The organism is Pseudomonas sp. SMN11, assembly GCF_052041945.1.
In the GTDB taxonomy this organism is placed as follows: Bacteria; Pseudomonadota; Gammaproteobacteria; order Pseudomonadales; family Pseudomonadaceae; genus Aquipseudomonas.
Genome location: NZ_JBKGGW010000002.1, coordinates 1 through 56,685 on the forward strand (window position 1 = coordinate 1; position 56,685 = coordinate 56,685).

The following is a 56,685-nucleotide window of genomic DNA, read 5'->3' on the forward strand; positions in this document are numbered from 1 at the left end:
CCATGTGCCCACCATCATAATTTCTGCGCCTGGGAGATCGAGCGCCGCCCGCGCGGTGCTCGATCTCCCAGGAACTGAACTTCTCAAGGCAGGCACTCCTGAACCAACCCCTTATTCCGCCTTACCCTGCACACTCGAAACCCACTGCTCACTGCGACTATGCCCACTGGTCCTCAACAACCCCAGGTCCAGCCCATTCTCGCCATCCGCCGCGCCTTTGCCCTTGGCCATCTCGGCAATCGCCGTACCCAGGTCCACCGGCGAATTGGACACATCGACCGACACATCCCGGCGGTAATCATTGCCACTCAGGGTTTCCCGCGTAACCGAGCCGGCATCGAGCGCGACCGCACCCTTGGCCGACTGCAGGCGGGCGCCAACCAGTTGGGCATCGCCGCCCACCTTCAGCTGGACGCCGTCACTGCCTTTGAGCACCGCTTGCTGGCCCACGCTGTCACGCTGCACGTGCGACACATCGAGGCTGAAGGTCGGCGAGATGCCTGGGTCGGCCTTGCTCAAGGTAGACCCGGCCTTGTCCTTGACCTTGCCGCCCAGTGGCCCGGCCAGCGAGGTGGCGGCATTGAGGTAACCCTGCGGGTTTTTCTCGTGGCTCAGGCGTGCATCGCCCTTCACCGTCAGGGTATCGACGCTGTCCTTGCGGCTGGCGATTCGCAGGTCACCATCGACTATTCCGGTGATACGCCCGGCTTCGAGGCTGGCGCCTTCGATGCGGGTATCACCACGGCTTTGCAGGTTGATGGTTTCGGCGCGCAGGTTGCTGGTGTTCCAGGTCTGGTTGCCGCGCTTGTCCAACTCGACCTTGGCCCGGCCATGCAGGCCACGGGTGTCGGTGGTGCCTGCGGTCATGTTGAAACCGGCACCGGCGGTGATGTCGAGATTGTTGCGCTGCTCCTGATTGGAAGAAGCCTCGATCAGTATGCCGCCGCTGGACGCGTTGAGCTCGATCTGCTCGGCGGAGGCCTGCAGGCCCTCCAGGTGCAAGGCTAAGTCCTCGCGAGCAGCGCTGCTGAGGGTCAGGTTGCCGGCGCTGGTGAACTGGGCATCGACGGCCTGGCGAGCGCTTTCATCTTGCGTGCCATGGCTGAAGTGGCCACCGATGCCGCCGCCTTTTGTCTCACCTATCTTGGCAGCCAGTTCCAGGCCTCCGCCCAGTTTGCCGCCGCTGGCTTGCTGGGTGTCGTTGCCTGCCTTGACCCGCAGGCGGCCGTCGCTGTGCAGGCGAACATCGCCCACCTTGGCTTCGCGGCTGCCGATACGGGTGCCTTCCAGCAACAGGTCACCTGCGCTGCTCAGGCGCACTTCACCCTTGGCGTCGATCTGTGCCACGTGGGCCTTGGTTTGCACTGTTTGCTGCTGCACGTGGTCAAGGTAGCCACGTCCATCGAAACCGGTGCTGCCGGGGCGGTTGCCGACTTTGGCCCAAGCGTTGCCGTCAAGCTGGCGGGTCAACTCTTCGGTGCGGTCGTTGGCCTGGGTCAGCGACAGGTTGCCAGCACTCTGGATGACCACCTCGCCTTCACCGCCATCCATGCGTGTTCCTTCATAGTGGCCATCGCTACCCAACTGGATCTGAATGCCCTGTTGCCCGTAAAGGCTGCCAGGTACCGCGGTGCTGGCCGTTGCCTGCTTGTCCAGCGAACCACCCTTGCCCGCGCCGCGCCCGTTCAGGTCACTGCCGGAGCTGGTGTCGAGGCGCAGGTCACCGCCAAAGGCCAGACGCTGCACGCTGTCCTCCTGGGTGTTTTCGGCGGCACGCATCCTGTGCTTTTGGGCATCGATCTGCAGTTGGCCGGCATTGGCGCGCCAGGCGGTACCTTGGTCGTCGATGGTGTCGGCCTTGACCTCGACCTTGGCACCCGACAGCTCACTCACCTGAGCAATGCCACGGCGCTGGTTTTCCAGGCGTTTGAGGTGCTCCACGGTCATGTCGGCGCCGACGCTGGGCGCCACCATGGCGTCTTCGGGTGATGCCTGCTGAAAGCGTGCGGCCTCTTCGCCTTGTATCAGGCGTTCGATCGGCCGGGTCAGGTCGCGGTATTCGACGCTGGCGCCTAGGCTGCCCGACCACTCGTTGCGAAGCTCTTCACGGTCATGGGTGTCCACAACAGCACGGTTGTCGATGCGCTTGGCGGTGACCTTGAGGGTATCGCCGCCAGTGACGCGTGCCGCTTCGGTCACCAGTTCGTCAGCATCGACGTTCACGTTGCCACTGGCCTGTAGTTCGCTGCGTTGGGCCTTGCTGTCGCGCTCGGTCACCACGGTGCTGTTGTGATGGCCTTCGAACAGGCTGCCCAGGCGGTCGATGCCACCGGTGACGGTCAAGCCACCGCCGCTCTGGCTTTCACCGTTGGTAGTTTCGTGTTCATTGCGGGTGGCGCCCAGTGTCACTTGCCTGGCCTTCACATCAAGGTCGCCAGCACTGGCCTGGACTTTGGAGCCGTTGACTTGCAGGTGGCCCTCGCTGCTCACGCCAACCGTGGCCCCCTTCAGCTCGCTGGCCACCTGCGTGGTCTCGCGCAGCTTTTCACTGCTGGTGACCACTTCATAGGCCACGCCCGCCGCATACTGGCGCGACTCCGGTTTGCCGTCTTCTGCTACCTGAGTTTGCCGGGCACTGGCTGTCAAACCCCGTTGCTGATCGCGGCTGTCGCTTTCGTTGACCGCTTGCGTGCTGCCGATCAGCACGTCGCCCTTGGCTTCCACTTGTAGGTGCTGCCCGGCTTCCACCCTGGCGCCCTGGATACGCAGCTCTTCGGCACTGGCCAGGCGCAGGTTACTGGACGAGCTGACATCGCTGACCAGCACCTCTTGCTGACGTGTGGTGCTCTCGTGATCACTGCCGAACAGACCGAACAGCTTGCTGTCGCTTTTGCGCTCGGTGGAACGGCTGCTGCCATGGTCCGCTTCGATCGCCAGCGCGCCTTTTTCGCTGTACAGCACGGCATCCTTGTTGCCATGCACGGTGCTGCCCTTGATGCTGACCTGGTCGGCATGGATATTCAGCTTGCCATCCGCAGTGACGCTGCTGCCGGCAACGCTTTGGCCCTCGATGTCGCTGCCCTTGCGATCGCCGAAGAAACTGCCGGAGACCAGGTCGCCTCGGTAGTTGGCATCGTTGCTGCGTTGCTGCAGGGCGGTGGTGCCGATCTCGACCTGCTTGGCGTTGAGGCCCATGTCGCCGCGGCTATGCAGGGTGCTGCCCTGGACCTTGAGTGTGTCTTTGGCGTTGACCGTCATGCGCTGGGCGCTCAGCGTGCTGGGCCGCGCGGTTTCCGTATATTGGTCGGTATCGCTGTCGCCGCGCCAGAGGTCCTTGCGATGGCGCACCTGCTCTTTGAATTGCTTGCTGTCGATGCCGGCCACGATGTCGAGGTTGGCACCGCTGTCGAGGGTCATGCCACTGCCGGCCTTCAACTCGGCGGCGACCAGGCGCATGTCGGCGCCGGACTGCAAGGTGATGCCGTCGCTGCCCTGCAACTGCACACCCCGTTGCTGGCGCTCGGTGGTGGTGCTTTCACGGCTGTACGTTTCGCGGGTGATGAACAGGAACTTTTTGTTCCAGCTGTCGCGGTCGTGGCTGATGTTTTCGCGGGTTTTGGCGTCCAGGGTGAGTTTCTTGCCAGCCTTGGCTTCGATGCGCTCGGCCTTGCCATCGACGGCGCTCAATGTCAGGTCATCGGCAGCGGTCAGCAGCAAGGCGCCTTGCTCACTGTGCAGTTCGGCAGGGTTGTCGGCTGTGCCACTAACGTCCAATGAGCCGGCCGAGTGGATGGCGATGCCGTTGTCGGCCTTTACCTTCGACCCCATGCGCACGCCCGCACCTTCGGCAGTGCTCACCACACGAATGCGCCCGGCACGCATGGCACCGAACAGGTTGGCGTCGATGCTCGACGGGGTGCCCGGCAGGTGTTCGAGGATCTGGCCATCTGCGTGGGCGATGCGATTGCGACCAACGGTCACGTTGAGGTCACCCTTGGCCATGAGCAAGCCTTGGTGGTCCACCTTGGGGGCAATCAGATCAAGCGCACCCTCGGCATTGGCCTGGCCGCCCTGTAGCACCTGCAAGGTGCCAGCGGAGTTCAGGGTGTTTAAATGGCGCAGCTGTTCATCCTGCAACTCGGGTGTGCCGACCACGAACCCGGCGCGGGTGGTGTTGATGAAGCTGCCGCCATTGAGGGTGATGCCGTTGGGGTTGGCCAGGATGTAGTCGGCAGGGCGGCCGAAGATTTCCTGCGGGCCCTCGATCAGCGAGGCGTTGCGGCTGACCACCTCGTTGAGAATGGTCGATGCTGCCTGGCCCTGGAACTGCGGGTTGGCGGCCAGCGCTCCAGCCAGTTGCGACTGGCCGTCCTGCAGGGCGTTGTTCAGCACCACGCCGGCGCGGGCGACGTTGTAGTCGAGGAACTGGTTATGCGACAGACCACTGGCGTTGGGCGGGACGATGTCGATCACCGGAACGCCATGAACGTTGCTGATGATGGGCGTCCCTGCGGGGCTACTGGCTGCCTCCAGCCCACCCTGCGCCAGAGCGCTGGTGGGACCGAGCAGGGCGAGGAAGATTGCCCAGCGCAAGGTATCTGGGCGGGTAGACGCTAACGGCGAGAGTATCTGCATGTTCTCGTTCTCTTTGTTGTTCTTGTTGTGGGTGAATCAGATGCTCAGGGTGCACTCCAGTACCCAGAAACCAGGTTCCCGACGGGAGCGGGGCAGGTCGCTGGCGTAGAGGGCGCGTTGGTAGTCGAGGCGCAGCCGGGCATTCGGCAGGCTCAGTTCGATGCCGGCGGCTGCGCCTGCCAGGCGTTGCGAGGGTTTGCCAGTCGCTGGCCGGGTCCAGCCCGCATCCAGGCCAAAGTACGGGCGTATCTGCAGGGGGTGGGCCCAGTTCGCCGGTAGCGATTGGCTGACGGTATTGCGCCAGGCCGCGCCGCTGGCGCCGGAGTAGGTTTGCAGGCGAAAGCCACGTACGGTCGAGTCGTCGCTGACCAGTAGCTGCTCGACGGCGGGCAACGCGTGTTCGCTGTACTGCAACGCCAGTTCGCTTTGCCAGCGCCAAGGTGTGTCAGGCGGCCCCTGACGCAGGTGCAGCAGACTGGCGCGGTACTTGCGAAAATCCGGGCGCAGGCGTTCCGCTCCCATTGGCGACTCGTCGGCAGCAAGCCAGTCCAGGCCTTGGGCAACACCCACGTACCCATTCCATAACCCGCCTTCGAGCCACAGCAAGTTGATGCCAGCCTCAATGCTGGTGAGTGTCGGGCTTTGCTGGGTAATGACGGCACCCGCGCTGCGGTTGACCAGTTGCTTGCGGTCCAGCCGTGCACTGGTGCTGAGCATGCCTTGCTGGTTGCGCCACAGCACCCGCTCGATGCTCAGGCCCTGGTAGCTGCTGCTGCCGTCGCTGATCTGCCGACTGTGCGGCAGCGGTGCTTCGTAGGTCAGTTGGCTGGCGTTAAGGGCAAAGGTCCAGGGGCCGTAAGGTACGCTGTAGTACAAGGTGATGCCTTGCACTTGGCCGGGGGCGTGGAAGACGCTGGAGAGCAATGACACGCGCAGGTCGTCGTTCAGCCCCAGCGGGCTGTCCAGGCCGAGGCCCAGGTTCAGGCGGTAGCGGCCGGTCAACTCACTGCCGCGGTTGTCCAGGCGACTGTCCAGGTGCCAGCGCGAGCCTATCTTGCTCGGTTGCAGCACAACCCGGGTGCCACCCTGCAGTTCGCCTGGCAGCAAGTCCATGCCCAGATCGTAGGCGCGCAGGCGATTGAGCTGGTCGAGCCCTTGTTCGAGGTCGGGCAGGTGCAGTGGTTGGCCCAGAACCCCAGGGAAGGCGCCGTTCAGCGACAGCGGCAACGCTGGGCCGGCGAGCTCGATGGATTCGACGAAACCTTCGACGATGACGATGTCCAGTGGCGCGTCGTCTCGAGGATGTTGGCGCAAGTAGGGTCGGCTGGTCGGAAACCCCGCGTTGACATACTGCTGGGTGATGCCCCTGAGCAGGCTATTGATGTCATCGATGCCCATGCAGGGCAGAAGCCGCTCGCGCAGAGCGGGCTCGAGCGCCTGATCCGGAAGTTGGCGGTTGCCGATGATGCGCAGGCCGGACACGGCCCAGCACTGACTGTCGACCGGCTGGGCGGTGGCCTGCTCGTTGCGTTCGGGCAAAGATGGCTGCTGCCAGCGCTTGAGCCGCTGTTGCTGTTCGAAATGCCGCAGGGATTGCTGCTGGTCGCGCAGTTGCTGACTGGCGGGGTCGTCAGCCAGAGCTGAATGGGAGATCAGCATGCCAGCCAGGCAACCGGCGAGCAGCCTGTTGACGGAGTGGCAGAGTCGGCATGGCATGAAGCATCCTCGCAATTGGCGTACGGATTACGTACTCGTTTGCGTGGATGCTAAAAATTCATGCAGTCGGTTGGATGCAGTCTCCGGCCTAAGCAGTGCGTAGGGCAGGCGAGTATTAGAAGTATGAAAGGTCCTACAATCTCAATCTGATTGTAGGACTATCAAGGGCGAATCTCGATCAGGGTGCCATCGCGGACCAGGTCCCACACTTCCTGCATGTCGCGGTTGCGCATGGCGATGCAGCCATCGGTCCAGTCGAGGGTGTGGAAGTACCACTCGGGGTAGTTATCGTCGACCGGCGTGCCGTGGATCATGATCATGCTGCCGGCGCTCCAGCCTTCGCGGGTGGCGCGGGCAGCATCGCTGATGTTCGGATAGGTGATGTGCATGGCCAGGTTGAAGCGGTCGCTTTCCTTGCGCCAGTCCAGCCAGTACAGGCCTTCCGGGGTCTTCTTGTCGCCTTCGCGTTCCTTGGCGCCCTTGGGCTGCTTGCCCAGGGAGATGCGGTAGGTCTTCAGCGGCTCGCCGCGGCTGATCAGCTGCAGGCGCCGCTCGGACTTGATCACCAGCACCTTGTCGATCAGTGGCTGCATGGCGGCCTGGGACTGCGACTGTACCGGCGCGGGCGGTTGCGGCTTGCGAATGATGACTTCGGTGAAGGCCGCCTGGGACACCGTGGTAACGCAAAGGCAGAAAAGGGCGAACAACCAACGCATGAAGCGGTACCTGCAAACTTAAGTGGTGGGCGAAACATTCATCGGCGGCAGGTATTCATGGCCAATCGGGTAGTGCTGCCTGATGCGGTCGCGATAATAGCATTCTAGTGTGCGAGTGACGGTGCGGAAAGCCAGCTCGCCCCACGGGATTTCGTGTTCCTCGAACAACCGTACCTCCAGGCTTTCGACACCGACGGCGAAATCAAGGTCCGCCAGCTCGGCACGGAAGAACACATGCACCTGGTTGATGTGCGGCAGGTCGAACAGTTGGTACAGGGCCATGTCCCCAACCCGGGCACAGGCTTCCTCGACCGTTTCGCGACGGGCGGCGTGGTCGAGGGTTTCGCCGTTCTCCATGAAACCGGCCGGCAGCGTCCAGAAGCCGCGACGCGGCTCGATGGCGCGGCGGCACAGTAGCACCTGGCTGCCCCAGGTGGGCAGCACCCCGGCGACAATGTTGGGGTTCTGGTAATGGATGGTCTGGCAATACTCGCAGACGAACCGCAGACGGCTGTCGCCCTCGGGGATCCGCTGAATGACCGGCTGGCCGCACGCGCTGCAAAATTTCATGCTGTTCTTCCCTATTGACCGGGTTATCTTGGCGCGCCACGCGGGGTTGCCGCAAGCGCACAGGGCTTGGGTGCTTCGCGGCTTTGGTGCATCATGCAAGGCAGGCCTTGGAAACGAGAGTGCGCAATGCTGGACGAGCTACTTCGCCGTATGAGCAACCACCAACCCGCTTCACTGGAAACCGACCGACGGTTCCCCGAGGCGGCGGTACTTTTGCCCATCACCCGCAGCGAAGCGCCCGAACTGGTCTTGACCCTGCGTGCCAAGGGGCTGTCGACCCACGGCGGCGAAGTCGCCTTTCCGGGCGGGCGCCGCGACCCGGAAGACCCGGACCTGGTATTCACTGCCCTGCGCGAGGCCGAGGAAGAAATCGGTCTGCCGCCCGGCCTGGTCGAGGTAATCGGCCCGCTCAGCCCGCTGATCTCCCTGCACGGCCTGAAAGTGACCCCGTTCGTCGGCTTGATCCCGGATTTCGTCGAATACCGCGCCAACGATGCCGAAATCGCGGCAGTCTTCAGCGTGCCACTGGAATTCTTCCGTCAGGACCCGCGGGACCACACCCACCGTATCGATTACCAGGGCCGCAGCTGGTACGTGCCCAGCTATCGCTATGGTGATTACAAGATCTGGGGGCTGTCGGCGATCATGATCGTCGAGCTGGTCAATCTGTTGTATGACGCTGGTATCAGCCTGCATCAACCCCCCGAGCGCTATATCGAAATCTGAGCGGGGCACACCCCGCCGTCTGCGTGAACCCCCTGAGGAGCGAACATGAAATACCGCCTGGGCGACCATCGGGTCGAATGCCACCCCACCAGCTGGGCCGCACCCAACGCCACCCTGATTGGCAAAGTGCGCCTGCAGGCCCGTGCCAGCGTGTGGTTCGGTGCGGTGCTGCGGGGCGACAACGAACTGATCGACATCGGCGAGGGCAGCAACGTCCAGGACGGTACCGTGATGCACACCGACATGGGCTCGCCACTGACCGTGGGCAAGGGCGTGACCATTGGCCACAACGCCATGCTGCATGGCTGCTCGGTGGGCGACTACAGCCTGATCGGCATCAACGCCGTCATCCTCAACGGCGCGCGCATCGGCAAGCATTGCATCATTGGCGCCAACGCGCTGATCCCGGAGGGCAAGGAAATTCCTGATGGCTCGCTGGTGATGGGCTCGCCGGGCAAGGTGGTGCGCGAGCTGACCGAACAGCAGAAACGCATGCTCGAAGCCAGCGCTGCGCACTATGTACACAATGCCGAGCGCTATGCGCGGGAGCTGGTGGTCGACGATGAGTGAAGTTGCTGTAGAGCGGCCGGTGGCTTCGCCGTGCGTGAGTATCTGCGCGCTGGACGAGCAGGATATCTGTACCGGCTGCCAGCGCACCGTGGCCGAGATCGGCCGTTGGGGGCGGATGAATAATGAAGAGCGTCGGCTAGTGCTCAAGCTCTGTCATGAAAGAGCGGTGGCTGCAGGATTGATTATCGGGGCGTGATTCTGTGCTGGCTTCTTCGCGGGGCAAGCCCGCTCCCAAAGGCCTGATGATGCCTTGAGTCGAGTGTCGAACCTGTGGGAGCGGGCTTGTCCCGCGAAGAGGTCGCCGTTAATCTGTCGGGCTTGCCCACAGATCTCAAGCCATGTTCTATCTCATTGCCTATATCAGTAGCGTAGTGCTGATCAACTACGCCTTCTCCAGCGCCCCGCACCTGGACATCATCTGGTCCTGCTGGGGTGGCCTGGTGTTCATCCTGCGCGACATGGTGCAGACCCGCTACGGCCATGGCGCGCTGATCGCCATGCTGCTGGCCCTGGTGCTGTCGTACGCCACCTCGGAGCCGGCCATCGCCCTGGCCAGCGCCACCGCGTTCTTCGTCTCCGAGCTGATCGACTGGCTGGTGTTCAGCATCACCCGCCGGCCGCTGCGTGACCGTCTGTGGCTGAGCTCGGCGCTGAGCATTCCGGTGGACACCTTTATCTTCTTCGGCATGATCGGCGCACTCACCCCGGCGGTGATCGGCACCGCCATGGCCTCGAAATTCGCCGGTGTCACGGCCGTCTGGCTGGCCATGGCATTTCGTGCTCGGCGGGCCGCCGTAGCGGGTTGATGGTGTAGAATACCGGTCCTTTTTCAGCGGGCCGTGCCAAGCCTGGTGCGGCCCCGGACGCCTTCGAGGACCTGAAATGACCCGTATCGGAACCCCATTGTCGCCAACCGCGACCCGTGTACTGCTCTGCGGCTGTGGCGAGCTGGGCAAGGAAGTGGTGATCGAGCTGCAGCGCCTGGGCGTCGAGGTGATCGCCGTCGACCGCTACGCCAATGCCCCGGCGATGCAGGTGGCGCACCGCAGCCACGTGGTCAACATGCTCGATGGCGTTGCCCTGCGGGCGATCATCGAGGCGGAAAAACCACACTACATCGTGCCGGAAATCGAAGCCATCGCCACCGCCACACTGGTCGAGCTGGAGAACGAAGGCTTCAACGTGGTGCCGACTGCCCGTGCCACCCAGCTGACCATGAACCGTGAAGGCATCCGCCGCCTGGCCGCTGAAGAACTGGACCTGCCAACCTCGCCTTACCACTTCGCCGACACTTTCGAGGACTACGCCAAGGCCGTGGCCGATGTCGGTTACCCATGCGTGGTCAAGCCGGTGATGAGCTCCTCGGGCAAGGGCCAGAGCCTGCTGCGCAGCGATGCGGACCTGCAGAAATCGTGGGACTACGCCCAGGAAGGCGGCCGTGCCGGCAAGGGGCGGGTGATCATCGAGGGCTTCATCGACTTCGAATACGAAATCACCCTGCTGACCGTTCGCCATGTGGGCGGCACCACCTTCCTCGAACCGGTCGGTCACCGTCAGGAGAAGGGCGACTACCAGGAATCCTGGCAGCCACAGGCGATGAGCGCGAAAGCCCTGGCCGAGTCGCAGCGCGTGGCCAAGGCAGTCACCGATGCACTGGGTGGTCGTGGCCTGTTCGGCGTGGAACTGTTCGTCAAGGGCGACCAGGTGTGGTTCAGCGAAGTCTCGCCGCGCCCGCATGACACTGGCCTGGTGACCCTGATTTCCCAGGACCTGTCGCAGTTCGCCCTGCACGCCCGTGCCATTCTTGGCCTGCCGATCCCGGTGGTGCGCCAGTTCGGGCCATCGGCTTCGGCGGTGATCCTGCCGGAAGGCCAGTCGCAACAGACCAGCTTTGCCAACCTGGGGGCAGCGCTGAGCGAGCCTGACACCGCCATTCGCCTGTTCGGCAAGCCGGAGATCAACGGCACCCGCCGCATGGGCGTGTGCCTGGCGCGTGATGAGTCGGTCGAAGCGGCGCGGGCCAAGGCGACCCGTGCTTCGCAGGCGGTCAAGGTCGAGTTCTGATCCGAGATTGCAGGGGGCCGCTTTGCGGCCCCAATGGCTCAAAGCTCGGTATTGCGGGTTTCTTTCAGGCACAGCACGGCAATCAGGCTGATCACCGCCGCGGCCGACACATAGCCCCCCACCCAGCTCAACCCTCCCATGCTCACCAGCTTCTGGGCAAAGAACGGAGCCGCCGAGGCCCCAACGATGCCGCCCAGGTTGTACGCCGCCGAAGCCCCGGTATAGCGCACGTGAGTCGGGAACAGCTCAGGCAGCAGCGCCCCCATCGGTGCGAAGGTCACGCCCATCAGGAACAGCTCGATGGCCAGGAACAGCGCCACGCCAGTGGTCGAGCCTGAAGTCAGCAGCGGTTCCATGGTAAAGCCCGACGCCACCGCCAGCAGGCCGCCGACGATCAGCACTGGCTTGCGCCCGTAACGGTCGCTGAGCCAGGCCGACAGCGGCGTGGCCAGTGCCATGAACACCACGGCGAAGCACAGCAGGCCGAGGAAGGTTTCACGGCTGTAACCCAGCGTGGTCACGCCGTAGCTGAGCGAGAACACCGTCGAGATATAGAACAGCGCATAGCACACCACCATGGCGGCTGCGCCCAGCAGGGTTGGCATCCAGTACTTGCCGAACAGGTCCACCACCGGCATTTTCACCCGTTCGTGGCGGGCGACTGCCTTGGCAAATACCGGGCTTTCCTCAAGCTTCAGGCGCACATACAGCCCCACCATCACCAGCGCGGCACTGAGCAGGAACGGAATGCGCCAGCCCCAGTCACGGAACTGCTCGTCACTGAGCAGCATGGCCAGGGTCAGGAACAGGCCGTTGGCCGCCAGGAAGCCGATCGACGGGCCAAGTTGCGGGAACATGCCGAACCAGGCGCGTTTGCCCTCCGGCGCGTTTTCGGTGGCCAGCAGTGCCGCGCCGCCCCATTCGCCACCCAGGCCCAGGCCTTGGCCGAAGCGCAGCAGGCAGAGCAGGATCGGTGCCCACACGCCAATGCTGTCATAGCCCGGCAGTACGCCGATCAGCGTGGTCGAAACGCCCATCAGCAGCAGCGAGGCGACCAGGGTCGACTTGCGCCCGATGCGATCGCCGAAGTGGCCGAACAGTGCCGAGCCCAGCGGGCGGGCAAGAAAGGCGATGCCGAAGGTGATGAAGGCCGCGAGCATCTGCGCGGTGCCCGAGCCGGACGGGAAGAACACCGGGCCGATCACCAGCGCAGCCGCGGTGGCATAGACGTAGAAATCGTAGAACTCGATGGCGGTGCCGATGAAACTGGCGGTGGCGACCCGCGCTGGCGAGTTGACTGGCGCGGCAGGCGCCTCGGCATAGGTGCTGGTTGTCATTAAGTAGGTCCCTAACAGTCTGGTCCGCTCCATGGCATTGTCCGTGGCCTGTGCAGGCGTTGAAGGCAGGCACGGCTTGGCGGACGCCGGAGCGTATTGTTGTTGTGTTCGCACGACTGACACCAGCCCAGAAGGGTAGGGGTGGGAGCGGGCACTGTTCGGGGTGTTGAAGCAGGACCGCGGGGCGTATCAGTGGAGCGGACTGGCCGTGTGGCGCCGGGTGCGGGTAGCAGGCGGAACGGCGGGGCTGGGTAAGCGTGACCCGAGTATAGCTATCGGGTCACGGTCCACACCAGTACCTTGCTGGCGCAATTGTCCTCTGTTTCGAGGATTTCCAGGCGATAGCGGCCGATCTTCAGGCAAACGGCGCTTTCGGGAATGCTTTCGAGGGCTTCGGTGACCAGCCCGTTGAGGGTTTTCGGGCCACCGTCGCAGGGCAGGTGCCAGCCCAGGGTACGGTTGATTTCGCGCAGCGAAGCGGTGCCTTCGATGACGAAGGTGCCATCGGGCTGCGGGTGTACGTGCGGGTTGTCCAGGCTCTGTTCGTCCTCGAACTCGCCGACGATTTCTTCGAGTATATCTTCCAGGGTGACGATGCCCAGCACCTCGCCATACTCGTCCACCACCACGCCCAGGCGCCGCTGCTGCTTGTGGAAGTTCAGCAACTGCATCTGCAGGGGCGTGCTTTCTGGCACAAAGTAGGGCTCGTAGCAGGCTCCCAGCAGTTGCTCCAGGGTCAGCTCGGCCTTGGGCAGCAGGTGGCTGATGAGCTTGGTGTTGAGGATCGCTTCGACCTGGTTGATGTCGCTGTGGTACACCGGCAGACGCGTGTGCCGGCTGACGATCAATTGCTCGATGATGTGCGCGATGGAGTCGTCGAGGTTTATGCCATCGACCTCGTTGCGTGGCACCAGGATGTCGTTGACGGTGATCTTGTCCAGCGACTGCAGGCCGTCCAGCAGGCCGTGGCGTGGTACTTCGTGTTCGTCGTCCACGTCGAAGTCATCATCTTCCTGCGGATGCAGGGCCACTGCCGTGGGCTGCACGCGGAACGGTCGCAGGATCAGCTTGGCGATGCCGTCGAACAGGCAGGCCAAGGGTTGCAGCAGGGCGAGAGGAAACGGGCGCAGGCTCAGGCCAAGGCTGACGAAGGCCTGCGGGCTGCGCCGGGCCAGGCGCCGCGGCAGGAATTCAGCGAACACCAGCAGGGCCGCCACGGCGGCCAGGCCAGCCAGCCAGAAGCCGTGCTCGCCGCTCTGGCGTTGGCCGATCAGGCAGGCCAGGCCCAGCACCAACAGTTTGCCCAGGCTGGCGCACAGCACCAGGGCCTGGGCTGGCAGCGGCGGCTTGCCGTCATCGCCATTGCGCAGCGAGCCATTGAGTTGCAGACGGGCGGCGTCGACGGCGGTGAACAACGCCGACCACAGTAGCGCCAGTGCCAGAATGCCGAGTAGCGGTGCGTACGGCAGGGTGTCCATGGGCGGCCGTCAGATATGCAGGATGAATTCGCGAACCAGCTTGCTGCCGAAATAGGCCAGCATCAGCAGGCAGAAACCGGCCAGGGTCCAGCGGATTGCCTTGTGCCCGCGCCAGCCGAGGCGGGTGCGGCCCCACAGCAGCACGCTGAACACGATCCAGGCGATACAGGCCAGCGAGGTCTTGTGCACCAGGTGCTGGGCGAACAGGTTTTCGAGGAACAGCCAGCCGGAAATCAGCGACAGCGAGAGCAGGCACCAGCCCGCCCAGAGGAAGCCGAACAGCAGGCTTTCCATGGTCTGCAGCGGCGGGAAGTTGCGGATCAGCCCGGACGGGTGCTTGTTCTTCAGCTGGCGGTCCTGCAGCAGCAACAGCAGCGACTGGAACACTGCGATGGTGAACAGGCCATAGGCCAGGATCGACAGCAGGATGTGCGCGAGGATGCCCGGTTCTTCGTCGATCAGCGGCACCGTGCCAGGTGGCGCGAACTGCGCCAGCAGGGCGGTGACGGCGCCGAGGGGGAACAGCAGCACCAGCAGGTTTTCCACCGGGATGCGCAGGCAGGCCAGCAGCGTCAGGGCGATGACCGCCACGGCGATCAGGCTGGCGGCGCTGAAGAAGTCCAGGCTCAGCCCCAGTGGGGTGATGAGCTGGAAGAACAGTGCGCCACCCTGGGCGACCACGGCGAGTGCGCCGAGCAGGCCAAGCAGGCGTTTGTCGGCCTTGCGGCCCTGGGCCAGGTAGGTGCCCTGATAGATGGCCGCAGCTATATATAAGCCGGCGGCGATCAGGTTGGGGATGAGGCTGGGTGAGGAAACCATAAGTCCTGGTTGCAGAGCCCTGAAAGAGACGGAGTTTGGCATAGAACGCCACCGGCCATCCAGACCGATCGGCAGCGAGGTGTGCGCCGCCGTCGCACTTCGTTATAATCGCCGCCTTGCTGTGCCTGGCGGGTGTGCATTTCCCCCGCAGGCGCCTGACAAACCTCGGCTTTTACTGGGCCTGAAAGGATCACCATGTTCGAAAACCTGACCGACCGCCTGTCACAGACGCTGCGCCATGTCACCGGCAAGGCCAAGCTGACTGAAGACAACATCAAGGACACGTTGCGCGAAGTGCGCATGGCCCTGCTCGAGGCCGACGTTGCCCTGCCGGTGGTCAAGGATTTCGTCAACAGCGTCAAGGAGCGTGCGGTCGGCACCGAGGTATCGCGCAGCCTGACCCCGGGCCAGGCGTTCGTGAAGATCGTTCAGGCCGAGCTGGAAAGCCTGATGGGCGCGGCCAACGAAGACCTCGCCCTGAACGCCGCGCCGCCAGCCGTGGTGCTGATGGCCGGCCTGCAGGGCGCGGGTAAGACCACCACTGCCGGCAAGCTGGCGCGCTTCCTCAAGGAGCGCAAGAAGAAGAGCGTGATGGTGGTGTCCGCCGACGTCTATCGCCCGGCGGCGATCAAGCAGCTGGAAACCCTGGCCAACGACATCGGCGTGACCTTCTTCCCGTCCGACATCAGCCAGAAGCCGGTGGCCATCGCCGAAGCTGCGATCCGCGAAGCCAAGCTCAAGTTCATCGACGTGGTCATCGTCGACACCGCCGGCCGTCTGCACATCGACGCCGACATGATGGACGAGATCAAGGCCCTGCACGCCGCAGTCAAGCCGATCGAGACCCTGTTCGTGGTCGACGCCATGACCGGCCAGGACGCCGCCAACACCGCCAAGGCGTTCGGCGAAGCACTGCCGCTGACCGGTGTGGTACTGACCAAGGTCGACGGTGACGCCCGTGGCGGTGCTGCGCTGTCGGTGCGCGCCATCACTGGCAAGCCGATCAAGTTCATCGGTATGGGCGAGAAGACCGAAGCCCTCGAACCCTTCCACCCGGACCGTGTCGCTTCACGCATCCTCGGCATGGGCGACGTGCTCAGCCTGATCGAGCAGGCCGAGCAGACCATCGACAAGGCCAAAGCCGACAAGCTGGCCAAGAAGCTGAAGAAGGGCAAGGGCTTCGACCTCGAAGACTTCCGCGACCAGCTGCAGCAGATGAAGAACATGGGCGGCCTCGGCGGGCTGATGGACAAGCTGCCGAGCATCGGCGGTGTCAACCTGTCGCAGATGGGCAACGCCCAGGGCGCGGCCGAGAAGCAGTTCAAGCAGATGGAAGCGATCATCAACTCGATGACCCCGGCCGAGCGTCGCGACCCTGACCTGATCAGCGGTTCGCGCAAGCGCCGCATCGCCCTCGGCTCCGGCACCCAGGTGCAGGACATCGGCCGGCTGATCAAGCAGCACAAGCAGATGCAGAAGATGATGAAGAAATTCTCCGCCAAGGGCGGCATGGCCAAGATGATGCGTGGCCTGGGCGGGATGCTGCCGGGCGGCGGCATGCCGAAGCTGTAACCCTATTTTGGGTGCCTGCCTTTAAAGAGGTGGGCACCCGGAACCCCCGCTTTGGCGGGGCAACGGCCGCGGATTCCGTGGCTTAACCGGCAAATCTGGACGGTAGGGCAGGGCTCTGCCGAAAAAGGCATTTGCAAATGTCCGTGTATTCCCCGAGAATATGCGGCCTTTTGGGCACCCGTGTGCCTATTTGGCATTCAGATTTGCAGCACCGACTATAGGAACAATGTTCACATGGTAACCATTCGTCTTGCCCGTGGCGGCTCGAAAAAGCGCCCATTCTACCACCTGACCGTGACCAACTCGCGTAACGCCCGTGACGGCCGTTTCGTTGAGCGCGTAGGCTTCTTCAACCCGATCGCATCGGGCGCCGAAGTCAAGCTGTCGGTCAACCAAGAGCGCGTTTCCTACTGGCTGAGCCAGGGCGCACAGCCGTCTGAGCGCGTTGCTCAGCTGCTGAAGGACGCTGCCAAGGCTGCCGCCTAAACAGTATGAACGCGACGCCAGAAAAGGCTGACGACCTCATCGTCGTTGGCAAGATTTTTTCGGTTCACGGCGTTCGCGGCGAGGTGAAGGTGTATTCCTTTACCGATCCGATTGAAAACCTGTTGGATTATCCGCGCTGGACGCTTCGGCACGAAGGCAAGGTAAAGCAGGTCGAGCTGGTCAGCGGTCGTGGCTCCCAAAAGGGCCTGGTCGTGAAACTGAAAGGCCTCGATGATCGCGATGAAGCCCGTCTTCTGAGTGGTTACGAAATCTGCATCCCGCGGAGCCTTTTGCCCAACTTGGCTGCCGACGAGTACTACTGGTACCAGTTGGTGGGTCTGAAGGTCATCAACCAGGACGAACAACTGTTCGGCAAGGTCGATCACCTGTTGGAGACCGGTGCGAACGATGTAATGGTGGTCAAGCCCTGCGCAGGCAGCCTGGATGATCGCGAGCGTCTGTTGCCCTATACGGCGCAATGCGTGCTCGATATCGACCTGGAAGCAGGCGTGATGCGGGTTGAATGGGACGCGGACTTCTAAACGATGGGTAACCTTCGCGTAGACGTCATCACGCTGTTCCCCGAGATGTTCTCGGCCATCACGGAGTACGGCATTACCAGCCGCGCGGTGAAACAGGGGTTGCTTCAGGTGACTTGCTGGAACCCGCGGGACTACACCACAGATCGTCACCACACGGTAGATGATCGGCCGTTTGGCGGTGGTCCGGGCATGGTGATGAAAATCAAGCCTCTGGAAGACGCCCTGGATAGCGCCAGGCAAGCGATCGGAGCAGCGGCGAAGGTGATCTACCTTTCGCCACAAGGCCGCAAGCTGACTCAGCAGGCGGTCAAAGGCCTGGCCGAACAGGAATCGTTGATCCTGATCGCCGGTCGTTATGAAGGCATCGACGAGCGCTTTATCGAGGCTCATGTCGATGAGGAGTGGTCGATTGGTGACTATGTGCTTTCCGGTGGCGAGCTGCCGGCCATGGTACTGATCGATGCGGTTACGCGGCTGCTGCCCGGAGCTTTAGGGCATGTGGACTCGGCGGAGGAAGACTCTTTCACCGACGGTCTGCTGGATTGCCCGCACTACACCCGACCTGAGGTGTATGCGGATCAGCGTGTTCCCGACGTGTTGCTAAGTGGCAACCATGCACATATCCGGCGATGGCGGATGAAGCAGTCCCTTGGTAGGACCTTCGAACGACGCGCCGATCTTCTGGAAAGTCGCTCGCTTTCTGGAGAAGAGAAGAAGCTGCTCGAGGAATATCTCCGCGAGCGGGACGATAGTTAAACGTATCGATGGTGGATCAAGTATCCATCTTAGGAGCACAGCATGACCAACAAGATCATCCAGCAGCTCGAAGCCGAGCAGATGAGCAAGGAAATCCCGACCTTCGCACCAGGCGACACCATCGTCGTCCAGGTTAAAGTGAAGGAAGGTGATCGTTCCCGTCTGCAGGCGTTCGAAGGCGTTGTCATCGCCAAGCGTAACCGCGGTCTGAACAGCGCCTTCACCGTGCGCAAGATCTCCAGCGGCGTAGGCGTTGAGCGTACCTTCCAGACCTACAGCCCGCAGATCGACAGCCTGGCCGTGAAACGTCGTGGTGACGTGCGTAAAGCCAAGCTGTACTACCTGCGCGACCTGTCCGGCAAAGCCGCTCGCATCAAGGAAAAACTGTCCTGAGTGCAGTTTGCCCGGTGGCCAAGGCCGCCTAGCGAGAAAAAAGCAGCCTTCGGGCTGCTTTTTTGCTTTCTGAAACCTGTGAAAAGTGACGGATATGACCAGCCGAGACCAGGAAATCCAGCGCCGCACCGAGCTGTCGGTGACCCGCGTGACCAAAGCGGTGTTCCCCAACACCACCAACCACCACAACACCCTGTTCGGCGGCACCGCGCTGGCCTGGATGGACGAAGTGTCGTTCATTGCCGCCACGCGCTTCTGCCGGCTGCCGCTGGTGACCGTGTCCACCGACCGCATCGACTTCAAGCACCCGATCCCGGCGGGCTCGATCGTCGAACTGGTGGGTACGGTGGTCAAGGTCGGCAACACCAGCTTGCAGGTGCAGGTGGATGTATTCGTCGAGAACATGTACCTGGATGGCCGCGAGCGGGCGATCCATGGGGTGTTCAGCTTTGTCGCCATCGACGAGGACAAGCGCCCGGTGCCTGTTCTGCCTCAGGCCTGAGTATTTCTGCCCCGGCCCTTTCGCGGCTAAAGCCGCTCCCACAGGGATTGCACATACCCTGTGGGAGCGGCTTTAGCCGCGAAGAGGCCAGTAAAGACAACCGATCACATGCTGTGAAACACTAGCCCGAACTTCAACCTCCAGCAGCCCCGCATGCCCGCCCTAGACCACCCCCTGATCGACCAGTTCCTCGACGCCCTGTGGCTTGAAAAAGGCCTGTCCGACAATACCCGCATGTCCTATCGCAGCGACCTGGCCCTGTTCAACGGCTGGTTGCAGGAATATTCGGTGACCCTGCCGGACGCTGGCCGCGAGCTGATCCTCGACCACCTGGCCTGGCGCCTCGACCAGGGCTACAAGCCGCGCTCAACCGCGCGCTTTCTTTCCGGCCTGCGCGGCTTCTTCCGCTACCTGTTGCGGGAAAAGCTGGTGGCAGTCGATCCGACCTTGCAAGTCGACATGCCTCAACTTGGCCGGCCATTGCCCAAATCCCTGTCAGAAGCCGACGTCGAAGCCCTGCTGCAGGCGCCGGACCTGGGCGAAGCCATCGGCCAGCGCGACCGCGCCATGCTCGAAGTCCTTTACGCCTGTGGCTTGCGCGTGACCGAGCTGGTCAGCCTGACCCTGGACCAGGTCAACCTCCGCCAGGGTGTGCTGCGGGTGATGGGCAAGGGCAGCAAGGAGCGCCTGGTGCCGATGGGCGAGGAGGCGGTGGTGTGGCTGGAGCGCTATTTGCGTGACGGCCGCGCCGAACTGCTCAACGGCCGCCCCAGCGATGTGCTTTTCCCCAGCCAGCGCGGCGAGCAAATGACCCGCCAGACCTTCTGGCACCGCATCAAGCATCAGGCGCGGGTGGCATGCATCGACAAGCCGCTGTCGCCACATACCCTGCGCCACGCCTTCGCCACGCACCTGCTCAACCACGGCGCCGACCTGCGCGTGGTGCAGATGCTGCTGGGCCACAGCGACCTGTCCACCACGCAGATCTACACCCACGTGGCCAAGGCGCGCCTGCAGCAATTGCACGCCCAGCACCATCCGCGTGGATGAATGTTTTTCATGTTCCGCCGACCGGTCCTTGCAGGCCCCTTCATCAGCACCGTGATGTGGTAGGCTTGGGCGGTTTGCATCAAGGGCCGCACGGTCGCCGCGATTTTTTTGCAGGTGACGTCCTCCGGCCCCTGTCCGCCTCCAGGAGTTCCCATGCGCGTGACCCAGATTTTCGCCGCCGCCGTGTTGGCGCTGGCCAGTACCTTTGCCGTTGCAGCGGCCGACAGCAATGCCAGCGCCGAGCAGGCCATCCGCAAGTCGTTGCAGAACCTTGAACTCGAAGTACCGGTGGAAAGCGTCGGCAGCAGCCCGCTCAATGGCCTCTATGAAGTCAAGCTGCAGGGCGGCCGTGTGTTGTATGCCAGCGCCGATGGCCAGTACGTCATGCAGGGCTACCTGTACCAGCTGCAGGACGGCAAGCCGGTCAACCTGACCGAGAAAACCGAGCGTCAGGGCGTCGCCAAGCTCATCAACGGCATTCCAGCCGCCGAGACCGTGGTTTACCCTGCCAAGGGCGAGACCAAGTCGCACATCACCGTCTTCACCGACACCACCTGCCCGTACTGCCACAAGCTGCACGCCGAAGTGCCTGAGCTCAATCGCCGCGGTATCGAAGTGCGCTATGTCGCCTTCCCGCGCCAGGGGCTCGGTTCGCCAGGTGACGAGCAGCTGCAGGCCGTCTGGTGTTCCAGCGACCGCCGCGCGGCGATGGACAAGATGGTCGAAGGCAAGGAAATCAAGGCCGCCAAGTGCGCCAACCCGGTCAGCAAGCAGTTCCAGCTGGGCCAGCAGATCGGCGTCAACGGTACGCCGACCATCGTGCTCGAGAACGGCCATGTGATCCCGGGCTACCAGCCGGCACCGCAAGTGGCCAAGCTGGCCCTGGACGGCCAGCAGCAGGCCGCCAAGTAATCAATTCAATACGCCGTCGTCATGGGGTGACGGCATGTTTCACGGTCGGTGAAGGCGCCGGCCGTTCAATGGGGAGTTCACAGTGAAACCGGTCAAAGTAGGCATCTGTGGGTTGGGGACCGTCGGTGGCGGAACCTTCAATGTACTTCAGCGCAACGCCGAGGAGATTGCCCGCCGTGCCGGGCGCGGTATTGAAGTGGCACAGATTGCCATGCGCTCGCAGAACCCGAACTGCCAGATTACCGGTACCCCCATTACCGCTGATGTGTTCGACGTTGCAAGCAACCCGGAAATCGACATTGTCATCGAGCTGATCGGTGGCTACACCGTGGCGCGTGACCTGGTGCTCAAGGCGATCGAGAACGGCAAGCATGTGGTCACCGCCAACAAGGCGCTGATCGCCGTGCATGGTAACGAGATCTTCGCCAAGGCGCGCGAGAAGGGCGTCATCGTTGCCTTCGAAGCCGCAGTGGCTGGCGGTATCCCGGTGATCAAGGCGATCCGCGAAGGCCTGTCGGCCAACCGCATCAACTGGCTGGCCGGCATCATCAACGGCACCGGCAACTTCATCCTCACCGAAATGCGCGAGAAGGGCCGCGCCTTCCCCGACGTGCTGGCCGAAGCCCAGGCGCTGGGCTATGCCGAAGCTGACCCGACCTTCGACGTCGAAGGTATCGATGCCGCGCACAAGCTGACCATCCTGGCGTCCATCGCCTTTGGTATACCGCTGCAGTTCGACAAGGCCTACACCGAGGGCATCACCCAGCTGACCACCGCTGACGTGAACTACGCTGAAGCGCTGGGCTACCGCATCAAGCACCTGGGCGTGGCCCGCCGCACCGCCGAAGGCATCGAGCTGCGCGTGCACCCGACGCTGATCCCGGCCGACCGCCTGATCGCCAACGTCAATGGCGTGATGAACGCAGTCATGGTCAACGGCGACGCCGCCGGTTCCACCCTGTACTACGGCGCCGGCGCCGGCATGGAGCCGACCGCTTCGTCGGTGGTGGGTGACCTGGTCGACGTGGTCCGTGCCATGACCTCCGACCCGGAAAACCGCGTGCCGCACCTGGCCTTCCAGCCGGACTCGCTGTCGGCCCACCCGATCCTGCCGATCGAAGCCTGCGAAAGCGCCTACTACCTGCGCATTCAGGCCAAGGACCACCCGGGCGTGCTGGCCCAGGTGGCGAGCATCCTGTCGGAGCGTGGCATCAACATCGAGTCGATCATGCAGAAGGAAGCCGAGGAGCAGGACGGCCTGGTGCCGATGATCTTGCTGACCCACGGTGTGGTCGAGCAGCGCATCAACGATGCCATTGTCGCCCTGGAAGCCCTGCAGGACGTGGTCGGCAAAGTCGTGCGCATCCGCGTCGAACAGCTGAATTAATTTGCCAATCGGGCCGCTCGCGCGGCCCTAGCATCGAAGGTTTGCACTCATGCGCTATATCAGTACCCGCGGCCAGGCTCCGGCCCTGAACTTCGAAGACGTGCTGCTGGCTGGCCTGGCCAGCGACGGCGGCCTGTACGTCCCTGAAAACCTGCCTCGCTTCACCCAGGAAGAAATCGCCTCCTGGGCCGGCCTGCCGTACCACGAACTGGCCTTCCGGGTGATGCGCCCGTTCGTCGAAGGCAGCATCGCCGACGCCGACTTCAAGAAGATCCTCGAAGAAACCTACGGCGAGTTTGCCCACGCTGCGGTCGCCCCGCTGCGCCAGTTGAACAGCAATGAGTGGGTGCTGGAGCTGTTCCACGGCCCGACCCTGGCGTTCAAGGACTTCGCCCTGCAACTGCTCGGTCGTCTGCTCGACCACGTGCTGGCCAAGCGCAACGAGCGTGTGGTGATCATCGGCGCCACCAGCGGTGACACCGGCTCCGCCGCCATCGAAGGCTGCCGCAGCTGCGAGAACGTCGACATCTTCATCCTGCACCCGCACCAGCGTGTGTCGGAAGTGCAGCGCCGGCAGATGACCACCCTGTTTGGCGACAACGTCCACAACATCGCCATCGAAGGCAACTTCGACGACTGCCAGGAAATGGTCAAGGCCAGCTTCGCCGACCAGTCGTTCCTCAAGGGCACCCGCCTGGTTGCGGTCAACTCGATTAACTGGGCGCGGATCATGGCCCAGATCGTCTACTACTTCCACGCGGCCCTGCAGCTGGGCGGCCCGGCCCGTTCGGTGGCGTTCTCGGTACCGACCGGCAACTTCGGCGATATCTTCGCCGGTTACCTGGCGCGCAACATGGGCCTGCCGGTCAGCCAGCTGATCGTCGCCACCAACCGCAACGACATCCTGCACCGCTTCATGAGCGGCAACCAGTACGTCAAGGAAACCCTGCACGCGACCCTGTCGCCGTCCATGGACATCATGGTGTCGTCCAACTTCGAGCGCCTGCTGTTTGACCTGCACGGCCGCAATGGCGCCGCGCTGGCCGAGCTGATGGCGACCTTCAAGCAGGGCGGCGGCTTCAGCGTCGAGCAGGACCGCTGGACCGAAGCACGCAAGTTGTTCGATTCGCTGGCGGTCAGCGACGAGCAGACCTGCGAGACCATCGCCGAGGTGTTTGCCGCCACCGGTGAAGTGCTCGACCCGCACACTGCGATCGGCGTCAAGGCCGCCCGCGAGTGCCGCCGCAGCCTGGACACGCCGATGGTGGTGCTGGGTACCGCGCACCCGGTCAAGTTCCCGGAAGCAGTGGAGAAGGCCGGCGTCGGCAAGGCGCTTGAACTGCCGGCGCACCTGAGCGACCTGTTCAGCCGTGAAGAGCGTTGCACCGTGCTGGCCAATGACCTGAAGGCTGTTCAGGCCTTTGTCAGCCAGCATGGTAATCGCGGCAAACCGCTGTAATCGCGTTGGATTCTGGGGCCGCAAAGCGGCCCCAGATTTCAGCGGTTTCCTCAGTTATTTGCAGAATTGTCCTATGTAAGGCTTTGGAAGTCTTGCCTAGAGTGACCGGTCCTTCCCCCAAGGAGCGGCACATGCGCCAGCCCTACGTGCTTATTCACCACGCACGCCCATCCCACCAGATCGTCTTGCACCAGGCCTGCAATGCCATTGGCCTGTTCAATGTGCGCATTACCCTCGACAAGGCAGACCTCGATACCTGCCTGGCCCGCAAGCGTGGCGTCGACCTGCTGATCCTCGACCATTCCCACGATCCGGCCCTGCTCGATCGAGTCGGCGCTTGCCGCGCTTTGCTGTTCGTCGGTCGCGCCAACCCGGGCTGCCCCAACCTTGCCGGTGAAGCCCGACGCCAGGGCCTGTGGGTGCTGGCTGACCTGCCGTTGCCACTGCCAATGCCACGCTGGCAACAAGCCCTGCAACGTATTCAAACTGTCACGTCGCCGACGCATGCTCACTAGCACAGCCGTGGCGCAACGAACTTTTCGCCGCGTTTGCTGGTCAGTTCCTTCATGTCCCATTACAAGCGAGTGATCCGGATGGAAAGAATCTGCAGACTGCTCAACGACGCCCTTACCCCCTACCAGGCCAAGCTAGGTGCCACGGATGCCGGCGGCAACCGCCAGTTGACCGTGTACGACAGCCTCGGCGGCACAGCCTTGCGCCGTACGGTCAGCCAGCGCCAACTGCAGGAGCAAAGCCTGTTGATCGACCTGGTAGACGGCCTGCACCGTGACCTGCAGATTGTCGAAGGGCGCTTGCAGCCCTGTGTGATCGCGGCATTGCAACAACGTCAGCAGCCTCAGGGAACCTTTGCCTGAGTGGCCTATCATAAACATCAAGGGCAGCCGGCCAGTGCACAGCTCCGGTACTGGCAGGTTGTCGCTGGAAGTCCATGAGGACTTTCGATTGGCCCCGGGCGTCTTCCCCAGCGTCCGGGGTTTCTTTTTGCGCGCCTGTCACTGACTGCAGCTCAGCGGTTTTCGAAGAAATGCCGGCTCTCTTCCAGATAGGTTGTACGCAGCTCGGGGTCGAGCCAGTGGGCGTATAGGCCTGGCAGTGTGTCGCGGCGCAATGACGGCAGCAACTGGTCGATATGAGCAATGGCTGCCCGCCCCAGCGGCGAGTCCGAACAGCCTACGTGGAGGAACTGGTAGCGGTTCACGCCCTGGATCGGGTGGAACTGGTAGTCCGCCAGCGCGCCGCCCTGTTGCTGAATGAGGTAGCGCACCTCTGGCCAGTAGCCCAGTACCAGTTGCAGGCGCCCAAGTTGCTGCATCTGCAGCAGGTTGGCGGTGGCATCGTTGCCGTAATGGCGGCTGAAGGCAGAGTCGGGCAGCTTGCGCAGGATCTCATCGACCTGACTGCTATAACTGCGCTCGGCAACGATGCCCAGCTTCAGCTGGGTATTGCCGAGCAAGCCTTCGAGGTCGACCTGCTGTCCGTCAAGGTACGGAGCGAGCAGCGCCTGCCCAGACTTGCGCACGACGACGCCGCTGCTCAGCACACCAAGCGTCGGTTTCGAAAAGAGCGCGAATTTTGCACGTTCCGCCGTCCAGAGCAGTGTCGGGTCGCAGGTGAAACTGGTCGGATCCTGAAGCATCTGGATCCCGCGTGCACGGTTGACCCGGACGATGCTGTGCTCGTACTCGGGCATCTGCTCGATCAGCAGCGGCAGCATCTGGTCGATGACCCCCTGGCCTTTATCCGTGCCTTCGAACACGGTGAAGGGCGGCAGGTCGCGCACCAGCCACAGCAGGCGTTCCTTGGCCTGCGCCGGAGCCACCAGCAGGCCAGGCAGCAAGGCGCAGCACAGGGCCAGCCAACGCATCGGCAGCAGCCTCAGACAGTGCCTGCCTGGCGCAGGCTGGCGATCGCTGCCTGGTCATAGCCCAGGGACGTCAGCACGGCATCAGTATGTTCACCCAGCGTCGGGCCAACCCATTCGGCAGAACCTGGGGTTTCCGAGAGCTTGGGGACGATGCCCGGCATCTTGAACGGCTTGCCATCCGGCAGGCGCGCCTGCAGGAACATTTCCCGGGCCAGGTATTGCGGGTCGCTGAACATGTCCTCGGCCGAGTAAATCCGGCTGGCTGGTACTTCGGCGTCGGTGAGCACCTGCATCAGCTGCTCCAGCGGCAGGCTGTTGGCCCAGCGATCGATCACCCCGTACAGCTCGTCGCGTCGGGCATCGCGGCCGTCGTTGCTGGCCAGGCTCTGGTCGTCGGCCAGGTCGGTGCGGCCGATGGCCTGCATGAAACGCTTGAAGATGGCGTCACCGTTGGCGCCGATCTGCACATGTTTGCCGTCTGCGCTGGTGTGGATGGAAGAGGGTGTGATGCCCGGCATGATGTTGCCGGTACGCTCGCGGATGAAGCCGAACACGTCGAACTCCGGGACCATGCTTTCCATCATGGCGAAGATCGCCTCGTACAGCGCCACGTCCACCACCTGGCCCTGGCCGCCGTTGACTTCGCGATGACGCAGTGCCATCAGCGCGCCAATCACCCCCCATAGCGCAGCGATCGAATCCCCGATGGAAATCCCGGTTCGTACCGGCGGGCGGTCGTCGAAGCCGGTGATGTAGCGCAGCCCACCCATCGACTCACCGACCGCACCGAAGCCCGGCTGGTCCTTCATCGGCCCGGTCTGGCCAAAGCCGGACAGGCGCACCATCACCAGGCGCGGGTTGAGGGCGTGCAGCACGTCCCAGCCCAGGCCGAGCTTCTCCAGTACGCCGGGGCGGAAGTTCTCGATCAGGATGTCCGCCTCGCCGAGCAGGCGCTTGAGCACTTCACGGCCTTCGGGGTGCTTGAGGTTGAGCGTCAGCGACTGCTTGTTGCGCGCCTGCACGAACCACCACAGTGACGTGCCCTCGTACAGCTTGCGCCATTTGCGCAGCGGGTCGCCGCCGTCCGGCGACTCGACCTTGATCACTTCAGCGCCGAACTCGGCGCAGATCCGCGAGGCGAACGGCCCGGCGATCAGGGTGCCGAGCTCGATGACTTTCAGGCCGGCGAGGGGTTTGCTGGGCGTAGACATGAGGCATCCGTGGCAACTGGTCAGAGCCGTGGTTTTAGCATAGGTGCGGGGCGGCCGATACTGCTCCGGCGCAAGCAGAGGCGGGATCGGTTAGACTAGGTCACTTTTCTCTACGCACGAAGCCCACTCGACCATGGCCCAGCCGTCCACCACCTACAAATTCGAACTGAACCTGACCGATCTTGATCGTGGCGTCTATGAAAACGTCCGCCAGACCATCGCCCGTCACCCTTCGGAAACCGAAGAGCGCATGGCCGTGCGCCTGCTGGCCTATGCCCTGTGGTACAACGAGAACCTGTCGTTCGGCCGTGGCCTGTCCGATGTCGATGAAGCGGCGCTGTGGGAAAAGAGCCTGGACGACCGCATCCTGCACTGGATCGAAGTCGGCCAGCCGGACGCCGACCGCCTGACCTGGTGCTCGCGCCGCACCGAGCGCACCAGCCTGCTCGCCTACGGCAGCCTGCGCGTGTGGGAAGGCAAGGTAGTGAGCGCGGTCAAGGGTCTGAAGAACCTGAGCATCGCCGCCGTGCCACAGGAAGTGCTGGAGGTGCTGGCCACCGACATGCCGCGCACCATCAAGTGGGATGTGATGATCAGCGAAGGCACCGTGTTCGTCACCGATGACCGTGGCCAGCATGAAGTGCAGCTGCAGTGGCTGCTCGGTGAGCGCGGCTGAAGCATCCCATGCGTATCGAACCTCGCCCGCTGCCGTCGACCCTGCCATTTCTGGGTAACCTGCCACCCTTGCTGACCCGCCTGTATGCCGCCCGCGGCGTGCAATCCGAGGCCGAGCTGGACAAGAGCCTGGCGCGCCTGCTGCCGTACCAGCAGCTCAAGGGCATCGAGGCGGCAGTGGACCTGCTGGTCGAAGCCCTCGACCAGCGCCAGCGCATCCTTATCGTCGGCGACTTCGATGCAGACGGCGCCACCGCCAGCACCGTCGGCATGCTCGGCCTGCGGCTGCTGGGTGCGGCCCATGTCGATTACCTGGTGCCCAACCGCTTCGAATACGGCTACGGCCTGACCCCGGAAATCGTCCAGGTGGCGCTCGAGCGCCAGCCAGACCTGCTGGTGACCGTCGATAACGGTATCTCCAGCGTCGAAGGTGTTGCCGCCGCGAAGGCGGCAGGGCTTAAAGTGCTGGTCACCGACCACCACCTGCCGGGCCAGCAGTTGCCGGATGCCGACGCCATCGTCAACCCGAACCAGCCTGGCTGCGACTTCCCGAGCAAGTCGCTGGCCGGCGTCGGGGTGATCTTCTACGTGCTGATGGCCCTGCGCGCCCGCCTGCGCAGCCTTGGGCGCTACGAAACGCAGCCGCAGCCGAACATCGGCGAGCTGCTCGACCTGGTCGCCCTGGGCAGCGTCGCCGATGTGGTGCCGCTGGATGCCAACAACCGCATCCTCGTGCACCAGGGCCTGGAGCGTATCCGCGCCGGCCGCGCGCGGCCAGGCCTGAAGGCCATTCTGGAAGTGGCGCGGCGCGACCATCGGCGCATCACCTCCACCGACCTCGGCTTCATCCTCGGCCCACGGCTCAACGCCGCCGGGCGCCTGGACGACATGAGCCTGGGCATCGAGTGCCTGCTGTGCGAAGACGAAGCCCTGGCCCAGGAGATGGCCCAGCAACTGGATGACCTGAATCAGGACCGCAAGTCGATCGAGCAGGGCATGCAGCGCGAGGCCCTGGCCCAGCTCAAAGACCTGCCGGTCGAGTCCATGCCTTATGGCCTGTGCCTGTTCGATGCCGATTGGCACCAGGGCGTGATCGGGATTCTTGCTTCGCGCCTGAAGGAGCGCTACCACCGGCCAACCATCGCCTTCGCCGATGCCGGCGACGGCATGCTCAAGGGCTCGGCGCGTTCGGTGCCAGGCTTCCACATTCGCGACGCGCTGGATGCGGTGGCCGCGCGCCAGCCGCAACTGATCAGCAAGTTCGGCGGGCATGCCATGGCGGCGGGGCTGTCCCTGCCCGAAAGCAATTTCCCGGCGTTCGCCGAAGCGTTCGATGAAGAAGTCCGGCGCCACCTGCGCGAAGAGGACCTGACCGGTCGTCTGCTGTCGGACGGCAGCCTGGCCGTGGAGGAATTCCACCTCGACCTGGCCAAGGCCCTGCGCAATGCCGGGCCTTGGGGGCAGCACTTCCCCGAACCGCTGTTCCATGGGGTATTCCAGTTGGTGGAGCAGCGCGTGGTCGGCGAGCGGCACTTGAAGGTGGTGCTCAAGAGCGAGTGTGGGTTGGTGCGGTTGGATGGCATTGCCTTTGGTATCGACCGCGAGGTGTGGCCGAACCCGACGGTGCGTTGGGTGGAGCTGGCGTACAAGCTGGATGTGAACGAGTTTCGTGGGAATGAGAGTGTGCAGTTGATGATTGCGCATATGGAGCCGCGCTAGGGGCCGTTAGGTGCCTGCCTTGATTCTTGCAGAGTTGCGGAAATCGAGCGCCGACCGCGCGGCGCTGGATCTCACAGGCGCTGCAAACCTTTCGGCGAACACCTCGCCATCCCACTGAACCTTCCCCCCCACCAATCTGGTCTAGTCTGATTAATGACCGGCACCGGGCCAGGGATGTGCACTTGAGTGTCCGGGCCGGATCACCATTGGAGTCCTTGGGAGGTGCCCTCATGAGCCTGCTGCTCGAGCCTTACACCCTGCGTCAGCTGACGCTGCCCAACCGCATCGCGGTCTCGCCGATGTGCCAGTATTCCGCCATCGATGGCCTGGCCAACGATTGGCATCTCGTTCACTTGGGCAGCCGCGCCGTGGGTGGCGCTGGGCTGGTCATCAGCGAAGCCGTCGCGGTGACGGCCGATGGTCGCATCACCGCCGAAGACCTCGGCTTGTGGAACGACGACCAGATCGCGCCATTGCAGCGCATCACCCGTTTCATTACCGCCCAAGGCGCCGTGCCGGGTATCCAGCTGGCCCATGCCGGGCGCAAGGCCAGTACCTACCGGCCCTGGTTGGGCAAGCAGGGTAGTGTGAAGCTCGAAGACGGCGGCTGGCAGCCCGTGGGGCCGTCGAAAATCGCCTTCGACCCGCAGCACACACCGCCACGCGAGTTGAGCAAGGACGAGATCCAGGACGTGATCGACGCCTTCGTCGCCTCGACCGAGCGGGCGCTCAAGGCCGGCTTCAAGGTGGTCGAGATCCACGCCGCACATGGTTATCTGCTGCACCAGTTTCTCTCACCGCTGAGCAACCAGCGCCGTGACGAATACGGCAGTTGCTTCGAGAACCGCATTCGCCTGACCCTGCAGGTGGTGGAGGCCGTGCGCAAGGTCTGGCCGGCCGAATTGCCGCTGTTCGTGCGGGTGTCGGCTACCGACTGGGTCGAGGACGGCTGGAACCCTGATGAAACCGTCGAACTGGCTCGTCGCCTGCGAGTGCTGGGTGTCGACCTGATCGATGTGTCCTCTGGTGGTACCTCGGTCAACGCCGAAATCCCGACAGGCCCCGGTTACCAGACGCGCTTCGCCGAGCGTGTGCGCAAGGAAGCAGAGATTGCAACCGGCACCGTGGGCATGATCACAGAACCGGCCCAGGCCGAGCACATTCTGCGCACCGGCCAAGCCGACGTGATCTTCCTGGCGCGGGAGTTGCTGCGCGATCCTTACTGGCCGTTGCATGCTGATGATGATCTGGGCGGTAACAAGGCCACCTGGCCTGCGCAGTATCAACGGGCGACTAGCCGCGCCAACCCGATTCATGAGTCCGATTTGCGAGATTGATAAAGGCCGCCGACCCAGCGCGGCATTGTGAGAGCAACTGTCTCGCTCAATTGCCTAAAGCTGGCGCGATCCCTGTGGGAGCCGCGCTTGCCGGCGATGGGCTGCAAAAGGCCCCGGCAATTTATGCAACAACCTTGAAATCGTGGGGCCGCTTCGCGGCCCTATTTCACTATTGCTCTATGTCCCCGATATTCCATGCTCTCTGCCTTCTGACCATGCGTATTCGATGATCACAAAGTAACGGAAGCAAGATCAGGAATGAGCTTAATGTAATGCAGGAAAGTTCCTGGATTGAGGTCCGAGCCTCAATCCAGGCATTGCAATCAATGCTTGATCATCACATGCCGCACGCAGGTGTAATCCTCCAGCCCATACATCGACATGTCCTTGCCATACCCCGAATGCTTCTGGCCGCCATGGGGCATTTCGCTGACCAGCATGAAGTGGGTATTGACCCAGGTGCAGCCATACTGCAACCGCGCCGCCAGGCGGTGGGCACGGCCGGTGTCGCGGGTCCAGACCGATGATGCCAGGCCATATTCGGAATCGTTGGCCCATTCCAGCGCCTGCTCCTCGGTGTTGAAGCGGGTCACCGAAACTACCGGGCCGAACACCTCGTTGCGGACGATCTCGTCATCCTGCAAGGCGTCGGCCAGCACGGTCGGTTCGAAGAAGAAACCATCCCCCGCAATCACCTTGCCGCCCGTCACCAGGCGGATGTGCGGCTGGGCGATGGCGCGCTGGACCAGGCCGGCCACCTTGTCGCGGTGCTGGGCGCTGATCAGTGGGCCGAGTTCGGTGTCCTCGGCATCCTGCAGGCCGGCCTTGAGGCTGGAAACGGCCTTGCCCAGGCGCTCGACAAAACGGTCATAGATACCCGCCTGCACATACAGGCGACAGGCTGCAGTACAGTCCTGGCCCGCGTTGTAGAAACCGAACGTGCGGATGCCGTCTATGGCCGCGTCGATATCGGCGTCGTCGAACACCAGCACCGGTGCCTTGCCGCCCAGCTCCATGTGCATGCGTTTCACGCTGCTGGCAGTGGCGCCGATGATGTGCGCGCCAGTTGGAATTGAACCGGTCAGCGAGACCATGCGCACCTTGGGGTGGGTGACCAGTGGGTTGCCCACCGTCTGCCCGCGGCCGAACAGGATGTTGAGCACGCCGGGCGGCAACAGGTCCTTGGCCAGATCGCCCAGGCGCAGGGCGGTCAGCGGGGTCAGTTCGGAGGGCTTGATCACCACGGTATTGCCGGCTGCCAGCGCCGGGGCGACCTTCCACGCCAGCATCATCAGTGGGTAGTTCCACGGCGCGATCGAGGCCACCACGCCCAGTGGGTCGCGGCGGATCATCGAGGTATGGCCCGGCAGGTATTCACCTGCCGCCGAGCCACCGAGGCAGCGGGCGGCCCCGGCGAAGTAACGGAACACGTCGGCGATGGCCGGGATTTCGTCGTTCAGGGCGGCGGCGAATGGTTTGCCGCAGTTCTGCGACTCCAGCCGGGCGAGTTCATCGCCATGGGCTTCGATGGTATCGGCCAGGGCCAGCAGCGCCAGCGAGCGCTCTTTCGGGCTGGTCTGGGACCAGCTGTCAAAAGCCTGGTCGGCGGCACGCACGGCGGTATCGACCTGTGCTTCGGTGGCCTCGTTGATCTGCGCCAGGGCGCTGCCTTCGGCCGGATTGAGCACGGTCCAGGTCGGGCCGTCGCCCGCGACCAGCTTACCGTTGATCAGCATTTTGCTTTGCATGGGGACTCCTTATGGGTCATTTGCCGCTGCCCGCAACGCTCTCGCCGCCACGGGTCAGGTAATAGGCGCCGAGAATCGGCAGCATGGTCACCAGCATCACCAGCATGGCGACCACGTTGGTCACTGGCACGTCGCGCGGGCGGCTGAGCTGGTTGAGCAGCCAGATCGGCAGGGTTCGCTCGTGGCCGGCGGTGAAGGTGGTGACGATGATTTCGTCGAACGACAGGGCGAACGCCAGCATGCCGCCGGCCAGCAGGGCCGAGCCGAGGTTGGGCAGGATGATGTAGCGGAAGGTCTGCCAGCCATCGGCACCGAGGTCCATGGACGCCTCGATCAGGCTCTGTGAGGTGCGCCGCAGGCGGGCGATCACGTTGTTGTAGACGATCACCACGCAGAACGTGGCGTGGCCCACCACGATGGTGAACACACCGGGCTCGATCTCCAGGCGCTTGAATGCCGACAGCAGGGCGATGCCGGTGATGATGCCGGGCAGGGCGATCGGCAGGATCAGCATCAGCGAGATGCTCTCCTTGCCGAAGAAGCTGCGCCGGTACAGCGCCGCCGAGGCCAGGGTGCCGAGCACCAGCGCGATCAGCGTGGCCAGGCAGGCCACCTGCAACGACAGCTTGATGGCTTCGAGCACATCGGGGCGGGCGAAGGCCACGGCAAACCAGTTGAGGGTGAAGCCCTTGGGCGGGAAGCTGAACGCCGCGTCTTCGGTATTGAAGGCGTACAGGAAAATGATCAGGATCGGGAAGTGCAGGAACAGCAGCCCGCTCCAGGCCGCCAGGCGCAGGCCGACAGACGCTTTTTCAGAGTGCATCGAAAGCCCCCAGGCGCTTGACGATGGACAGGTACACCGCGATCAGCACGATCGGCACCAGCGTGAACGCTGCCGCCATCGGCATGTTGCCGATCGCCCCTTGCTGGGCATACACCATGCTGCCGATGAAATAGCCCGGCGGGCCAACCAGTTGCGGCACGATGAAATCGCCCAGGGTCAGCGAGAAGGTGAAGATCGAACCGGCGGCAATGCCGGGGATCGACAGCGGCAGGATCACCTGCAGGAACGTTTGCCCAGGCCGGGCCCCGAGGTCTGCCGAAGCCTGCAGCAACGACGGCGGCAGGCGCTCTAGCGAGGCCTGGATCGGCAGGATCATGAACGGCAGCCAGATGTACACGAATACCATGAAGCGCCCCAGGTGCGAGGTCGACAACGTGCTGCCGCCCACCCCGGGCACCGCCAGCACGGCCTGCAGCAGCGCGTCCAGATGCAGTTGCTGGACGAACCACTGGGCCACGCCGCCCTTGGCCAGCAGCAGGGTCCAGGCATAGGTCTTGACGATGTAGCTGGCCCACATCGGCATCATCACCGCGATGTAGAAGAACGCCTTGGTCTTGCCGCTGGTGTAGCGCGCCATGTAGTAGGCGATCGGGAAGGCCAGCACCGCGCTGGCCAGCGATACCGCCACGGCCATGGTTAGGGTGCGCAGGATGATGTCGAAGTTGGACGGGTTGAACAGCGCGGCAAAGTTGCGCAGGGTCAGCTCCGGGGTGACCGCCATGGTGAAGTCGTCGAAGGTGTAGAAACCTTGCCACAGCAAGCTGAGCAACGAGCCCAGATAGATGGCGCCGAACCAGGTCAGCGGGGGGATCAGCAGCAGTGCCAGGTAGAGGTTGGGCCGCCGGTACAGCAGGTCGGATACGCGGCGCATGTCAGCGGGCCTCGGCCAGGACGGTTTCCTGCAGCGCGGTCATCGCTTCGCGGGGCCAGCGCACCTGCACCTGCTGGCCCGCCTGCCAGGGCTGCGGCTGCTCCTGCCAGCGGTCATTGGCGTGGCTCACGGCGAGTAGCTGGCCGCTGGCCAACTGGACTTCATAGCGAGTGGCGCTGCCCTGGTACTGGATGTCACGCAGCAGGCCACTGAGCTGGACGTCTTGCGCCTGGCCGGGCTGATCCACCAGGCGGATATGCTCGGGACGAATGGAGAAAGGCGAGCGATTGCCGCTGAGCTGTTCTGCGAGGTCACCGCGGATGACGTTGGAGGTACCAACGAATTCGGCGACGAACGTGGTGGCGGGCTTCATGTACAAGTTGCGTGGCGAGTCGACCTGTTCGATGCGCCCACGGTTGAACACCGCCACCCGGTCCGACATCGACAGTGCTTCGGTCTGGTCGTGGGTGACGAAGATGAAGGTGATGCCCAGCTGGCGTTGCAGCTTCTTCAATTCGCCCTGCATCTGTTCACGCAGCTTCAGGTCGAGCGCGCCCAGCGGTTCGTCGAGCAGCAGCACCCGTGGCCGGTTGACCAGGGCGCGGGCCAAGGCCACGCGCTGGCGCTGGCCGCCGGAGAGTTGCGCCGGTTTGCGTTCGCCGTAGCCGGCCAGGGCGACCATGGCCAGCGCTTCTTCGGCGCGGGCCTGGCGTTCGGCCTTGGCCACACCCTTGACCTTGAGGCCGTAGGCGATGTTGTCGCGCACGTTCATGTGGGGGAACAGCGCATAGTCCTGGAACACGGTGTTGACGTCGCGTTGGTACGGCGGCACGCCAGCGGCTTCGACGCCGTGGATGCGGATCGAGCCGCTGTTCGGTTGTTCGAAGCCGGCGATCAGGCGCAGGCAGGTGGTCTTGCCCGAGCCAGAGGGGCCGAGCATGGAGAAGAATTCGCCGTCATCGATGTCGATGCTGACCTGGTCGACGGCCTTAACCTCGCCGAAGGTGCGGGAAACCTGGGTGAACTGGACGGCTAGGGGCATGGATAACTCCAAGGTAGAACTGGGGGCGCTCTACGCCCCTTTCGCGACACAAGGCCGCTCCTACAGGAGCCCGCGTTTCCTGTAGGAGCGGCCTCGCCGGGGCGCCGGACCGGTCGGAAAGGGCTGCGCAGCAGCCCAAGTCAGGCAACACATCTTCTACAGGCCTGTGCTAGCGCCCGCCCATGATCGCAATGTAATCCTGGGTCCAGCGGCTATAGGGCACGAACTTGCCGCCTTGGGCCTGTGGGGTTTTCCAGAAGGCGATCTTGTCGAAGTTGTCGAAGCCGTTGGTCTTGCACCCTTCAGCCCCCAGCAGTTCACTACCGGTGCAGGCTGCCGGCACGGCCGGCAACGAGCCGAACCAGGCCGCGACATCGCCTTGCACCTTGGGTTGCAGCGACCAGTCCATCCACTTGTAGGCGCAATTGGGGTGCTTGGCCTCGCTGTGCAGCATGGTGGTGTCGGCCCAGCCGGTGGCGCCTTCCTTGGGAATGGTCGAGGCCACCGGCTGGTTCTCGGCCTTCAGGCCATTGACCATGTAGCCCCACGAACTGGAGGCGACCACGCCTTCGTTCTTCACATCGCTCATCTGCACTGTGGCATCGTGCCAGTAACGGTGGATCAGCGGTTGCTGTTGGCGCAGCAGTTCGAGCACGGCCTTGTACTGAGCTTCATTGAGCTCGTACGGGTCCTTGATGCCCAGCTCGGGTTTGGCCGACTTCAGGTACAGCGCTGCGTCGGCGATGTAGATCGGCCCGTCATATGCTTGCACACGGCCCTTGTTCGGCTTGCCATCGGGCAGGTCCTGCGGCTCGAACACCACATTCCAGCTGGTCGGTGCCTGCTTGAAGGTATTGGTGTTGTAAAGCAGCACGTTCGGGCCCCATTGGTACGGCGTGCCGTATACCTGTTTGTCGACCACGTACCAGCCGCCGTTCTGCAGGCGCGGGTCGATGTTCTTCCAACTGGGGATCAGCGCAGTGTTGATGGGTTGCACGCGCTTGCCGGCGATCAGGCGCAGTGAGGCGTCACCGGACGCGGTGACCAAGTCGTAGCCGCCCTTGGTCATCAGGCTGACCATTTCATCGGAGGTGGCAGCGGTCTTGACGCTGACCTTGCAGCCGGTTTCCTTTTCGAAGCCTGTGACCCAGTCGTAGGCCTTGTCGCTTTCACCGCGCTCGATGTAGCCGGGCCAGGCGACGATATCCAGCCGGCCTTCGCCGGCGCCCAGGGCCTTGGGCAACTCGGCGGCCTGCAGGCCGGCGCTGGCCAGCAGCGCGCCGGTCATGGCGCCGAGCAATGCGGTCTTGTGCACTGACATGGTGTTCCCTCTTCTTGGAGATCTTGTTCGGGGCAGTCGTCAAGCAAGCAGTGAAGCGATGGTTATAAGCGTAGTCGCCTGTGCAAGTGGTTGGCGATGACGAGTCTAGTTGGCTTTTTGCCAGCTAACGCAACATCCGGAAGCAAATCCTCGGGTGGCGTGCAAGGTGGCAGGCCTTAATCTGGGCGCTCCTTTTCGTACCGTGGAGACATGCGCATGAACACCCGGGGCCTGCTCGACCAGCTGCTCAAATCCGGCCAGGAACTGCTCAACAAGCAAACCGCTGCGGGCAAACCGACCGCTGGCGCTGCTGGCTTAGGCAGCTTGCTATCCGGGGCTGGGGGAGGCGCCTTGGGGGCAGGGGCGCTGGGCCTGCTGCTGGGCAGCAAGAAGGCCCGCAAGTACGGCGGCAAGGCACTGACCTATGGCGGTCTGGCGGCACTTGGCGTGCTGGCCTACAAGGCCTATGGCAATTGGCAGGCGCGTCAGGGCGCAGGGCAGGGCGCCGAGCCGCAGACCCTCGACCGCCTGCCGCCAGCCCAGGCCGAGCAGCACAGCCAGGCGGTGCTACGCGCACTGGTGGCGGCGGCCAAGTCCGATGGCCATATCGACGAGCGCGAACGGGCCCTGATCGAAGGCGAATTCACCCGCCTGGACAGCGACCGCGACCTGCAGCACTGGTTGCACGAAGAGCTGAACAAACCGCTGGACCCGGCCGAAGTCGCCCGCGCCGCGCAAACGCCAGAGATGGCTGCCGAGATGTACCTGGCCAGCGTGATGATGGTCGACCAGGAGAACTTCATGGAGCGCGCCTACCTCGACGAACTGGCCCGGCAGTTGCGCCTCGACCCGGCCCTGCGTCAGGAACTGGAGAGCCAGGTACGGCTTGCCGCAGGTCAATGAACTGGAAAATGGCCTGTCCGTCAGTGATAGAGGCCTGAATACCTCGCATTTCAGCCGCAAAAGCATAGGAAGCCTGGGCTATACTTCGGCGATTTTTCCCGCTCGTTGTGAATTCCTGAGGGCTGAATGTGAAGAACTGGACCTTGCGCCAACGGATCCTGGCAAGTTTCGCCGTGATCATCGCCATCATGCTGCTGATGATCGTAGCCGCCTACTCGCGGCTGGTGACGATCGAAAGCGCCGAGGAGGCGGTGGGGTCAGACAGCATTCCAGGGGTCTACTACAGCTCGATGATCCGCAGCGCCTGGGTCGACAGCTACGTCACCAGCCAGCAGCTGGTGGGCCTGTCCAACCGCCGCGAGATCACCACGGCCGACATGGAGCTGTTCAAGAGCTTCGATGATCGCCTGAAGCAGTACATGGCCAGCTACCAGGGCACCATCCAGGACTCTGATGACCAGGAGCGTTTCGACGCCTTCGTCAAACTCGAGGAAGCCTACCTCAAGGTCGTCGGCCAGGTGCTCGAAGCCTACCGCCAGCACCAGTACGTCGAAGCCGAGCGGCTGATCAGCGATGTGCTTACCCCGGCCTGGATCGAAGGGCGCAAGCACCTCAACACGGTGATCGAGCACAACCGAGAATCCGCAGAAGCGGCGACCCATGAAATTGTCTCTGCCGTGAGCACTGCCAAGGGCAGCATGATGGTTTCGCTGCTGCTGGCGATCGTGGCCGCCGGGATCTGCGGCTTGCTGTTGATGCGCGCCATTACCGCACCGGTACAACGCGTGGTGCATGCCCTCGACAAACTGCGTTCGGGCGACCTGAGCATGCGCCTGAGCCTGGACCGCAAGGATGAATTCGGCGCCATCGAAAGCGGCTTCAACGAAATGGCCGAGGCCCTGGCCAACCTGGTGGCCCAGGCACAGCGCTCGTCGGTACAGGTGACCACGTCGGTCACCGAAATTGCCGCCACCTCCAAGCAGCAGCAGGCCACCGCCACCGAAACCGCCGCCACCACCACCGAGATCGGCGCCACCTCGCGCGAAATCGCCGCTACCTCGCGCGATCTGGTGCGCACCATGACCGAGGTCACCTCCGCCGCTGACCAGGCCTCGAGCCTGGCCGGCTCCGGCCAGCAGGGCCTGGCGCGCATGGAAGAAACCATGCACCAGGTGATGGGCGCCGCCGACCTGGTCAACGCCAAGCTGGGTATCCTCAACGAAAAGGCCAGCAACATCACGCAGATGGTGGTGACCATCGTCAAGGTGGCCGACCAGACCAACCTGCTCTCGCTCAATGCCGCCATCGAGGCGGAGAAGGCCGGTGAATATGGCCGCGGTTTTGCCGTGGTCGCCACCGAGGTGCGCCGCCTGGCCGACCAGACGGCCGTGGCTACCTACGACATCGAGCAGATGGTGCGCGAGATCCAGTCGGCGGTGTCGGCCGGGGTCATGGGCATGGACAAGTTCTCCGAAGAAGTGCGCCGCGGCATGTTCGAGGTGCAGCAGGTGGGCGAGCAGCTGAGCCAGATCATCCACCAGGTCCAGGCCCTGGCACCGCGGGTGCTGATGGTGAACGAAGGCATGCAGGCCCAGGCCACCGGTGCCGAGCAGATCAACCAGGCGCTGGCCCAGCTCAGCGATGCCAGCACCCAGACGGTGGAGTCGCTGCGCCAGGCCAGCTTCGCCATCGATGAGTTGAGCCAGGTGGCGGCCGGCCTGCGCGGTGGTGTATCGCGCTTCAAAGTCTGATCACCATGACCGACCTGCATACCTACCCGGCAGCGGTGGCCAGCGCCAAGGGCACGCTGTACCTGCAGTTTCGCCTCAACCAGCAGCGCTTTGCCCTGGACGTGCGCGAAGTGATCGAGGTGCTGCCACGGCGGCCGCTCAAGCCGATTGCCCAGGCGCCGGCCTGGGTGGCCGGCATCCTCGCGCATCGCGGTGTCCTGGTGCCGGTGGTCGACCTGAGCGCGCTGAGCTTTGCCCAGCCGGCCGCCGAGCGCACCAGCACGCGCCTGGTGCTGGTGCGGTACCGTCACGAACAGGTGCTGGGGCTGATTCTCGAACAAGCCACCGAAACCCTGCGCTGCATGTCGGACGAGTTCCAGCCCTATGGCCTGGACAACGGCGAAGCGCCTTACCTGGGCCCGGTCCGCCAGGACGCCCAGGGCCTGCTGCAACGGATCGAGGTGGATGATCTGCTGCCAGAGAACGTCCGCGAACTGCTGTTCCCGCACTCGCCAGGGCAGGTGACGCCATGAGCGAGCAACGTTTCTTCCGTTACCTGCAAGAGCGTATTGGCCTGGATGTCGAGTCGGTTGGCGTGCCGATGGTGGAGCGGGCCCTGCGCCAGCGCTGTGTCGCAGTGAATGCCGCCGATCTGGATGACTACTGGCTCCGCCTGCAGCAATCGCCGGATGAGCAACTGGCGCTGATCGAGGCCGTGATCGTTCCGGAAACCTGGTTTTTCCGCTACCCGGAGTCGTTCACCGCGCTGGTCGGCTTGGCCCAGAAGCGCTTGGCCGAGCTGGCCGGAGAGCGGCCGTTGCGCCTGCTCAGCTTGCCGTGCTCCACTGGTGAGGAGCCTTACTCGCTGGCCATGGCTTTGCTCGATGCCGGCATGAGTCCGGCCGATTTTCGCATCGACGGTATCGATATCAGCCCCAGTTCGGTGGCCAAAGGCATACAGGGTGTGTATGGGCGCAACTCGTTCCGCGGTGCCGAACTTGGGTTTCGAGAACGGCATTTCCGTGAGGGAGAGGATGGCCACACGCTGGATGAACGGGTACGCCAGCAGGTGAATCTGGACGTGGGCAATGTGCTCGACCCGGCGCTGGCCGGCCGCAATGGCCTGTACGACTTCGTGTTCTGCCGCAACCTGCTGATCTATTTCGATGTGCCGACCCAGCAGCGTGTATTCGAGGTGCTCAAGCGCCTGGCACAGCCGCAGGGCGTGCTGTTCATCGGCCCTGCCGAAGGCAGCCTGCTGGCGCGCCTGGGCATGCGGCCGCTGGGCATTGCCCAGTCGTTTGCCTACATACGTCAACCCGCTGATGTGCCGGTTGTGCCCGTCCAGCCACCACGGCAGCTGCCCACTGCGGTGGCTCCGAGTCGCCCATGGCCGACATCTCTGCCACCTGCGCGGCCCCTGCGCGTGGTGCCACCTGCCGCCCCGGCAGCCGAACCGCAGGAAAGCCAAAGCGAGTTGCTGGCCAGCATCGCGCGCCTGGCCAATGCTGGCGACAGTGCCCAGGCCCGGGCCAGTTGCCAGCGCTACCTTCGCCAGTTCGCGCCCAAGGCCCAGGTCTACTACTGGCTGGGGCTGCTGAGCGACACGGAAGGTGATGCTCAGCAGGCGTTGAGCCTTTACCGCAAGGCACTGTATCTGGAGCCTCAGCATCCTGAGGCGTTGTTGCACCTGGCCACGTTGCTGGCGGCCCAAGGTGACGAAGCCGGTGCCCGCCGCCTGCAGGAACGTGCGGCACGTGCTGGCCGGGAGTCTGAACGATGAAAGCCGAACACGCGATCGAGCTGCTGGCCAATGACGATGAGCGCATCGACGACTGCTGGAATCGTATTGGTGTGCACGGCAGCAAGGACTGCCCGTTGCTGGAGCGGCATATCCATTGTCGCAACTGCGAAGTCTACGCCGCGGCGGCCACGCGTCTGCTCGACCGCTACGCGCTGATCGAAGCGGACCTGGCGCACGAAGCCGCCCCCGTCGAAACCTCGACCGGGCGTTCGCTGCTGCTATTCCGCCTGGGCGAAGAGTGGCTGGCCCTGGCCACTGCCTGCCTGGCCGAGATCGCCCCCCTGCAACCGGTGCATTCGTTGCCGCATCAGCGCTCCCGGGTACTACAAGGGGTCGCCAACGTGCGCGGGGCGCTGGTGCCGTGCCTGTCGCTGGGCGACCTGCTGGGCGTGGAGCGTTTGTCCGAGCAGGCGCGCAGCGCTCGGGCAATGCCACGCATGCTGATCCTGGCGGCGTCGGGCGGGCCGGTGGTCATGGCGGTGGACGAGATCGATGGCATTCACCGCCTCGATGCGCCATTGCAGGGTGCTGGCGAGGATGTCGCACCGTTCACCGCTGCGGTCTTGCAGTGGCGTGGGCGCAGTGTGCGGGTGCTGGACGATCAACACTTACTGTCTGCAGTGCAGCGGAGCCTGTCATGACCCCAGAGCAAATGCGCGACGCATCGCTGCTCGAACTGTTCAGCCTGGAGGCCGAGGCGCAGACCCAGGTGCTCAGCACCGGGCTGATGGCACTGGAACGCAACCCGACCCAGGCCGATCAGCTGGAAGCCTGCATGCGTGCGGCACATTCGTTGAAAGGCGCGGCGCGCATCGTCGGCATCGATGCCGGGGTCAGTGTCGCCCATGTCATGGAAGACTGCCTGGTGGCGGCCCAGGAAGGCCGGCTGCTGTTGCGCGCCGAACACATCGATGCACTGCTGCGCGGCACCGACTTGCTGATGCACATCGCCACGCCCGGCGACCCGAATGGCGAGGCATTGGTGCCGGCGTTCCTGGCGCAGGTGGCCGGCCTGCTCGATCCCGCCGCTACGCCCGTAATGCCTGCTGCAGCGCCCGCACCGGCAGAGGTTGCGCTCGAACCAGCGTTGCCCGTGGCCCCGCCTGAGCCGGTAGCGCCGGCCGTTGAAGCCGAAGTTGAACCTGCCGCGCCACGCAAGGCCGGCAAGCGCGCGGGCGAAGGCAGCGAGCGGGTCTTGCGGGTGACTGCCGACCGCCTGAACAGCCTGCTCGACCTGTCGAGCAAGTCGTTGGTCGAGACCCAGCGCCTCAAGCCTTACCTGGCCACCTTGCAGCGCCTCAAGCGCATGCATGGCCAAGGCATGCGGGCCCTCGACGGCCTGAAAACGCAGCTCGAAGACAGTGGCCAGAGCCCCGAAGTGCTGGATGCCCTGGCCCAGACCCAGCGCCTGCTGCTGGAAACCCAGCAGATCCTGCAGCAGCAGGCAGCCGACCTCGACGAGTTTGGCTGGCAGGCCAGCCAGCGAGCCCAGTTGCTCTATGACACGGCATTGGCCTGTCGCATGCGCCCGTTTGCCGACGTGCTCACCGGCCAGAGCCGCATGGTTCGCGACCTCGGGCGTTCGCTCGGCAAGCAGGTGCAACTGCAGATCGAAGGCGAGAAGACCCAGGTCGATCGCGACGTGCTGGAAAAGCTCGAAGCGCCGTTGATCCACTTGCTGCGCAATGCCGTCGACCATGGCATCGAACTGTCCGAGCGGCGCCTGCTGGCCGGCAAGCCGGCGGAAGGCACGATCCGCCTGCGCGCCTCGCACCAGGCCGGGCTGCTGATGCTTGAACTGAGCGATGACGGCGCTGGCATCGACCTTGAGCGCCTCAAGCGCAACATCGTCGAGCGCGGCTTGTCGCCGGCCGACACCGTGGCGCAAATGAGCGAGGCCGAGCTGCTGACCTTCCTCTTCCTGCCGGGCTTCAGCCTGCGCGACAAGGTCACCGAAGTGTCGGGCCGTGGTGTTGGCCTGGATGCGGTTCAGCACATGGTCCGCGATCTGCGCGGCTCGATCGAGCTGACCCAGCTGCCCGGCCAAGGCTGTCGTTTCCACCTGGAAGTGCCGCTGACCCTGTCGGTGGTACGCAGCCTGGTGGTGGAAGTGGGCGGTGAGGCCTATGCGTTCCCGCTGGCGCATATCGAGCGCACTCTAGAAGTGGCGGCCGATGACATCGTGCAGATCGAGGGCCGCCAGCACTTCTGGCACGAAGGCCGGCATATTGGCCTGGTGGCTGCCAGCCAGTTGCTCAACCGGCCGGCCGGGCAGGGGGAGGCCAACAGCCTGCGGGTAGTGGTGATCCGCGAGCGTGAGCAGCTTTACGGGGTGGCGGTGGAGCGCCTGGTCGGTGAACGGGTGCTGGTGGTGATGCCGCTCGACCCGCGCCTGGGCAAGGTCCAGGACATCTCCGCCGGGGCCCTGCTGGACGATGGCTCGGTGGTGCTGATCATCGATGTCGAAGACTTGCTGCGCTCGGTCGAAAAGCTGCTCAGCACCGGCCGCCTGGAACGTATCGAGCGTGGTGCGCAAGGGGCGCGGGGTATGAGCCGCAAGCGCATCCTGGTGGTCGACGACTCGCTCACCGTGCGCGAACTGCAGCGCAAGCTGCTGAACAACCGTGGCTACGACGTGGCGGTCGCGGTGGACGGCATGGACGGCTGGAACGCCCTGCGCAGCGAGGACTTCGACCTGCTCATCACCGACATCGACATGCCGCGCATGGACGGCATCGAGCTGGTCACCCTGGTGCGCCGCGACCAACGGTTGCAGTCGCTGCCGGTGATGGTGGTGTCGTACAAGGACCGTGAAGAAGATCGCCGACGTGGCCTGGACGCTGGAGCCGACTACTATTTGGCAAAAGCCAGCTTCCACGATGATGCGTTGCTGGATGCCGTGGTGGAACTGATCGGAGGTGCTCAGGGATGAAGGTCGCCATCGTCAACGACATGCCCATGGCAGTAGAGGCGTTGCGCCGGGCCCTGGCCTTCGAGCCGGCGCACCAGGTGATCTGGGTGGCCAGCAATGGGGCCGACGCTGTGCGCATGTGCGCCGAGGACACTCCCGACCTGATTCTCATGGACCTGATCATGCCGGTGATGGATGGCGTCGAGGCGACCCGGCGGATCATGGCCGAAACGCCTTGTGCCATCGTCATCGTCACGGTCGACCGCAAGCAGAACGTGCACCGGGTTTTCGAGGCCATGGGCCACGGCGCCCTGGATGTGGTCGACACCCCCGCGCTGGGCGCGGGGGACGCACGTGAAGCCGCGGCGCCGCTGCTGCGCAAGATCCTCAACATCGGCTGGTTGATCGGCCAGCAGCGGCCCGGCGCGAGCAAGCCGCTCGCTGCCCCCCTGCGCGAGGCCTCCCAGCGCAGCGGCCTGGTGGCCATTGGCTCGTCCGCTGGCGGCCCTGCGGCGCTTGAAGTGCTGCTCAAAGGGCTGCCGCGGGGTTTTCCAGCCTCTATCGTGCTGGTCCAGCATGTTGACCAGGTGTTTGCTGCCGGCATGGCCGAGTGGCTCGCCAGCGCCTGCGGCCTGCCGGTGCGCCTGGCCCGCGAAGGCGAGCCGCCACAACCCGGGCAGGTGTTGCTGGCCGGTACCAATCACCATATCCGCCTGCTGCAAGGTGGCCAGTTGGCCTACACTGCCGAACCCGTCAACGAAATCTACCGGCCCTCGATCGACGTGTTCTTCGAGAGTGTGGCGCGATACTGGAACGGCGATGCGGTGGGCGTGCTGCTCACCGGCATGGGGCGCGATGGCGCCCAGGGTCTGAAGCTGATGCGCCAGCAGGGCTATCTGACGATTGCCCAGGACCAGTCCAGCAGTGCGGTGTACGGCATGCCCAAGGCCGCTGCGGCAATTGATGCAGCGGTAGAAATCCGCCCGCTTGAGCGAATTGCCGGGCGCTTGATGGAAATCTTTGCAAAATGACGATATGTATAGAATCGCGCCGCATGGACGGCCGTGATCAGGTGAATTCGAATGACTGATCTACCGATCGAAGGCTTCGCGACGCCTAACGAGAATTCGGCAATGGTCCTGCTGGTCGATGACCAGGCGATGATCGGCGAAGCGGTGCGACGTGGCCTGGCCCATGAAGAGAACATCGATTTCCACTTCTGTGCCGACCCGCACCAGGCGGTGGCCCAGGCCATGCGCATCAAGCCCACGGTCATCCTCCAGGACCTGATCATGCCCGGCCTGGACGGCCTGACTCTGGTGCGCGAGTACCGCAACAACCCGGCCACCCAGGACATCCCGATCATCGTCCTGTCGACCAAGGAAGACCCGCTGGTCAAGAGCGCGGCCTTCGCTGCCGGGGCCAACGATTACCTGGTCAAGCTGCCGGACTCCATCGAGCTGGTCGCGCGCATTCGCTACCACTCGCGTTCCTACCTGACCCTGCTGCAGCGCGACGAGGCCTACCGCGCCCTGCGCGTGAGCCAGCAGCAGCTGCTCGACACCAACCTGATGCTGCAGCGGCTGATGAATTCCGATGGCCTCACCGGCTTGTCCAACCGCCGTCACTTCGACGAATACCTGGAACTGGAATGGCGCCGGGCCATGCGTGAGCAGCAGCAATTGTCGTTGCTGATGATCGATGTCGATTACTTCAAAGTGTTCAACGACAGCTTCGGTCACCTGGCCGGCGACGAGGCCTTGCGCCAGGTGGCCGAGGCCATTCGCGGTTCCTGCTCGCGGCCGACCGACCTGCCGGCCCGCTACGGCGGCGAGGAGTTCGCCCTGGTGCTACCCAACACCTCGCCCGGCGGCGCACGCCTGGTTGCAGAAAAGTTGCGCCAGACCGTGCTCGGTCTGGGCATCAAGCACAGCGCGCCGACCGCCGACTCGCACCTGACCGTGAGCATCGGCCTGGCGACCCTGACGCCGGCCATCGGCAGCCACTGCCGGCAGCTGATTTCGGCGGCGGACAAGGGGCTGTACCTGGCCAAGAACAACGGGCGCAACCAGGTCGGGATTGCCTGAGGCCGATGCGGCTGCCCAACGGGCTGCCGCCGCTCCCTGGATGGGTTATACTCGCGGGCTTTTCACCGAATTCGCACGAGAGCCAGCCGCCCATGGAAATCCAACCAATCCTGAACACCATCAAGGACCTCACCGAGCGTTCCCTGTCCATTCGGGGGTATCTTTGACTACGATCACAAGCATGACCGCCTGATCGAAGTCAACCGCGAGCTGGAAGACGCTGCCGTCTGGAACAAGCCCGAGTACGCCCAGGCCCTGGGCCGCGAGCGTGCCATGCTGGCGCAGGTCGTCGAGACCCTGGACAAGATGGCTAACGGCCTTGCCGACTGCAAGGACCTGCTCGACATGGCCGTCGAAGAAGGTGACGAAGGCGCTGTCAGCGATGTCGAGACCGAGCTGCAGGCCCTGGAAGAATCCCTGGCTCAGCTTGAGTTCCGTCGCATGTTCAGCGGCGAGATGGACATGAACAACGCCTACCTGGACATCCAGGCCGGCTCCGGCGGCACCGAGGCACAGGATTGGGCCAACATCCTGCTTCGCATGTACCTGCGCTGGGCCGACAAGCGTGGCTTCGACGCCACCATCATCGAGCTCTCCGAAGGTGAAGTCGCCGGCATCAAGGGCGCCACCGTGCACATCAAGGGCGAGTACGCCTTCGGCTGGCTGCGCACCGAGATCGGCGTGCACCGCCTGGTGCGCAAGAGCCCGTTCGACTCCGGCGCCCGTCGCCACACTTCGTTCTCGGCGGTGTTCGTGTCCCCCGAGATCGACGACAAGGTCGAGATCGAGATCAACCCGTCCGACCTGCGCATCGACACCTACCGCTCCTCCGGTGCCGGTGGTCAGCACGTGAACACCACCGACTCGGCGGTGCGTATCACCCACGTACCGACCAACACCGTGGTGGCTTGCCAGAACGAACGCTCCCAGCACGCCAACAAGGACACCGCCATGAAAATGCTGCGGGCCAAGTTGTACGAGCTGGAAATGCAGAAACGCAACGCCGCCTCCCAGGCGCTGGAAGACAGCAAGTCGGACATTGGCTGGGGCCACCAGATCCGTTCCTACGTGCTGGATGACTCGCGCATCAAGGACCTGCGGACCGGCGTCGAGCGCAGCGACTGCAACAAGGTGCTGGATGGCGACATCGACCAGTACCTGGAAGCGAGCCTCAAGCAGGGCCTGTAAGCCGCACACCACTGCCGCGCTGCCTGGCCACCCGCCGGTAGCGCGTGCCCTGCCCGGAACGGGCAACGAATACCTGATGGAAAGAATGACGACATGAGCGACCTCAAGACCGAATCGCAAGACCTGCAACAGGAAGAAAACGCCCTGATCGCCCTGCGCAAGGAAAAACTTGCTGCCGAGCGTGCCAAGGGCAATGCCTTCCCCAACGACTTCCGTCGCGACAGCTACTGCAACGACCTGCAGAAACAGTACGCGGACAAGACCAAGGAAGAGCTGGAAGCAGCCGCGATCCCGGTCAAGGTTGCCGGCCGCATCATGCTCAACCGTGGCTCGTTCATGGTCATCCAGGACATGACCGGCCGGATCCAGGTCTACGTCAATCGCAAGACCCTGCCGGAAGAAACCCTGGCCGCGGTCAAGACCTGGGACCTGGGCGACATCATCAGCGCCGAAGGCACCCTGGCCCGTTCCGGTAAGGGCGACCTGTATGTCGAGATGACCAACGTGCGCCTGCTGACCAAGTCGCTGCGCCCGCTGCCGGACAAGCACCACGGTCTGACCGACACCGAGCAGCGCTACCGCCAGCGCTACGTCGACCTGATGGTCAACGAAGAAACCCGCCATACCTTCCGTGTGCGTTCGCAGGTGATCTCGCACATCCGCAAGTTCCTCATCGAGCGCGACTTCCTCGAAGTCGAGACGCCGATGCTGCAGACCATCCCTGGCGGCGCTGCGGCCAAGCCGTTCGAAACCCACCACAACGCCCTGGACATGGCCATGTTCTTGCGCATTGCGCCGGAGCTGTATCTCAAGCGGCTTGTTGTTGGTGGGTTTGAGAAAGTGTTTGAGATCAACCGCAACTTCCGTAACGAAGGCGTTTCGACTCGTCACAACCCTGAATTCACCATGCTCGAGTTCTATCAGGCCTACGCCGACTACCGCGACAACATGGACCTCACCGAGGAGCTGTTCCGCGAGCTGGCACTGCTGGTACTGGGCACCACCGACGTCCCGTACGGCGACAAGGTGTTCCACTTCGGCGAGCCGTTCGCCCGCCTGTCGGTATTCGACTCGATCCTCAAGTACAACCCGGAGCTGACCGCTGCCGACCTGCAGGACGTCGACCGTGCCCGCGAGATCGCCAAGAAGGCCGGCGCCAAGGTGCTGGGCCACGAAGGCCTGGGCAAGCTCCAGGTGATGATTTTCGAAGAGCTGGTCGAGCACAAGCTGGAGCAGCCACACTTCATCACCGAGTATCCGTTCGAAGTGTCGCCGCTGGCCCGTCGCAACGACGACAACCCGGCCGTGACCGACCGCTTCGAGCTGTTCATCGGTGGCCGCGAAATCGCCAACGCCTACTCCGAGCTCAACGATGCCGAAGACCAGGCCGAGCGCTTCCTGGCCCAGGTGGCCGAGAAGGACGCCGGTGACGACGAAGCCATGCACTACGACGCCGACTTCGTCCGCGCCCTGGAGTACGGCATGCCGCCGACTGCCGGTGAAGGCATCGGCATCGACCGCCTGGTGATGCTGCTGACCAACTCGCCGTCGATTCGCGACGTGATCCTGTTCCCGCACATGCGCCCACAGGCCTGAGTGAATTGAACAAGCCGCCTTTCGGGGCGGCTTTTTCTTGCCTGTACACTTGTATTGGCTGTACCGGCCTCTTCGCGGCCAAAGCCGCTCCCACAGGTACTGCAAAGGCCTTGAGAGCTGCGCAATCCCTGTGGGAGCGGCTTTAGCCGCGAAGAGGCCGGTACAGTTCAACCACTGTCCATGAGGTAACCAGAGTGACCCCCGCAATGGCCCAACAAGGCGCCGCCGGCATCGCCACCGCCGTCGCCGAAAGCGTGCAGTACCAGGGTCGCAAGACCGCCCGTCAAGGCAGCGAACAGCGCCGCCAGCTGATCCTCGACGCCGCCATGCGCATTGTCGTGCGCGATGGCGTGCGTGGCGTGCGCCACCGAGCGGTGGCTGCCGAGGCGGGTGTGCCGCTGTCGGCCACCACCTACTACTTCAAGGACATCGAAGACCTGCTCACCGATACCTTCGCCCAGTACGTCGAGCGCAGCGCCGCCTACATGGCCAAACTATGGGCCAACACCGAGGTGCTCCTGCGCCAGCTGCTGGCCCAGGGTGATGGCAGCGTGCAGTCGCGGGCGCGATTGGCCGACGAAATCGCCCGCATGACCGCCGACTATGTGCAGCGCCAGTTGCTCAATCGCCGCGATTTCATGATGGCCGAGCAGGCCTTCCGCCAAGAGGCCCTGCTATGCCCACGCCTGGCCGAGCTAGTGCGCGCTCATGAGCAGATTCTGCTGCACGGCGCTCGTCAGCTGCTGCAGGTGGTCGGCTCGCAGCAACCGGAACAGGACGCCCAAATGTTGACGGCGATTATCGAGCAGATGGAATATCAGGGCCTGCTCAAGGATGCCGATGCGCAAGCCGATGGGCAGATGCTCGCTATGCTTACCCGTTACCTCCACCTGGTGTTGGCATCGGCCTGAGCTGAGACCGAACTTTCAAGGAGAACCTGATGAAAGCCTGGCGTGTGGTGTTGTTGACGTTGTCATTCCTCCTGCTGGGCGGTTGTCTGGTGACTTTTCATGAGCCGCTGCCGAGCAACCAGGCGGCGCCCAAAGCCTTGCTCGGCAAATGGAGCAGCAAGGATGCCTGGGGCGAGCCGCTGAAGCTGACCATCAGCCGCAGCGGTGGCGATGCCTACAAGGCGGTGGCCACGGCCAAGGGCAAGGCGCCTGAAGAATACACCTTCACCGTCTCGCGCCATGGCAACCGCTGGTACCTGTCGGCTGGTGTGCCCAAGCGCCTGGGCGGCAACTTCCTGATTGGCGGTTTCGACATCGTCGATGGCAAGGAACTGGTGGTCTACAACCTCGACGTCGAGCAGGTGGAGCAGGCGGTCGAGAAGAAGGAACTGAGCGGGCGCAGCACCCAGGTAGCGGAAGAAAACGAAGAGGGCGTGCTGATCGACAGCCCGTCGGCGCGCGTGCTCGCCTACCTGGATGACCCGGCCAACTCTGATCTGTTCGTCGAAGTGGCGCGGTTCCAGCGCAGCGGCAAATAGTCAGGACCTGATCAAGGAGTCCTCCGTGGACGAATACCAGCAAACCATCCGCGCCCTGTCCGATCGCATCGTCGCGGCGCAGACCCCGATCCGGGTCCTGGACGCGGTGAAATGGGACGACAACATTCGCCAGGGCTTCCTCAAGGCCAAGGGCAAGGAGCCGCCCGCCGTCAATCGTGAGTACTACCTGGCCCGCCCGCTGGCGTTCGACTCCAGCGCGGTGAAGGCCGAGTTCCAGGCTATCGAGCGCGACATCATCCGCCAGCTCGGCCAGTTCAACCCGGTCGGGCAGATCATGAAGCGCATGTGCCGCGAGTACCGAATGGTCGTGCGCATGCTCGAAGCCCGCGGTACCGAAGACTTCGGGCTGATCTCCCAGGAGCTGTACGGCGCGGCTTCCGACGCCTTCCATGCCGGTGACCCGACCCTGGCCGACCTCGGGCTGATGCTCTCGGACTACCTGAACAACATCGACGGGCGCGGCGACCTCAAGGACGAGCCGAAGAACCTGACCGCCAAGGAGGCCGTGGACATCCTCCAGCGCCGCCTGAACAAGGTGTTCGGCGAGGCCGAGGAAACCATCCGCGTGTTCGAGTCTGACGGTATCGTCGCCGATGCCGCAGCCGGTGCCGACTACATCAAGGTGCGCGCCGATGCCATGTTCAACAACCGTGACGTGCGTGCGCTGGAGGTGCATGAAGGGCTGGTGCACGTGGGGACCACGCTCAACGGCCTGAATCAGCCGATCTGCACCTTCCTGGCCAAGGGCCCGCCCTCGTCGACGGTGACCCAGGAAGGCCTGGCGATCCTCATGGAAGTGATCGCCTTCGCGTCCTACCCCAGCCGCCTGCGCAAGCTGACCAACCGCACCCGCGCCATCCACATGGTTGAGGAAGGCGCAGATTTCCTGCAGGTGTTCGACTTCTTCCGCGAGCAGGGCTTCGAGATGACGCAGAGCTACAGCAACGCCAGCCGGGTGTTCCGTGGCTCGGTGCCCAATGGCCTGCCATTCACCAAGGATTTGTCCTACCTCAAGGGCTTCATCATGGTTTACAACTACATTCAGTTGGCCGTGAAGAAGGGCAAACTCGAGCAGATCCCGCTGCTGTTCTGCGGCAAGACCACCCTGGAAGACATGCGTACCCTGCGCCAGCTGGTCGAGGAGGGGCTGGTGGAACCGCCCAAGTATCTGCCGGAGCAGTTCCGCGACCTCAACGCACTGTCGGCCTGGATGTGCTTCTCCAACTTCCTCAACCACTTGAGCCTGGATCGCATTGAAGCCGACTACGCGAACATTCTCTGAGCGCTGCCGCCTGCTGGTTCTGGGCATGCTCCTGCTGGGACTGGGCGGTTGCAGCAGCCTGCTGTTCTACCCCGAACCCGGTGAGCCGTTCACCCCGGCAAGGGCCAAGCTGGAATACCGCGATGTCAGCCTGACCACCGCCGATGGCCTGCGGCTGCACGGCTGGTGGCTGCCGGCCAAGGCCGGGGTGGAGGTGAAGGGCACGGTGTTGCATCTGCATGGCAATGGCGGCAACCTGCCGGGACACCTGGGCGGCAGCTACTGGCTGCCGGAGCAGGGTTACCAGGTGCTGATGATCGATTACCGCGGCTATGGCCTGTCTGAAGGCACACCGAGCCTGCCCGAGGTCTATCAGGACATCGCGGCGGCGATGGCGTGGCTGGACCAGGCCCCCGAGGTCAAGGGCAAGCCCCTGGTACTGCTTGGCCAGAGCCTTGGCGGGGCGATGGCGATCCACTACCTGGCGCAGCACCCCGAGCAGCGCCAGCGCTTCAACGCCCTGGTGTTCGACGGCGTGCCGGCCAGTTACCGTGCAGTCGGCCGCTACGCGCTGAGTACCTCGTGGATGACCTGGCCGCTGCAGGTGCCGCTGTCCTGGCTGGTGCCGGACGGCGACAGTGCGATCCGTTCGATCGAACAGTTGAGCGCTCCTCCGAAGCTGTTCTTCCACAGTATCGACGACGATCTGGTGCCGATGGACAACGGCATTCGCCTGTACCAGCACGCACCGCCCCCGCGGGTGCTGCAGCTGACCCGTGGGGGGCACGTGCAGACCTTCGCCGACCCGGTGTGGCGCCAGGTGATGCTGCGCTTCCTCGATGACCCCAGCCATTTCAACGGCCTGCGGCGGCTTGCCGAAGTGCCCAACTACCCTGACGAGAAGAACAAGCAATGAGTGAAGAACGCAACGCCATCCCGCTGATCCTGACCGGTGTCGGCAGCATCATCGTGACGGTGGGAGCTCTCTGGTACTACGGCTACCTGCATTTCGCCAAACCCGAGGATGCGCTGCTGCTGCAGGACTTCACCATGCTCAAGACCATTCCCGGCGAGGACTACAAGGTCTCCCTCGACCCGGCGCCGCAGGTAGCCCAGTGCGTGGATGGTGTGATGGTGCTGTTCGATACCGAGCAGAAAGGCCTGACCGGCGTGCTGGTGGACAGCCGCAAGCGCGCGGTGCGCTGCATGGGCCAGGAGACGCCGCAGCAGGTGCAGTGATCCAGGATTTCCATCGGCTGTCCCGCCCCCTTCGCGGCTAAAGCCGCTCCCACAGGTACTGCAGAACCCTCAAGGGCAGTGATATCCCCGTGGGAGCGGCTTTAGCCGCGAAAGGGCCGGAACAGGCAAAAGAAAAGCCCCGCATCGAGCGGGGCTTCCTCATTTCAGCTGACCAGCCTTACTGCTGGATCTGGCTCACCGAACGCGGTGCCACCGGCTGGTTGTCATTGGAGATGGTCACTTCTACCCGACGGTTCTGCGCACGGCCCGAGTTGCTGCCGTTGTCTGCAACCGGGTACTCCTTACCATAGCCTTGGGAAACGATACGGGCCGGGTCGACACCGGCGCGTACCAGCGCCATGCGCACGCTGTTGGCGCGGCGTTCGGACAGGGTCTGGTTGTAGTTGGCCGAGCCGACGCTGTCGGTGTAGCCCTCGACGATCACCTTGCGCTCCGGGTTCTCCTGGAGGAACTGGGCCAGCTTGGTGATGTTCGGGTAGGCGTTGCCCTTGAGAGTGGCCTTGTTGAAGTCGAACAGCACGTCACCGAAGGTCACCAGCGTACCGCGGTCGGTCTGCTTGGCGTTGAGGCTTTCCTGCAGCTTGGCGATCTGCGCGTCGCGGGCATCGAGCTTGGCCTGGGCGCGCTGGGCCGAGGCATTTTTCAGCTCGTTCTCGGCGGTGCGCAGGGCGATGGTCTGCTTGGCCACCTCGATGCGCTGGTTGGTCAGATAGGCCAGCTGGTCGACTTTCTTGCTGTCTTCCCGGTCCATGAAGGCCTTGTCGGACTTGTTCAGCCAGTCCTGGGCGTCCTTGGTTTCGAGCGCGGCAACCTTGCTCGACTGTGGGTCGCTTTGCAGCGCCGAGAAGTTGGTGCGGGCCGACTCCAGGTTGGGGTTCGGGTCGTGGGAGCAGGCAGCAAGGCCGACGCTCAGGGCCAGCAGGGCGGGAATCATGACGTAGTTGCGCATGGTGTTCATCCTTTGATCAGTTGCGAAGGCTAAGGTTGACTTGGCGGCGCTCATTCAGCGCTGCGCAGGCCTTCCTGACGTACGTCCTGAACGCCCTGGCGGGCATCCTGCACGGCCTTCTGGGCTTTGGCTGCCTGGGCCTTGCGTTCGGCGACGCGGGCATCCCACTCGGCCTGCTCGGCCAGCAGTTTGGCTTCGTCGTACTTCTTGTCATGCATGGCGATTTCGGCCTGCTTGAACTTGTCCTGCGCCGACTTCATCTCCACCGCGGCGAACTCGGTACCGCCAGCACTCACGGCGGAGTTCACGGCGGACTGGGTCACGGCATATTGCTCGGTGGGCGGGTTGCCCGCACAGCCGGCCAGTACCAAGCTACTGCCCAGGGCCAGCGCAGCCAGCTTGAGCCCGCGCACGGGAGTGGATGAGGCGTTCGAGGTGCGGGTCTTGATGGTGGTCAGTTCCATTGGATCACTCCTGATAACGACGATGTCCGTAGCAGTCCATCGCTCAATCCCTGGCATCGCCTGCGCTTGCGCTGAACGATGCACCAGCAGGTGTGCAGGGTTTTAGCGTGATGGCTATTGGCTGGGACTTGAGCGTTTTTTGAATAGTTCAGAAAAAAGTTGCCTAGGCTGGCTAACTATTTCTGACTGATCGGTCAGCGGTATTTGCCTGGAACTTTTCCGGGCTGGCTGAGTATTCCGGGCCCGTTGCAGGCCCAGAATTCAGAAAGCAGGGCTTAGTTGCCGCTGTCGTCGCTGGGGTTGCTCAGGTCGTGCAGATGGCGCCGTGAAAGTGCCAGAAAGCGCGGGGTCGGGCCGATGTCTTCGAACAGCGGGTCACCTTCCTCGTCCGTGGCGATGACCTTGCGGCCCTGCACGTAAGGGAAGCTGGCTTCCAGCTCCTCCAGCGCGGCGGCGACCAGTTCGCCGAGCAGTTCCTCGGCGGTGCGCTTGGGGTACATGTCGATCAGGGCAGCCAGGCGTGCTTCGGACTCGAGGTCCAGGTGCAAGGCGTGGCCGGTGGGGCTCAGGGTGCCGGCGGCATTCTGTTCCCAGTGCTGGGCGAGTTCGCGGATTTTCATGATGACCTCTGTGAACGCCAGTAAAGGCTGCAGTGCATCAGACTGCGCTGGCTTAACTTTAGTTTGCTTTGCGCGATCGTGGCTTGCCTTTGCGCCCCGGCAGTGGGCACTCTTGGGCCAGCGCTGTTTCCTGAGCAGAGCGCGGCGAGCCGCGCCGAAGAGAGGGCCAATGACTGATATCGATGTGCGCCTGCGTGAAGATGTCCATGTGTTGGGGGAGTTGCTCGGCGAGACCATTCGCCAGCAGCACGGTGATGCGTTCCTGCAGAAGATCGAGGACATCCGGCACAGCGCCAAGGCCGACCGCCGCGGCGCTGGCGAGCAGTTGAGCTCGACCCTGGCCGACCTTGCCGAAGAAGATTTGCTGCCGGTGGCGCGAGCCTTCAACCAGTTCCTCAACCTGGCCAACATGGCCGAGCAGTATCAGTTGATCCGCCGTCGCGATGCCGACCAGCCCGAGCCGTTCGAGGCGCGGGTGTTGCCCGAACTGCTGGCGCGCCTGAAGCAGGCCGGGCACAAGGATGACGCCCTGGCCCGGCAACTGGCCAAGCTCGATATCCAGCTAGTGCTGACCGCCCACCCGACCGAAGTGGCGCGGCGCACGTTGATCCAGAAATACGATGCCATTGCCGGCCAGCTGGCCGTGCAGGACCACCGCGACCTGACCGCCGCCGAGCGCGAGCAGGTGCGTGAACGCCTGCGCCGGCTGATTGCCGAAGCCTGGCACACCGAAGAAATCCGCCGCACCCGGCCAACCCCGGTGGACGAGGCCAAATGGGGCTTCGCGGTGATCGAGCATTCGCTCTGGCATGCCGTTCCCAACCACTTGCGCAAGGTCGACAAGGCGTTGTTCGATGCCACCGGCCTGCGCCTGCCGCTGGAAGCCGCACCCATTCGCTTTGCCTCGTGGATGGGCGGTGACCGCGACGGCAACCCAAATGTCACTGCCGCCGTGACCCGTGAGGTGCTGCTGCTGGCCCGCTGGATGGCCGCCGACCTGTTCCTGCGCGATGTCGATGCGCTGGCGGCAGAATTGTCCATGCAGCAGGCCAGCAGTGCCCTGCGCGAGCGAGTGGGCGACAGTGCTGAGCCCTACCGGGCACTGCTCAAGCAGCTGCGCGACCGCCTGCGGGCCACCCGCGCCTGGGCCCAGGTGGCATTGACCAGCAGCAAGCCGGCCAGCGCCGAGGTGCTAGTGGACAACCGTGACCTGATCGCTCCGCTGGAGCTGTGCTATCAGTCGTTGCATGAATGCGGCATGGGCGTGATCGCTGATGGGCCGCTGCTCGATAGCCTGCGCCGGGCGGTCACCTTCGGCCTGTTCCTCGGCCGCCTGGATGTGCGCCAGGACGCCGCCCGGCACCGTGATGCTCTGGCAGAGATTACCGACTACCTGGGCCTGGGCAGTTACGCCGACTGGGACGAAGAACAGCGCATCGCTTTCCTCCAGGCCGAACTGAAGAACCGCCGACCGTTGCTGCCGGCGCACTTCAAACCCCAGGCAGAGACCGCGGAAGTGCTGGCCACCTGCCGCGAGATCGCTGCGGCGCCGGGCGCATCGCTGGGCTCCTACGTGATCTCGATGGCGGGTGCAGCCTCCGATGTGCTGGCCGTGCAACTGTTGCTCAAGGAAGCCGGCCTGACCCGGCCGATGCGCGTGGTGCCACTGTTCGAAACCCTGGCCGACCTGGACAACGCCGGGCCGGTGATGGAGCGCCTGCTTGGCCTGCCGGGCTATCGTGCCAGCCTGCGCGGGCCGCAGGAAGTGATGATCGGCTACTCCGATTCGGCCAAGGACGCGGGCACCACGGCGGCGGCCTGGGCCCAGTACCGCGCCCAGGAAAACCTGGTACGCATCTGCCGCGAGCATCAGGTCGAGCTGCTGCTGTTCCATGGCCGTGGGGGGACGGTCGGCCGTGGCGGCGGGCCGGCCCATGCGGCGATCCTGTCGCAGCCACCGGGCTCGGTTGCAGGGCGCTTCCGCACCACCGAACAGGGCGAGATGATCCGCTTCAAGTTCGGCTTGCCGGGCATTGCCGAGCAGAACCTCAACCTTTAC

The 56,685-nt window shown here is 63.8% G+C and carries 52 protein-coding genes and 1 pseudogene (1 of these 53 only partly in view); 36 read left to right on the forward strand and 17 right to left on the reverse strand.

What is annotated here, in order from left to right; translation table 11 throughout:
• Positions 1-111 precede the first annotated feature (111 nt).
• From ACLEJU_RS02100 to ACLEJU_RS02115, 4 genes and pseudogenes are all read right to left on the reverse strand, one after another.
• Positions 112-4,635: a hemagglutinin repeat-containing protein gene (locus ACLEJU_RS02100; protein WP_435425230.1), complete on the reverse strand. Its 4,524-nt coding sequence runs from the start codon at positions 4,633-4,635 to the stop codon at positions 112-114.
• 36 nt (positions 4,636-4,671) lie between these two features.
• Positions 4,672-6,351 (reverse strand): ShlB/FhaC/HecB family hemolysin secretion/activation protein, encoded by a 1,680-nt coding sequence (locus ACLEJU_RS02105; protein WP_435425229.1) that lies wholly within the window; start codon positions 6,349-6,351, stop codon positions 4,672-4,674.
• A 161-nt stretch (positions 6,352-6,512) separates the two neighbouring features.
• Positions 6,513-6,932, reverse strand: a pseudogene (locus ACLEJU_RS02110) (L,D-transpeptidase family protein); the annotation flags it as partial.
• Positions 6,933-7,085: 153 nt separating this feature from the next.
• Positions 7,086-7,637 (reverse strand): NUDIX hydrolase, encoded by a 552-nt coding sequence (locus ACLEJU_RS02115; RefSeq protein WP_435425228.1) that lies wholly within the window; start codon positions 7,635-7,637, stop codon positions 7,086-7,088.
• Between the two features lie 126 nt (positions 7,638-7,763).
• Here ACLEJU_RS02115 and ACLEJU_RS02120 point away from each other — a divergent pair, with 126 nt between their 5' ends.
• The 5 genes from ACLEJU_RS02120 to purT all read left to right on the forward strand — a co-directional run bounded on the left by ACLEJU_RS02120 (position 7,764) and on the right by purT (position 10,997).
• Positions 7,764-8,363, forward strand: a complete 600-nt coding sequence (locus ACLEJU_RS02120; RefSeq protein ID WP_435425227.1) for a CoA pyrophosphatase — start codon at positions 7,764-7,766, stop codon at positions 8,361-8,363.
• Positions 8,364-8,408: 45 nt separating this feature from the next.
• Positions 8,409-8,933, forward strand: a complete 525-nt coding sequence (locus tag ACLEJU_RS02125; protein WP_435425226.1) for a gamma carbonic anhydrase family protein — start codon at positions 8,409-8,411, stop codon at positions 8,931-8,933.
• Complete coding sequence (locus tag ACLEJU_RS02130; protein WP_435425225.1) at positions 8,926-9,129, forward strand: DUF1289 domain-containing protein; 204 nt, start codon at positions 8,926-8,928, stop codon at positions 9,127-9,129. The genes ACLEJU_RS02125 and ACLEJU_RS02130 overlap by 8 nt, the downstream gene beginning before the upstream one ends.
• Positions 9,130-9,271: 142 nt before the next feature.
• Positions 9,272-9,739, forward strand: coding sequence for a VUT family protein (locus ACLEJU_RS02135; protein ID WP_060512569.1), 468 nt, complete (start codon positions 9,272-9,274; stop codon positions 9,737-9,739).
• A gap of 76 nt (positions 9,740-9,815) precedes the next feature.
• Positions 9,816-10,997: a formate-dependent phosphoribosylglycinamide formyltransferase gene (gene purT / locus ACLEJU_RS02140; protein ID WP_103445466.1), complete on the forward strand. Its 1,182-nt coding sequence runs from the start codon at positions 9,816-9,818 to the stop codon at positions 10,995-10,997.
• Between the two features lie 38 nt (positions 10,998-11,035).
• Here purT and ACLEJU_RS02145 read toward each other — a convergent pair whose 3' ends face one another.
• The 3 genes from ACLEJU_RS02145 to ACLEJU_RS02155 all read right to left on the reverse strand — a co-directional run bounded on the left by ACLEJU_RS02145 (position 11,036) and on the right by ACLEJU_RS02155 (position 14,631).
• The gene (locus ACLEJU_RS02145) at positions 11,036-12,334 is read right to left on the reverse strand and encodes an MFS transporter (RefSeq protein WP_110637280.1); all 1,299 of its coding nucleotides are present in this window, start codon (positions 12,332-12,334) and stop codon (positions 11,036-11,038) included.
• Positions 12,335-12,606: 272 nt separating this feature from the next.
• Complete coding sequence (locus ACLEJU_RS02150; protein WP_435425224.1) at positions 12,607-13,812, reverse strand: transporter associated domain-containing protein; 1,206 nt, start codon at positions 13,810-13,812, stop codon at positions 12,607-12,609.
• 9 nt (positions 13,813-13,821) lie between these two features.
• Entirely contained in the window at positions 13,822-14,631 is an 810-nt protein-coding gene (locus ACLEJU_RS02155) for a cytochrome C assembly family protein (protein WP_435425223.1), read from the reverse strand.
• A 195-nt stretch (positions 14,632-14,826) separates the two neighbouring features.
• On the opposite strand from ACLEJU_RS02155, the gene ffh reads away from it, so the two are divergent.
• From ffh to ACLEJU_RS02215, 12 genes are all read left to right on the forward strand, one after another.
• Positions 14,827-16,203 carry a signal recognition particle protein gene (gene ffh / locus ACLEJU_RS02160; RefSeq protein WP_012270758.1) on the forward strand — a complete coding sequence of 459 codons (1,377 nt, stop codon included), beginning with the start codon at positions 14,827-14,829 and terminating at the stop codon, positions 16,201-16,203.
• Positions 16,204-16,437: 234 nt separating this feature from the next.
• Entirely contained in the window at positions 16,438-16,689 is a 252-nt protein-coding gene (gene rpsP / locus ACLEJU_RS02165; RefSeq protein WP_027920106.1) for a 30S ribosomal protein S16, read from the forward strand.
• Positions 16,690-16,694: 5 nt separating this feature from the next.
• The gene (gene rimM / locus ACLEJU_RS02170; RefSeq protein WP_294337780.1) at positions 16,695-17,231 is read left to right on the forward strand and encodes a ribosome maturation factor RimM; all 537 of its coding nucleotides are present in this window, start codon (positions 16,695-16,697) and stop codon (positions 17,229-17,231) included.
• Positions 17,232-17,234: 3 nt separating this feature from the next.
• A complete protein-coding gene (gene trmD / locus ACLEJU_RS02175; protein WP_435425222.1) occupies positions 17,235-17,987 on the forward strand; it encodes a tRNA (guanosine(37)-N1)-methyltransferase TrmD in 753 nt (250 codons plus the stop codon).
• Positions 17,988-18,029: 42 nt separating this feature from the next.
• Positions 18,030-18,380, forward strand: coding sequence for a 50S ribosomal protein L19 (rplS, locus tag ACLEJU_RS02180; RefSeq protein ID WP_023629812.1), 351 nt, complete (start codon positions 18,030-18,032; stop codon positions 18,378-18,380).
• 94 nt (positions 18,381-18,474) lie between these two features.
• Positions 18,475-18,882, forward strand: coding sequence for an acyl-CoA thioesterase (locus ACLEJU_RS02185; protein ID WP_159411839.1), 408 nt, complete (start codon positions 18,475-18,477; stop codon positions 18,880-18,882).
• A gap of 153 nt (positions 18,883-19,035) precedes the next feature.
• Positions 19,036-19,932 (forward strand): site-specific tyrosine recombinase XerD, encoded by an 897-nt coding sequence (gene xerD / locus ACLEJU_RS02190; protein ID WP_435423328.1) that lies wholly within the window; start codon positions 19,036-19,038, stop codon positions 19,930-19,932.
• A 153-nt stretch (positions 19,933-20,085) separates the two neighbouring features.
• Positions 20,086-20,844 carry a thioredoxin fold domain-containing protein gene (locus ACLEJU_RS02195; RefSeq protein WP_435423327.1) on the forward strand — a complete coding sequence of 253 codons (759 nt, stop codon included), beginning with the start codon at positions 20,086-20,088 and terminating at the stop codon, positions 20,842-20,844.
• 82 nt (positions 20,845-20,926) lie between these two features.
• A complete protein-coding gene (locus ACLEJU_RS02200; protein ID WP_099815331.1) occupies positions 20,927-22,231 on the forward strand; it encodes a homoserine dehydrogenase in 1,305 nt (434 codons plus the stop codon).
• Positions 22,232-22,280: 49 nt separating this feature from the next.
• A complete protein-coding gene (gene thrC / locus ACLEJU_RS02205) occupies positions 22,281-23,690 on the forward strand; it encodes a threonine synthase (protein WP_027920098.1) in 1,410 nt (469 codons plus the stop codon).
• 131 nt (positions 23,691-23,821) lie between these two features.
• Positions 23,822-24,205 (forward strand): histidine kinase, encoded by a 384-nt coding sequence (locus ACLEJU_RS02210; RefSeq protein WP_435423326.1) that lies wholly within the window; start codon positions 23,822-23,824, stop codon positions 24,203-24,205.
• A 78-nt stretch (positions 24,206-24,283) separates the two neighbouring features.
• Complete coding sequence (locus tag ACLEJU_RS02215) at positions 24,284-24,565, forward strand: DUF3509 domain-containing protein (RefSeq protein ID WP_435423331.1); 282 nt, start codon at positions 24,284-24,286, stop codon at positions 24,563-24,565.
• Positions 24,566-24,717: 152 nt separating this feature from the next.
• On the opposite strand, the gene ACLEJU_RS02220 is transcribed toward ACLEJU_RS02215, so the two are convergent.
• Both ACLEJU_RS02220 and ACLEJU_RS02225 read right to left on the reverse strand, forming a co-directional pair.
• Entirely contained in the window at positions 24,718-25,575 is an 858-nt protein-coding gene (locus ACLEJU_RS02220) for a TIGR02285 family protein (RefSeq protein ID WP_435423325.1), read from the reverse strand.
• 11 nt (positions 25,576-25,586) lie between these two features.
• Complete coding sequence (locus tag ACLEJU_RS02225; protein ID WP_435423324.1) at positions 25,587-26,786, reverse strand: CaiB/BaiF CoA transferase family protein; 1,200 nt, start codon at positions 26,784-26,786, stop codon at positions 25,587-25,589.
• A gap of 133 nt (positions 26,787-26,919) precedes the next feature.
• On the opposite strand from ACLEJU_RS02225, the gene ACLEJU_RS02230 reads away from it, so the two are divergent.
• From ACLEJU_RS02230 to ACLEJU_RS02240, 3 genes are all read left to right on the forward strand, one after another.
• Positions 26,920-27,462 carry a YaeQ family protein gene (locus tag ACLEJU_RS02230; protein WP_103445451.1) on the forward strand — a complete coding sequence of 181 codons (543 nt, stop codon included), beginning with the start codon at positions 26,920-26,922 and terminating at the stop codon, positions 27,460-27,462.
• Positions 27,463-27,470: 8 nt separating this feature from the next.
• On the forward strand, positions 27,471-29,180 hold the full coding sequence (recJ, locus tag ACLEJU_RS02235; protein ID WP_435423323.1) for a single-stranded-DNA-specific exonuclease RecJ: 1,710 nt from the start codon (positions 27,471-27,473) through the stop codon (positions 29,178-29,180).
• Between the two features lie 230 nt (positions 29,181-29,410).
• Positions 29,411-30,517 (forward strand): NADH:flavin oxidoreductase/NADH oxidase, encoded by a 1,107-nt coding sequence (locus tag ACLEJU_RS02240; protein ID WP_435423322.1) that lies wholly within the window; start codon positions 29,411-29,413, stop codon positions 30,515-30,517.
• Positions 30,518-30,840: 323 nt separating this feature from the next.
• Here ACLEJU_RS02240 and ACLEJU_RS02245 read toward each other — a convergent pair whose 3' ends face one another.
• The 5 genes from ACLEJU_RS02245 to ydcS all read right to left on the reverse strand — a co-directional run bounded on the left by ACLEJU_RS02245 (position 30,841) and on the right by ydcS (position 36,343).
• Positions 30,841-32,265, reverse strand: coding sequence for a gamma-aminobutyraldehyde dehydrogenase (locus ACLEJU_RS02245; RefSeq protein WP_435423321.1), 1,425 nt, complete (start codon positions 32,263-32,265; stop codon positions 30,841-30,843).
• A 16-nt stretch (positions 32,266-32,281) separates the two neighbouring features.
• Positions 32,282-33,088, reverse strand: coding sequence for an ABC transporter permease (locus tag ACLEJU_RS02250; protein ID WP_435423320.1), 807 nt, complete (start codon positions 33,086-33,088; stop codon positions 32,282-32,284).
• A complete protein-coding gene (locus ACLEJU_RS02255; protein ID WP_435423319.1) occupies positions 33,078-33,980 on the reverse strand; it encodes an ABC transporter permease in 903 nt (300 codons plus the stop codon). The genes ACLEJU_RS02250 and ACLEJU_RS02255 overlap by 11 nt, the downstream gene beginning before the upstream one ends.
• Position 33,981: 1 nt before the next feature.
• The gene (locus tag ACLEJU_RS02260) at positions 33,982-35,022 is read right to left on the reverse strand and encodes an ABC transporter ATP-binding protein (RefSeq protein WP_435423318.1); all 1,041 of its coding nucleotides are present in this window, start codon (positions 35,020-35,022) and stop codon (positions 33,982-33,984) included.
• A gap of 169 nt (positions 35,023-35,191) precedes the next feature.
• Entirely contained in the window at positions 35,192-36,343 is a 1,152-nt protein-coding gene (gene ydcS, locus ACLEJU_RS02265; protein WP_435423317.1) for a putative ABC transporter substrate-binding protein YdcS, read from the reverse strand.
• 216 nt (positions 36,344-36,559) lie between these two features.
• Between ydcS and ACLEJU_RS02270 the strand changes: the two genes are divergently transcribed.
• The 15 genes from ACLEJU_RS02270 (at position 36,560) to ACLEJU_RS02340 (ending at position 52,572) form a co-directional block, all read left to right on the forward strand.
• The gene (locus ACLEJU_RS02270) at positions 36,560-37,246 is read left to right on the forward strand and encodes a tellurite resistance TerB family protein (RefSeq protein ID WP_435423316.1); all 687 of its coding nucleotides are present in this window, start codon (positions 36,560-36,562) and stop codon (positions 37,244-37,246) included.
• A 128-nt stretch (positions 37,247-37,374) separates the two neighbouring features.
• Entirely contained in the window at positions 37,375-38,997 is a 1,623-nt protein-coding gene (locus ACLEJU_RS02275; protein ID WP_435423315.1) for a methyl-accepting chemotaxis protein, read from the forward strand.
• Between the two features lie 5 nt (positions 38,998-39,002).
• Entirely contained in the window at positions 39,003-39,509 is a 507-nt protein-coding gene (locus ACLEJU_RS02280; RefSeq protein ID WP_435423314.1) for a chemotaxis protein CheW, read from the forward strand.
• Complete coding sequence (locus ACLEJU_RS02285) at positions 39,506-40,759, forward strand: CheR family methyltransferase (RefSeq protein ID WP_435423313.1); 1,254 nt, start codon at positions 39,506-39,508, stop codon at positions 40,757-40,759. The genes ACLEJU_RS02280 and ACLEJU_RS02285 overlap by 4 nt, the downstream gene beginning before the upstream one ends.
• Positions 40,756-41,421 (forward strand): chemotaxis protein CheW, encoded by a 666-nt coding sequence (locus tag ACLEJU_RS02290; protein WP_435423312.1) that lies wholly within the window; start codon positions 40,756-40,758, stop codon positions 41,419-41,421. Before ACLEJU_RS02285 ends, ACLEJU_RS02290 begins: the two co-directional genes overlap by 4 nt.
• A complete protein-coding gene (locus ACLEJU_RS02295) occupies positions 41,418-43,712 on the forward strand; it encodes a hybrid sensor histidine kinase/response regulator (protein ID WP_435423311.1) in 2,295 nt (764 codons plus the stop codon). Before ACLEJU_RS02290 ends, ACLEJU_RS02295 begins: the two co-directional genes overlap by 4 nt.
• Positions 43,709-44,722 (forward strand): chemotaxis response regulator protein-glutamate methylesterase, encoded by a 1,014-nt coding sequence (locus ACLEJU_RS02300; protein WP_435423310.1) that lies wholly within the window; start codon positions 43,709-43,711, stop codon positions 44,720-44,722. Before ACLEJU_RS02295 ends, ACLEJU_RS02300 begins: the two co-directional genes overlap by 4 nt.
• Before the next feature lie 51 nt (positions 44,723-44,773).
• Positions 44,774-45,778 (forward strand): Wsp signal transduction system regulator diguanylate cyclase WspR, encoded by a 1,005-nt coding sequence (wspR, locus tag ACLEJU_RS02305; protein ID WP_435423309.1) that lies wholly within the window; start codon positions 44,774-44,776, stop codon positions 45,776-45,778.
• Between the two features lie 92 nt (positions 45,779-45,870).
• Positions 45,871-46,966 (forward strand): peptide chain release factor 2 gene (gene prfB / locus ACLEJU_RS02310; protein ID WP_103445435.1). Its coding sequence is split into 2 segments (ribosomal slippage): positions 45,871-45,942 and positions 45,944-46,966, totalling 1,095 coding nucleotides; the frame shifts between segments, so codons are not numbered across the junction.
• Between the two features lie 93 nt (positions 46,967-47,059).
• The gene (gene lysS, locus ACLEJU_RS02315; RefSeq protein ID WP_294341055.1) at positions 47,060-48,562 is read left to right on the forward strand and encodes a lysine--tRNA ligase; all 1,503 of its coding nucleotides are present in this window, start codon (positions 47,060-47,062) and stop codon (positions 48,560-48,562) included.
• Between the two features lie 206 nt (positions 48,563-48,768).
• Positions 48,769-49,473 (forward strand): TetR/AcrR family transcriptional regulator, encoded by a 705-nt coding sequence (locus ACLEJU_RS02320; RefSeq protein WP_435423308.1) that lies wholly within the window; start codon positions 48,769-48,771, stop codon positions 49,471-49,473.
• 29 nt (positions 49,474-49,502) lie between these two features.
• Positions 49,503-50,051: a hypothetical protein gene (locus ACLEJU_RS02325; RefSeq protein ID WP_435423307.1), complete on the forward strand. Its 549-nt coding sequence runs from the start codon at positions 49,503-49,505 to the stop codon at positions 50,049-50,051.
• A 25-nt stretch (positions 50,052-50,076) separates the two neighbouring features.
• The gene (locus ACLEJU_RS02330) at positions 50,077-51,354 is read left to right on the forward strand and encodes a flavohemoglobin expression-modulating QEGLA motif protein (RefSeq protein WP_103445431.1); all 1,278 of its coding nucleotides are present in this window, start codon (positions 50,077-50,079) and stop codon (positions 51,352-51,354) included.
• Positions 51,326-52,249 carry an alpha/beta hydrolase gene (locus tag ACLEJU_RS02335; RefSeq protein WP_435423306.1) on the forward strand — a complete coding sequence of 308 codons (924 nt, stop codon included), beginning with the start codon at positions 51,326-51,328 and terminating at the stop codon, positions 52,247-52,249. Before ACLEJU_RS02330 ends, ACLEJU_RS02335 begins: the two co-directional genes overlap by 29 nt.
• Complete coding sequence (locus ACLEJU_RS02340) at positions 52,246-52,572, forward strand: hypothetical protein (protein ID WP_435423305.1); 327 nt, start codon at positions 52,246-52,248, stop codon at positions 52,570-52,572. Before ACLEJU_RS02335 ends, ACLEJU_RS02340 begins: the two co-directional genes overlap by 4 nt.
• Before the next feature lie 178 nt (positions 52,573-52,750).
• Here ACLEJU_RS02340 and ACLEJU_RS02345 read toward each other — a convergent pair whose 3' ends face one another.
• From ACLEJU_RS02345 to ACLEJU_RS02355, 3 genes are all read right to left on the reverse strand, one after another.
• Positions 52,751-53,542: an OmpA family protein gene (locus tag ACLEJU_RS02345; RefSeq protein WP_435423304.1), complete on the reverse strand. Its 792-nt coding sequence runs from the start codon at positions 53,540-53,542 to the stop codon at positions 52,751-52,753.
• Positions 53,543-53,592: 50 nt separating this feature from the next.
• Positions 53,593-54,006, reverse strand: a complete 414-nt coding sequence (locus ACLEJU_RS02350) for a DUF4398 domain-containing protein (RefSeq protein ID WP_435423303.1) — start codon at positions 54,004-54,006, stop codon at positions 53,593-53,595.
• A 275-nt stretch (positions 54,007-54,281) separates the two neighbouring features.
• A complete protein-coding gene (locus ACLEJU_RS02355; protein WP_435423302.1) occupies positions 54,282-54,626 on the reverse strand; it encodes a pilin assembly protein in 345 nt (114 codons plus the stop codon).
• A gap of 169 nt (positions 54,627-54,795) precedes the next feature.
• Between ACLEJU_RS02355 and ppc the strand changes: the two genes are divergently transcribed.
• On the forward strand, positions 54,796-56,685 hold the 5' portion of the coding sequence (gene ppc, locus ACLEJU_RS02360) for a phosphoenolpyruvate carboxylase (protein ID WP_435423301.1). The gene runs 738 nt beyond the window's last position; 1,890 of the gene's 2,628 nt are visible here — the first part of the coding sequence; the start codon lies at positions 54,796-54,798; its stop codon lies beyond the right edge, outside the window.

Bases quoted from the DNA above. Each gene is read 5' to 3' on its own strand.
- ACLEJU_RS02100 (WP_435425230.1), bottom strand. From the start codon at position 4,635: ATGCAGATACTCTCGCCGTTAGCGTCTACCCGCCCAGATACCTTGCGC.
- ACLEJU_RS02105 (WP_435425229.1), bottom strand. From the start codon at position 6,351: ATGCCATGCCGACTCTGCCACTCCGTCAACAGGCTGCTCGCCGGTTGC.
- ACLEJU_RS02115 (WP_435425228.1), bottom strand. From the start codon at position 7,637: ATGAAATTTTGCAGCGCGTGCGGCCAGCCGGTCATTCAGCGGATCCCC.
- ACLEJU_RS02120 (WP_435425227.1), top strand. From the start codon at position 7,764: ATGCTGGACGAGCTACTTCGCCGTATGAGCAACCACCAACCCGCTTCA.
- ACLEJU_RS02125 (WP_435425226.1), top strand. From the start codon at position 8,409: ATGAAATACCGCCTGGGCGACCATCGGGTCGAATGCCACCCCACCAGC.
- ACLEJU_RS02130 (WP_435425225.1), top strand. From the start codon at position 8,926: ATGAGTGAAGTTGCTGTAGAGCGGCCGGTGGCTTCGCCGTGCGTGAGT.
- ACLEJU_RS02135 (WP_060512569.1), top strand. From the start codon at position 9,272: ATGTTCTATCTCATTGCCTATATCAGTAGCGTAGTGCTGATCAACTAC.
- purT (WP_103445466.1), top strand. From the start codon at position 9,816: ATGACCCGTATCGGAACCCCATTGTCGCCAACCGCGACCCGTGTACTG.
- ACLEJU_RS02145 (WP_110637280.1), bottom strand. From the start codon at position 12,334: ATGACAACCAGCACCTATGCCGAGGCGCCTGCCGCGCCAGTCAACTCG.
- ACLEJU_RS02150 (WP_435425224.1), bottom strand. From the start codon at position 13,812: ATGGACACCCTGCCGTACGCACCGCTACTCGGCATTCTGGCACTGGCG.
- ACLEJU_RS02155 (WP_435425223.1), bottom strand. From the start codon at position 14,631: ATGGTTTCCTCACCCAGCCTCATCCCCAACCTGATCGCCGCCGGCTTA.
- ffh (WP_012270758.1), top strand. From the start codon at position 14,827: ATGTTCGAAAACCTGACCGACCGCCTGTCACAGACGCTGCGCCATGTC.
- rpsP (WP_027920106.1), top strand. From the start codon at position 16,438: ATGGTAACCATTCGTCTTGCCCGTGGCGGCTCGAAAAAGCGCCCATTC.
- rimM (WP_294337780.1), top strand. From the start codon at position 16,695: ATGAACGCGACGCCAGAAAAGGCTGACGACCTCATCGTCGTTGGCAAG.
- trmD (WP_435425222.1), top strand. From the start codon at position 17,235: ATGGGTAACCTTCGCGTAGACGTCATCACGCTGTTCCCCGAGATGTTC.
- rplS (WP_023629812.1), top strand. From the start codon at position 18,030: ATGACCAACAAGATCATCCAGCAGCTCGAAGCCGAGCAGATGAGCAAG.
- ACLEJU_RS02185 (WP_159411839.1), top strand. From the start codon at position 18,475: ATGACCAGCCGAGACCAGGAAATCCAGCGCCGCACCGAGCTGTCGGTG.
- xerD (WP_435423328.1), top strand. From the start codon at position 19,036: ATGCCCGCCCTAGACCACCCCCTGATCGACCAGTTCCTCGACGCCCTG.
- ACLEJU_RS02195 (WP_435423327.1), top strand. From the start codon at position 20,086: ATGCGCGTGACCCAGATTTTCGCCGCCGCCGTGTTGGCGCTGGCCAGT.
- thrC (WP_027920098.1), top strand. From the start codon at position 22,281: ATGCGCTATATCAGTACCCGCGGCCAGGCTCCGGCCCTGAACTTCGAA.
- ACLEJU_RS02210 (WP_435423326.1), top strand. From the start codon at position 23,822: ATGCGCCAGCCCTACGTGCTTATTCACCACGCACGCCCATCCCACCAG.
- ACLEJU_RS02215 (WP_435423331.1), top strand. From the start codon at position 24,284: ATGGAAAGAATCTGCAGACTGCTCAACGACGCCCTTACCCCCTACCAG.
- ACLEJU_RS02220 (WP_435423325.1), bottom strand. From the start codon at position 25,575: ATGCGTTGGCTGGCCCTGTGCTGCGCCTTGCTGCCTGGCCTGCTGGTG.
- ACLEJU_RS02225 (WP_435423324.1), bottom strand. From the start codon at position 26,786: ATGTCTACGCCCAGCAAACCCCTCGCCGGCCTGAAAGTCATCGAGCTC.
- ACLEJU_RS02230 (WP_103445451.1), top strand. From the start codon at position 26,920: ATGGCCCAGCCGTCCACCACCTACAAATTCGAACTGAACCTGACCGAT.
- recJ (WP_435423323.1), top strand. From the start codon at position 27,471: ATGCGTATCGAACCTCGCCCGCTGCCGTCGACCCTGCCATTTCTGGGT.
- ACLEJU_RS02240 (WP_435423322.1), top strand. From the start codon at position 29,411: ATGAGCCTGCTGCTCGAGCCTTACACCCTGCGTCAGCTGACGCTGCCC.
- ACLEJU_RS02245 (WP_435423321.1), bottom strand. From the start codon at position 32,265: ATGCAAAGCAAAATGCTGATCAACGGTAAGCTGGTCGCGGGCGACGGC.
- ACLEJU_RS02250 (WP_435423320.1), bottom strand. From the start codon at position 33,088: ATGCACTCTGAAAAAGCGTCTGTCGGCCTGCGCCTGGCGGCCTGGAGC.
- ACLEJU_RS02255 (WP_435423319.1), bottom strand. From the start codon at position 33,980: ATGCGCCGCGTATCCGACCTGCTGTACCGGCGGCCCAACCTCTACCTG.
- ACLEJU_RS02260 (WP_435423318.1), bottom strand. From the start codon at position 35,022: ATGCCCCTAGCCGTCCAGTTCACCCAGGTTTCCCGCACCTTCGGCGAG.
- ydcS (WP_435423317.1), bottom strand. From the start codon at position 36,343: ATGTCAGTGCACAAGACCGCATTGCTCGGCGCCATGACCGGCGCGCTG.
- ACLEJU_RS02270 (WP_435423316.1), top strand. From the start codon at position 36,560: ATGAACACCCGGGGCCTGCTCGACCAGCTGCTCAAATCCGGCCAGGAA.
- ACLEJU_RS02280 (WP_435423314.1), top strand. From the start codon at position 39,003: ATGACCGACCTGCATACCTACCCGGCAGCGGTGGCCAGCGCCAAGGGC.
- ACLEJU_RS02285 (WP_435423313.1), top strand. From the start codon at position 39,506: ATGAGCGAGCAACGTTTCTTCCGTTACCTGCAAGAGCGTATTGGCCTG.
- ACLEJU_RS02290 (WP_435423312.1), top strand. From the start codon at position 40,756: ATGAAAGCCGAACACGCGATCGAGCTGCTGGCCAATGACGATGAGCGC.
- ACLEJU_RS02295 (WP_435423311.1), top strand. From the start codon at position 41,418: ATGACCCCAGAGCAAATGCGCGACGCATCGCTGCTCGAACTGTTCAGC.
- ACLEJU_RS02300 (WP_435423310.1), top strand. From the start codon at position 43,709: ATGAAGGTCGCCATCGTCAACGACATGCCCATGGCAGTAGAGGCGTTG.
- wspR (WP_435423309.1), top strand. From the start codon at position 44,774: ATGACTGATCTACCGATCGAAGGCTTCGCGACGCCTAACGAGAATTCG.
- lysS (WP_294341055.1), top strand. From the start codon at position 47,060: ATGAGCGACCTCAAGACCGAATCGCAAGACCTGCAACAGGAAGAAAAC.
- ACLEJU_RS02320 (WP_435423308.1), top strand. From the start codon at position 48,769: ATGGCCCAACAAGGCGCCGCCGGCATCGCCACCGCCGTCGCCGAAAGC.
- ACLEJU_RS02325 (WP_435423307.1), top strand. From the start codon at position 49,503: ATGAAAGCCTGGCGTGTGGTGTTGTTGACGTTGTCATTCCTCCTGCTG.
- ACLEJU_RS02340 (WP_435423305.1), top strand. From the start codon at position 52,246: ATGAGTGAAGAACGCAACGCCATCCCGCTGATCCTGACCGGTGTCGGC.
- ACLEJU_RS02345 (WP_435423304.1), bottom strand. From the start codon at position 53,542: ATGCGCAACTACGTCATGATTCCCGCCCTGCTGGCCCTGAGCGTCGGC.
- ACLEJU_RS02350 (WP_435423303.1), bottom strand. From the start codon at position 54,006: ATGGAACTGACCACCATCAAGACCCGCACCTCGAACGCCTCATCCACT.
- ACLEJU_RS02355 (WP_435423302.1), bottom strand. From the start codon at position 54,626: ATGAAAATCCGCGAACTCGCCCAGCACTGGGAACAGAATGCCGCCGGC.